This window comes from Centipeda noxia ATCC 43541 (genome assembly GCF_000160555.1).
Taxonomy (GTDB): domain Bacteria; phylum Bacillota; class Negativicutes; order Selenomonadales; family Selenomonadaceae; genus Centipeda; species Centipeda noxia.
This window is the reverse complement of record NZ_GG749283.1, coordinates 1-55,325: the sequence shown is the minus strand read 5'-3', so window position 1 is coordinate 55,325 and position 55,325 is coordinate 1. Positions and strand designations below refer to the sequence as shown.

61 protein-coding genes, 4 tRNA genes and 1 CRISPR repeat array (1 of these 66 running past the window's edge) are annotated in these 55,325 nt (G+C 53.0%); of the genes, 44 read left to right on the top strand and 21 right to left on the bottom strand.

What is annotated here, in order from left to right; translation table 11 throughout:
- From HMPREF7545_RS09575 to HMPREF7545_RS09525, 11 genes are all read left to right on the top strand, one after another.
- A protein-coding gene (locus tag HMPREF7545_RS09575) for a CRISPR-associated helicase/endonuclease Cas3 (RefSeq protein ID WP_006695541.1) crosses the window boundary here: on the top strand, nt 1-1,102 show its end. It extends 1,310 nt beyond the left edge of the window; 1,102 of the gene's 2,412 nt are visible here — the last part of the coding sequence; its start codon lies off the left edge, out of view; the stop codon is at nt 1,100-1,102.
- A gap of 12 nt (nt 1,103-1,114) precedes the next feature.
- Nucleotides 1,115-1,834 (top strand): type I-C CRISPR-associated protein Cas5c, encoded by a 720-nt coding sequence (cas5c, locus tag HMPREF7545_RS09570; protein WP_006695540.1) that lies wholly within the window; start codon nt 1,115-1,117, stop codon nt 1,832-1,834.
- Entirely contained in the window at nt 1,831-3,735 is a 1,905-nt protein-coding gene (cas8c, locus tag HMPREF7545_RS09565) for a type I-C CRISPR-associated protein Cas8c/Csd1 (protein WP_006695539.1), read from the top strand. Before cas5c ends, cas8c begins: the two co-directional genes overlap by 4 nt.
- A 20-nt stretch (nt 3,736-3,755) precedes the next feature.
- Entirely contained in the window at nt 3,756-4,661 is a 906-nt protein-coding gene (gene cas7c / locus HMPREF7545_RS09560; RefSeq protein ID WP_040571389.1) for a type I-C CRISPR-associated protein Cas7/Csd2, read from the top strand.
- A 1-nt stretch (nt 4,662) separates the two neighbouring features.
- On the top strand, nt 4,663-5,322 hold the full coding sequence (gene cas4, locus HMPREF7545_RS09555; RefSeq protein ID WP_040571388.1) for a CRISPR-associated protein Cas4: 660 nt from the start codon (nt 4,663-4,665) through the stop codon (nt 5,320-5,322).
- Nucleotides 5,319-6,347 carry a type I-C CRISPR-associated endonuclease Cas1c gene (cas1c, locus tag HMPREF7545_RS09550; RefSeq protein WP_006695536.1) on the top strand — a complete coding sequence of 343 codons (1,029 nt, stop codon included), beginning with the start codon at nt 5,319-5,321 and terminating at the stop codon, nt 6,345-6,347. Before cas4 ends, cas1c begins: the two co-directional genes overlap by 4 nt.
- Nucleotides 6,348-6,356: 9 nt before the next feature.
- Complete coding sequence (gene cas2 / locus HMPREF7545_RS09545) at nt 6,357-6,647, top strand: CRISPR-associated endonuclease Cas2 (RefSeq protein ID WP_006695535.1); 291 nt, start codon at nt 6,357-6,359, stop codon at nt 6,645-6,647.
- A gap of 173 nt (nt 6,648-6,820) precedes the next feature.
- Nucleotides 6,821-7,323: a CRISPR direct-repeat array (repeat unit 33 nt; unit sequence GTCGCGCCCCGCATGGGGCGCGTGGATTGAAAC).
- A gap of 243 nt (nt 7,324-7,566) precedes the next feature.
- A complete protein-coding gene (rpsF, locus tag HMPREF7545_RS09540; RefSeq protein ID WP_006697080.1) occupies nt 7,567-7,860 on the top strand; it encodes a 30S ribosomal protein S6 in 294 nt (97 codons plus the stop codon).
- A 43-nt stretch (nt 7,861-7,903) separates the two neighbouring features.
- On the top strand, nt 7,904-8,350 hold the full coding sequence (locus tag HMPREF7545_RS09535; protein ID WP_006695532.1) for a single-stranded DNA-binding protein: 447 nt from the start codon (nt 7,904-7,906) through the stop codon (nt 8,348-8,350).
- 42 nt (nt 8,351-8,392) lie between these two features.
- A complete protein-coding gene (gene rpsR, locus HMPREF7545_RS09530; RefSeq protein ID WP_006306231.1) occupies nt 8,393-8,626 on the top strand; it encodes a 30S ribosomal protein S18 in 234 nt (77 codons plus the stop codon).
- Nucleotides 8,627-8,821: 195 nt separating this feature from the next.
- Nucleotides 8,822-9,151, top strand: coding sequence for a hypothetical protein (locus HMPREF7545_RS09525; protein ID WP_006695531.1), 330 nt, complete (start codon nt 8,822-8,824; stop codon nt 9,149-9,151).
- A gap of 90 nt (nt 9,152-9,241) precedes the next feature.
- Here HMPREF7545_RS09525 and citX read toward each other — a convergent pair whose 3' ends face one another.
- From citX to HMPREF7545_RS09510, 3 genes are read right to left on the bottom strand one after another with little or no spacing between them, the layout of a single operon-like run.
- Nucleotides 9,242-9,751, bottom strand: a complete 510-nt coding sequence (citX, locus tag HMPREF7545_RS09520; RefSeq protein WP_006695530.1) for a citrate lyase holo-[acyl-carrier protein] synthase — start codon at nt 9,749-9,751, stop codon at nt 9,242-9,244.
- A gap of 11 nt (nt 9,752-9,762) precedes the next feature.
- On the bottom strand, nt 9,763-10,806 hold the full coding sequence (gene citC, locus HMPREF7545_RS09515; protein WP_006695529.1) for a [citrate (pro-3S)-lyase] ligase: 1,044 nt from the start codon (nt 10,804-10,806) through the stop codon (nt 9,763-9,765).
- Between the two features lie 9 nt (nt 10,807-10,815).
- Nucleotides 10,816-11,691, bottom strand: a complete 876-nt coding sequence (locus HMPREF7545_RS09510; RefSeq protein WP_006695528.1) for a LysR family transcriptional regulator — start codon at nt 11,689-11,691, stop codon at nt 10,816-10,818.
- Nucleotides 11,692-11,890: 199 nt separating this feature from the next.
- On the opposite strand from HMPREF7545_RS09510, the gene citD reads away from it, so the two are divergent.
- From citD to HMPREF7545_RS09485, 5 genes are all read left to right on the top strand, one after another.
- Nucleotides 11,891-12,193, top strand: a complete 303-nt coding sequence (citD, locus tag HMPREF7545_RS09505; protein ID WP_006695527.1) for a citrate lyase acyl carrier protein — start codon at nt 11,891-11,893, stop codon at nt 12,191-12,193.
- Nucleotides 12,190-13,101, top strand: coding sequence for an aldolase/citrate lyase family protein (locus tag HMPREF7545_RS09500; RefSeq protein ID WP_040571387.1), 912 nt, complete (start codon nt 12,190-12,192; stop codon nt 13,099-13,101). Before citD ends, HMPREF7545_RS09500 begins: the two co-directional genes overlap by 4 nt.
- Before the next feature lie 13 nt (nt 13,102-13,114).
- Nucleotides 13,115-14,674: a citrate lyase subunit alpha gene (gene citF / locus HMPREF7545_RS09495; RefSeq protein WP_006695525.1), complete on the top strand. Its 1,560-nt coding sequence runs from the start codon at nt 13,115-13,117 to the stop codon at nt 14,672-14,674.
- A 21-nt stretch (nt 14,675-14,695) separates the two neighbouring features.
- Nucleotides 14,696-15,541 (top strand): triphosphoribosyl-dephospho-CoA synthase CitG, encoded by an 846-nt coding sequence (gene citG, locus HMPREF7545_RS09490; RefSeq protein ID WP_006695524.1) that lies wholly within the window; start codon nt 14,696-14,698, stop codon nt 15,539-15,541.
- Between the two features lie 67 nt (nt 15,542-15,608).
- Nucleotides 15,609-16,934 carry a CitMHS family transporter gene (locus HMPREF7545_RS09485; RefSeq protein WP_006695523.1) on the top strand — a complete coding sequence of 442 codons (1,326 nt, stop codon included), beginning with the start codon at nt 15,609-15,611 and terminating at the stop codon, nt 16,932-16,934.
- Nucleotides 16,935-16,980: 46 nt separating this feature from the next.
- Here HMPREF7545_RS09485 and HMPREF7545_RS09480 read toward each other — a convergent pair whose 3' ends face one another.
- The 5 genes from HMPREF7545_RS09480 to HMPREF7545_RS09460 are packed head-to-tail and all read right to left on the bottom strand — an operon-like array spanning nt 16,981 to nt 21,876.
- On the bottom strand, nt 16,981-18,234 hold the full coding sequence (locus HMPREF7545_RS09480) for a metallophosphoesterase family protein (RefSeq protein WP_006695522.1): 1,254 nt from the start codon (nt 18,232-18,234) through the stop codon (nt 16,981-16,983).
- The gene (locus HMPREF7545_RS09475) at nt 18,231-18,956 is read right to left on the bottom strand and encodes a TVP38/TMEM64 family protein (protein WP_040571386.1); all 726 of its coding nucleotides are present in this window, start codon (nt 18,954-18,956) and stop codon (nt 18,231-18,233) included. Before HMPREF7545_RS09475 ends, HMPREF7545_RS09480 begins: the two co-directional genes overlap by 4 nt.
- An 11-nt stretch (nt 18,957-18,967) precedes the next feature.
- Nucleotides 18,968-19,315, bottom strand: a complete 348-nt coding sequence (locus HMPREF7545_RS09470) for a hypothetical protein (RefSeq protein ID WP_006695520.1) — start codon at nt 19,313-19,315, stop codon at nt 18,968-18,970.
- A 16-nt stretch (nt 19,316-19,331) separates the two neighbouring features.
- Nucleotides 19,332-20,174: a peptidoglycan recognition protein family protein gene (locus tag HMPREF7545_RS09465; RefSeq protein ID WP_006695519.1), complete on the bottom strand. Its 843-nt coding sequence runs from the start codon at nt 20,172-20,174 to the stop codon at nt 19,332-19,334.
- Entirely contained in the window at nt 20,164-21,876 is a 1,713-nt protein-coding gene (locus tag HMPREF7545_RS09460; RefSeq protein ID WP_006697068.1) for an ABC transporter ATP-binding protein/permease, read from the bottom strand. Before HMPREF7545_RS09460 ends, HMPREF7545_RS09465 begins: the two co-directional genes overlap by 11 nt.
- Nucleotides 21,877-22,074: 198 nt before the next feature.
- Here HMPREF7545_RS09460 and HMPREF7545_RS09455 point away from each other — a divergent pair, with 198 nt between their 5' ends.
- The gene (locus HMPREF7545_RS09455) at nt 22,075-22,764 is read left to right on the top strand and encodes a MotA/TolQ/ExbB proton channel family protein (protein ID WP_006695517.1); all 690 of its coding nucleotides are present in this window, start codon (nt 22,075-22,077) and stop codon (nt 22,762-22,764) included.
- Nucleotides 22,761-23,159, top strand: coding sequence for an ExbD/TolR family protein (locus HMPREF7545_RS09450; RefSeq protein ID WP_006695516.1), 399 nt, complete (start codon nt 22,761-22,763; stop codon nt 23,157-23,159). Before HMPREF7545_RS09455 ends, HMPREF7545_RS09450 begins: the two co-directional genes overlap by 4 nt.
- Nucleotides 23,160-23,214: 55 nt before the next feature.
- Here HMPREF7545_RS09450 and HMPREF7545_RS09445 read toward each other — a convergent pair whose 3' ends face one another.
- A complete protein-coding gene (locus HMPREF7545_RS09445; RefSeq protein ID WP_040571385.1) occupies nt 23,215-24,906 on the bottom strand; it encodes a DUF4127 family protein in 1,692 nt (563 codons plus the stop codon).
- Between the two features lie 130 nt (nt 24,907-25,036).
- On the opposite strand from HMPREF7545_RS09445, the gene rsmD reads away from it, so the two are divergent.
- The 17 genes from rsmD to HMPREF7545_RS09365 all read left to right on the top strand — a co-directional run bounded on the left by rsmD (nt 25,037) and on the right by HMPREF7545_RS09365 (nt 40,921).
- Entirely contained in the window at nt 25,037-25,594 is a 558-nt protein-coding gene (gene rsmD / locus HMPREF7545_RS09440; protein WP_006695514.1) for a 16S rRNA (guanine(966)-N(2))-methyltransferase RsmD, read from the top strand.
- Nucleotides 25,591-26,082, top strand: a complete 492-nt coding sequence (gene coaD / locus HMPREF7545_RS09435; protein ID WP_006695513.1) for a pantetheine-phosphate adenylyltransferase — start codon at nt 25,591-25,593, stop codon at nt 26,080-26,082. Before rsmD ends, coaD begins: the two co-directional genes overlap by 4 nt.
- A gap of 36 nt (nt 26,083-26,118) precedes the next feature.
- A complete protein-coding gene (locus HMPREF7545_RS09430) occupies nt 26,119-26,658 on the top strand; it encodes a hypothetical protein (RefSeq protein WP_006695512.1) in 540 nt (179 codons plus the stop codon).
- A 55-nt stretch (nt 26,659-26,713) separates the two neighbouring features.
- Entirely contained in the window at nt 26,714-27,211 is a 498-nt protein-coding gene (locus tag HMPREF7545_RS09425) for a YceD family protein (protein ID WP_006695511.1), read from the top strand.
- A gap of 15 nt (nt 27,212-27,226) precedes the next feature.
- Nucleotides 27,227-27,406: a 50S ribosomal protein L32 gene (gene rpmF, locus HMPREF7545_RS10075; protein ID WP_006697063.1), complete on the top strand. Its 180-nt coding sequence runs from the start codon at nt 27,227-27,229 to the stop codon at nt 27,404-27,406.
- 187 nt (nt 27,407-27,593) lie between these two features.
- On the top strand, nt 27,594-28,148 hold the full coding sequence (gene fapR, locus HMPREF7545_RS09420; RefSeq protein ID WP_006695509.1) for a transcription factor FapR: 555 nt from the start codon (nt 27,594-27,596) through the stop codon (nt 28,146-28,148).
- Nucleotides 28,149-28,178: 30 nt separating this feature from the next.
- Entirely contained in the window at nt 28,179-29,198 is a 1,020-nt protein-coding gene (gene plsX / locus HMPREF7545_RS09415; RefSeq protein WP_006695508.1) for a phosphate acyltransferase PlsX, read from the top strand.
- A complete protein-coding gene (locus HMPREF7545_RS09410; RefSeq protein ID WP_006695507.1) occupies nt 29,185-30,189 on the top strand; it encodes a beta-ketoacyl-ACP synthase III in 1,005 nt (334 codons plus the stop codon). The genes plsX and HMPREF7545_RS09410 overlap by 14 nt, the downstream gene beginning before the upstream one ends.
- Complete coding sequence (gene fabK, locus HMPREF7545_RS09405; protein ID WP_006695506.1) at nt 30,189-31,136, top strand: enoyl-[acyl-carrier-protein] reductase FabK; 948 nt, start codon at nt 30,189-30,191, stop codon at nt 31,134-31,136. The genes HMPREF7545_RS09410 and fabK overlap by 1 nt, the downstream gene beginning before the upstream one ends.
- 11 nt (nt 31,137-31,147) lie before the next feature.
- On the top strand, nt 31,148-32,083 hold the full coding sequence (fabD, locus tag HMPREF7545_RS09400) for an ACP S-malonyltransferase (RefSeq protein WP_006695505.1): 936 nt from the start codon (nt 31,148-31,150) through the stop codon (nt 32,081-32,083).
- A 38-nt stretch (nt 32,084-32,121) separates the two neighbouring features.
- The gene (gene fabG, locus HMPREF7545_RS09395; RefSeq protein WP_006695504.1) at nt 32,122-32,865 is read left to right on the top strand and encodes a 3-oxoacyl-[acyl-carrier-protein] reductase; all 744 of its coding nucleotides are present in this window, start codon (nt 32,122-32,124) and stop codon (nt 32,863-32,865) included.
- A 35-nt stretch (nt 32,866-32,900) separates the two neighbouring features.
- Nucleotides 32,901-33,131: an acyl carrier protein gene (locus tag HMPREF7545_RS09390; protein WP_006689543.1), complete on the top strand. Its 231-nt coding sequence runs from the start codon at nt 32,901-32,903 to the stop codon at nt 33,129-33,131.
- A 270-nt stretch (nt 33,132-33,401) separates the two neighbouring features.
- A complete protein-coding gene (locus HMPREF7545_RS09385; protein ID WP_006695503.1) occupies nt 33,402-34,349 on the top strand; it encodes an NAD(P)H-dependent flavin oxidoreductase in 948 nt (315 codons plus the stop codon).
- Between the two features lie 31 nt (nt 34,350-34,380).
- Entirely contained in the window at nt 34,381-35,625 is a 1,245-nt protein-coding gene (gene fabF, locus HMPREF7545_RS09380; RefSeq protein ID WP_040571384.1) for a beta-ketoacyl-ACP synthase II, read from the top strand.
- 4 nt (nt 35,626-35,629) lie between these two features.
- Nucleotides 35,630-36,346 (top strand): ribonuclease III, encoded by a 717-nt coding sequence (gene rnc, locus HMPREF7545_RS09375; RefSeq protein ID WP_006695501.1) that lies wholly within the window; start codon nt 35,630-35,632, stop codon nt 36,344-36,346.
- A gap of 177 nt (nt 36,347-36,523) precedes the next feature.
- Nucleotides 36,524-37,717 (top strand): efflux RND transporter periplasmic adaptor subunit, encoded by a 1,194-nt coding sequence (locus tag HMPREF7545_RS09370; RefSeq protein WP_040571383.1) that lies wholly within the window; start codon nt 36,524-36,526, stop codon nt 37,715-37,717.
- 12 nt (nt 37,718-37,729) lie between these two features.
- A complete protein-coding gene (locus HMPREF7545_RS09365) occupies nt 37,730-40,921 on the top strand; it encodes an efflux RND transporter permease subunit (protein ID WP_006695499.1) in 3,192 nt (1,063 codons plus the stop codon).
- Between the two features lie 62 nt (nt 40,922-40,983).
- Here the strand turns inward: HMPREF7545_RS09365 and HMPREF7545_RS09360 are convergent, their stop codons facing one another.
- The 5 genes from HMPREF7545_RS09360 to HMPREF7545_RS09340 form a co-directional block, all read right to left on the bottom strand.
- A complete protein-coding gene (locus HMPREF7545_RS09360; protein WP_006695498.1) occupies nt 40,984-41,316 on the bottom strand; it encodes a branched-chain amino acid transporter permease in 333 nt (110 codons plus the stop codon).
- Nucleotides 41,313-42,023, bottom strand: coding sequence for an AzlC family ABC transporter permease (locus HMPREF7545_RS09355; RefSeq protein ID WP_006695497.1), 711 nt, complete (start codon nt 42,021-42,023; stop codon nt 41,313-41,315). The genes HMPREF7545_RS09360 and HMPREF7545_RS09355 overlap by 4 nt, the downstream gene beginning before the upstream one ends.
- Nucleotides 42,023-42,577, bottom strand: a complete 555-nt coding sequence (locus HMPREF7545_RS09350) for a DNA-3-methyladenine glycosylase I (RefSeq protein WP_040571382.1) — start codon at nt 42,575-42,577, stop codon at nt 42,023-42,025. Before HMPREF7545_RS09350 ends, HMPREF7545_RS09355 begins: the two co-directional genes overlap by 1 nt.
- A 178-nt stretch (nt 42,578-42,755) precedes the next feature.
- Nucleotides 42,756-42,962, bottom strand: a complete 207-nt coding sequence (locus HMPREF7545_RS09345) for a hypothetical protein (protein ID WP_040571381.1) — start codon at nt 42,960-42,962, stop codon at nt 42,756-42,758.
- Nucleotides 42,963-42,982: 20 nt separating this feature from the next.
- Nucleotides 42,983-44,500 (bottom strand): Y-family DNA polymerase, encoded by a 1,518-nt coding sequence (locus tag HMPREF7545_RS09340; RefSeq protein ID WP_006695494.1) that lies wholly within the window; start codon nt 44,498-44,500, stop codon nt 42,983-42,985.
- Nucleotides 44,501-44,635: 135 nt separating this feature from the next.
- Here HMPREF7545_RS09340 and rfbB point away from each other — a divergent pair, with 135 nt between their 5' ends.
- A complete protein-coding gene (gene rfbB, locus HMPREF7545_RS09335) occupies nt 44,636-45,643 on the top strand; it encodes a dTDP-glucose 4,6-dehydratase (protein ID WP_006695493.1) in 1,008 nt (335 codons plus the stop codon).
- Between the two features lie 92 nt (nt 45,644-45,735).
- A tRNA-Ala gene (locus HMPREF7545_RS09330) sits at nt 45,736-45,811 on the top strand.
- 100 nt (nt 45,812-45,911) lie between these two features.
- Here HMPREF7545_RS09330 and HMPREF7545_RS09325 read toward each other — a convergent pair.
- The 5 genes from HMPREF7545_RS09325 to ilvA all read right to left on the bottom strand — a co-directional run bounded on the left by HMPREF7545_RS09325 (nt 45,912) and on the right by ilvA (nt 48,478).
- Nucleotides 45,912-45,988: transfer RNA gene (locus tag HMPREF7545_RS09325), tRNA-Arg, on the bottom strand.
- A 6-nt stretch (nt 45,989-45,994) separates the two neighbouring features.
- Nucleotides 45,995-46,071 (bottom strand) — tRNA-Pro (locus HMPREF7545_RS09320).
- 63 nt (nt 46,072-46,134) lie between these two features.
- Nucleotides 46,135-46,872, bottom strand: a complete 738-nt coding sequence (locus HMPREF7545_RS09315) for a C40 family peptidase (protein ID WP_006695492.1) — start codon at nt 46,870-46,872, stop codon at nt 46,135-46,137.
- A 27-nt stretch (nt 46,873-46,899) separates the two neighbouring features.
- A complete protein-coding gene (locus HMPREF7545_RS09310) occupies nt 46,900-47,211 on the bottom strand; it encodes an ArsR/SmtB family transcription factor (RefSeq protein WP_006695491.1) in 312 nt (103 codons plus the stop codon).
- 19 nt (nt 47,212-47,230) lie between these two features.
- On the bottom strand, nt 47,231-48,478 hold the full coding sequence (gene ilvA / locus HMPREF7545_RS09305) for a threonine ammonia-lyase (protein ID WP_006697051.1): 1,248 nt from the start codon (nt 48,476-48,478) through the stop codon (nt 47,231-47,233).
- Nucleotides 48,479-48,638: 160 nt separating this feature from the next.
- On the opposite strand from ilvA, the gene HMPREF7545_RS09300 reads away from it, so the two are divergent.
- The 7 genes from HMPREF7545_RS09300 (at nt 48,639) to HMPREF7545_RS09270 (ending at nt 53,609) form a co-directional block, all read left to right on the top strand.
- A complete protein-coding gene (locus tag HMPREF7545_RS09300) occupies nt 48,639-49,085 on the top strand; it encodes a universal stress protein (RefSeq protein WP_006695489.1) in 447 nt (148 codons plus the stop codon).
- 47 nt (nt 49,086-49,132) lie between these two features.
- Nucleotides 49,133-49,549, top strand: coding sequence for a universal stress protein (locus HMPREF7545_RS09295; protein WP_006695488.1), 417 nt, complete (start codon nt 49,133-49,135; stop codon nt 49,547-49,549).
- A gap of 97 nt (nt 49,550-49,646) precedes the next feature.
- Nucleotides 49,647-50,381: a tRNA threonylcarbamoyladenosine dehydratase gene (locus tag HMPREF7545_RS09290; protein WP_006695487.1), complete on the top strand. Its 735-nt coding sequence runs from the start codon at nt 49,647-49,649 to the stop codon at nt 50,379-50,381.
- Nucleotides 50,378-51,358: an NAD(P)H-dependent glycerol-3-phosphate dehydrogenase gene (locus HMPREF7545_RS09285; RefSeq protein ID WP_006695486.1), complete on the top strand. Its 981-nt coding sequence runs from the start codon at nt 50,378-50,380 to the stop codon at nt 51,356-51,358. Before HMPREF7545_RS09290 ends, HMPREF7545_RS09285 begins: the two co-directional genes overlap by 4 nt.
- 10 nt (nt 51,359-51,368) lie before the next feature.
- The gene (locus tag HMPREF7545_RS09280) at nt 51,369-51,767 is read left to right on the top strand and encodes a (deoxy)nucleoside triphosphate pyrophosphohydrolase (RefSeq protein WP_006695485.1); all 399 of its coding nucleotides are present in this window, start codon (nt 51,369-51,371) and stop codon (nt 51,765-51,767) included.
- Between the two features lie 58 nt (nt 51,768-51,825).
- Nucleotides 51,826-51,912: transfer RNA gene (locus HMPREF7545_RS09275), tRNA-Leu, on the top strand.
- 191 nt (nt 51,913-52,103) lie between these two features.
- A complete protein-coding gene (locus tag HMPREF7545_RS09270; protein WP_040571380.1) occupies nt 52,104-53,609 on the top strand; it encodes an IMP dehydrogenase in 1,506 nt (501 codons plus the stop codon).
- 88 nt (nt 53,610-53,697) lie between these two features.
- On the opposite strand, the gene HMPREF7545_RS09265 is transcribed toward HMPREF7545_RS09270, so the two are convergent.
- Nucleotides 53,698-54,480: a tRNA 2-thiocytidine biosynthesis TtcA family protein gene (locus HMPREF7545_RS09265; protein ID WP_006695483.1), complete on the bottom strand. Its 783-nt coding sequence runs from the start codon at nt 54,478-54,480 to the stop codon at nt 53,698-53,700.
- 13 nt (nt 54,481-54,493) lie between these two features.
- Nucleotides 54,494-55,231 carry a thiamine diphosphokinase gene (locus tag HMPREF7545_RS09260; protein ID WP_006695482.1) on the bottom strand — a complete coding sequence of 246 codons (738 nt, stop codon included), beginning with the start codon at nt 55,229-55,231 and terminating at the stop codon, nt 54,494-54,496.
- Nucleotides 55,232-55,325 lie beyond the last annotated feature (94 nt).

Genomic DNA, 55,325 nt, shown 5'->3' with positions numbered 1-55,325 from the left:
GTTGGATGTTCCGATTGAGATGAGGGATAATGCGGATCTTACGAGCGATTTAGCAGAGGTGTTTGAGGGCTTCCAAAGAGTGCAGATTAAGAATATCTGTGAGGATGGCGGTGTTTCCATTAATGAAATTGCCGGAGAAATCGTGCATAGTGCGGAGGAGATCGGTGATGTCCTTTGCATCGTGAACCTCACGGAACAGGCGCGCAGCCTCTATGAGAAAGTCTCTGAACTTGCGCAGATTTCGGAACGAGATATTCATGTTGTGCATCTCAGTACGAAAATGTGCCCTGCCCACCGTAAGGAGGTCCTGCGTACTGTGCGGGAAGAGCTTGATACTCGCCAGGAATATCCAGAGCAGCGGCTTATCTGTATCAGCACGCAGCTCATTGAGGCGGGGGTTGATGTATCCTTTCCTGTAGTCTATCGTGCTCTTGCTGGATTCTCCTCCATCGCACAGGCGGCGGGACGCTGCAACCGCCATGGGGAGATGGAGCGCGGGATCGTTCGGCTCTTTACGTTGGAACAAGAAAATCTCAGCAATCTTAAGGACATACAACAGGGAAAAAAGATCGCACAGATCATGTTGTATCAACAAATGGAAAATGAAATTGTAACACCCCAAATTATGGATGAGTATTTCCGGCGGTTTTATAGAGACCATACGGAAAAGGAAATGTGTTATCCGATCAAGGGACGCAATACCATCTTCGATCTTTTGAGCGCAAACAATGCAGGTTGGAATGCATGCCAAGGTCGTGGGGATAAGATAGATTTGTACTTTATGCAAGCATTTCACGATGCAGGCAATATGTTTGAGGTTATTGATACCTATACGGAGAGTGTTCTTGTGCCCTATAAGGATGGAGATTCCCTTATTCCATTATTTGATGGAAAGACAGCGGATAAGAAAGTTTTTTTCAGGGAGATGAAGCAGGCACAGCAATATGCAGTAAATCTCTTTTCTTATGAAATCCAACATCTTGAAGCATGGGGCGCTGTTTGGCGAACGGAAAGCGGGGTGATTGCCTTAAGAAAGGAATATTATAGTGAAAATTTCGGGGTGCAACTGGAGGAGCAGCAGAATGATTATTGTATGGTTTGAGGAGGTGAACGCATGAGAAATTCAATCGAATTTCAGGTATATGGTAGGATGGCGCTTTTTACGGATCCAATTACAAAGATCGGTGGAGAGAAAGCCTCCTATTCTGTACCAACGTATCAGGCGCTGAAGGGAATCACCGAAAGTATTTACTGGAAACCCACCATTATTTGGTTTATTGATGAGGTTCGTGTGATGAAGCGGATTACAACACAAGTCCGCGGCGTGAAGCCATTAAAGTATGGAGACAGTGGGAATGATCTCTCTTACTACAAGTACCTGAGTGATGTCTGCTATCAGGTGCGCGCACATTTTGAGTTCAATATGCACCGGGAGGAACTCAAGGAAGATCGAGATGAGCATAAGCACCACAACATCGCAAAGCGGATGGTGGAGCGCGGTGGACGGCGGGATATCTTCCTCGGTACACGGGAATGTCAGGGCTATGTAGAGCCTGTGAAGTATGGCGTGGGGAAAGGCTATTACGACAATGTAGATGAATTGCCGCTTGGCATTATGCTGCATGGCTTTAACTACCCTGATGAAACGGGAGAAGATAAACTGCAAGTTCGTTTTTGGAAGCCGACCATGAAAAAAGGAATTATACACTTTCGCCGCCCTGAGAAGTGTGAGATGGTGCGAGATATTCGCGAGGTGAGAACGAAACAATTTGATGCAGACAATGTCTTCTTTGCTGAAGAGGAAGAAAAACAGTTGGAAGGAGGGCATTTATGAGCTGGATGGAGCAGTTGGTGCAGACGTACAATGAAAACGAACGTTTTGCTGGAAGATCTGGTGTTGGTGGGATGAAAGCGCTGCTTCCTCCCGTGGGACATATTATCCAGAATGCACAGATTGAGATTGCGGTGAATGGAGAAGGTAAGCTTCTTCACTGCGAAGTCCTGTTGAAGGAAGATCAGCCGACACTGATTCCATGTACACCAGATTCGGCATCCAGATCTGGAAAGGGGGTATTTCCGCATCCTCTGCATGACAATCTCTCCTATATCGCAAGAGATTATGGTAAGTACGCCACTGTGGAACAAGATGAAAAAAAGAATCCCTATAAGCAATATGTGAAACAACTCAAGTTATGGGCAGAATCGAAGTATTCTGATCCTAAGGTATGGGCTGTATATCGTTACGTCTCAGAACACGATATGATTCAGGATTTGGTTGATAAAAAAGTCCTTCACAAAGATAAAGCTGGAGGTATTATAGAGAAGTGGGAGAATAAGGACAAGGAAAAACCTCTTATTTTCCAAGCGACTTCGGCTAGTGTTTTAAAATGTGTGGTGCGCTTTCGTGTCGAACTGCAGGGGGATACGTGCCCGGAGCTATGGAAGGATACGGTGCTGCAAAAGAAATATCAGGGATTTATCTTTCAGCAGCTTTCAAATACGGGAAAAAAACTTTGTTATGCATCCGGTGAATATATACATATCATAGGAAAACATGCAAAGGGGATTCGTTTTGCAGGAGACGGGGCTAAGATCATATCTTCGAATGACAATTCAGGCTTTACCTTCCGGGGACGTTTTGCTGATAGCAACGAATGTATATCCATTGGATATGAGAGTTCGCAGAAAGCAATGAATGCTCTGTCATGGTTGATTCGTGAGCAGGGATATAATGTCAATGGGCGTGTATTTTTGGCTTGGGGGCGATATCAGCAGGATCTTCCTTCCACATTTGACAATACAGTGCGGCTTATTCAAAGGCGCTGGAACGCTTCTTCTGCCATTCCTATTACAATGCGGGAGTGGTCGGATTCGTTAAAGGAATCAATACAAGGATACAGACACGCCTTTAAAAAACCAGAGAGAAGCCAGGTCAATGTTATGGTTCTTGATGCGGCGACAACAGGACGCCTCTCCATCTGCTACTACGATGAGATGGCAGGAGAGGATTTTCTGAAGCGCATTGAGAAATGGCATGTTGTAAGCGCATGGTGGCAGCGTGGCTGCGATGAGAAAAAGAAGAAATGGTACCCTCATTATTATGGCGTTGCGAGCCCGCGTAAGCTTATTTCCGCCTATCGCGGCGATAATATCAGTGATGCGCAGATGAAAATGGAGCTTCACAGGATATTTTTCTCCATTATACAAGGGGCTCCATTGCCAAGTGACATGGAGCGAACAGCCTTCCAACGGGTCGTTAAACGAGCAGTATGTGATCCGCTGGAAGAATGGGAACATTTGATTTTAGAGCCGGCTTGTTCCATTATATCCAATCGGCTCAACTATAAAAAGGAGGTTTACACAGTGGCATTAAACAAGGAGAAGACCAATCGTTCCTATTTGTTTGGTCGATTACTTGCTGTCGCTGACCAAATGGAGCGGGCGACATTCACAAAAGAAGAAAAGGGAAGCCGGACAACAAATGCAATGCGTTACATGATGAAATTTTCATCACGACCTTCATCGACGTGGAAAACTTTGCAGGAAAAGCTTCTGCCGTATCAGGAAAAACGGGAGAAATATGGTGCAAAAGAGAAAGATCTTATGGATGAAATTATCAATACATTTCATGACGAAGATTTTTGCTCAGACGCTCCATTAAATGTGGAATTTTTGCTTGGACTATCCTGTCAGCGTTATGCGATGAAACAGGATAACAAAAATGAAGAGAACTAGATTGCTGAGGAGGAAGCATGATGGCTGTACTAACGAAGAAAATTGATTTTATCGGATTCATCACGGTGGAGCGTTCCAACCCGAACGGCGACCCCCTGAATGGAAATCAGCCGCGCACGGATTACGGCAGCTATGGAGAAATCTCTGACGTCTGTCTCAAGCGTAAGCTTCGCAATCGCTTACAGGATATAGGCGAAAAAATTCTCGTTCAGTCCAATGAGCGCGCAGATGACGGATGTGACAGTATTCGATCGCGTGTCGAGGCAAACCCTGCGATGGATAAACCGCTCAAAATGAAGGACAAGGAGCAGGGGCGCACACGTATATTTGCAGAAGAGGCGTGTAAAGCATGGATAGATGTCCGTTCGTTCGGACAGGTGTTTGCGCTCAAAGAAGCAAAGAAGCAAGGCGTTGATGCTGTCTCTGTCGGCGTGCGGGGTCCTGTGACCCTTCATACGGCAGTCAGCCTCGATCCTGTCACCATCACGGGTATACAGATCACGAAGAGCGTCAACAATGAGCCGGGCGATAAGAAAGGCTCGGATACGATGGGCATGAAGTATCGCGTAGACTTTGGCGTGTATAAATTCCAGGGCAGTATTAACGTCCAGCTGGCGGAAAAGACGGGGTTCAGCGAGGGGGATGCCGAAAAGATCAAGGAAGCTCTCTGTACAATTTTCGAGAATGATGCATCGTCCGCCCGACCTGAGGGAAGCATGGAGATGAGCCGTTTCTATTGGATTGAGCATGCCAATAAAACCGGCTGTGCACCGAGTGCGAAGATCCACCGCAGCGTTTCGGCACAGAAAAAGGATGGGGTAGAGACGCCATCGCATTTGGATGACTATATCATCGACGACAGTGCGCTCTACGCCATTGACGGCATTCACATTGAGAAATATGTTGAGGGAAGCTTGGTCGATTGATATGGGGTATGCTGAGGAAGAGTATCTCATGCTCTCGGAGATTCAGCACTATGTCTTTTGTCCTCGTCAATGGGGGCTGATTCATCTTGAGCAGCATTGGCAGGAAAATGTCCTGACTGTTGAGGGGAATGCCCTGCACGAAAGGGCGCACGATGAGAACATCAAGGAAAAGCGCGGCAATAAGATCATTGTGCGTGGAATGCGCGTAGCATCCCCTCGGATTGGGATTTCCGGAGCCTGCGATGTTGTCGAATTCCACGCGGATCCTACGGGAGTATGTATTCCCTCCTATCAGGGCAGTTATCGCGTCGTCCCAATAGAGTATAAGCGAGGAAGGCCCAAGGAGGGGGAGGAGGATGTACTCCAACTGACCCTTCAGTCACTCTGTCTTGAGGATATGCTCGTGATAGATATCCCCTTCGGATATTTGTATTATGGGGAGATTCGCCGTCGGGTTAAGGTCACATTTTCGGACGAACTGAAAGCGCGGATCCCGGTTCTGGTACAGGAAATGCGGCAGTATATCCGGAGTGGACATACCCCGCGCGTGAAGCGCCGAAAAGGCTGCAAGAACTGCTCTCTCAACAATATCTGTATGCCGAAATTGAATCGGCTCGAATCTGCCAAACATTATCTTGAGAGGAGGCTGGCAGAGGGATGAAGCCTCTTTTGAACACACTTTTTGTCAATCAGGATGAGGCGTATTTGGCGTTGGACGGCGGCAATGTTGTGGTCGTTCGGGAGGAGAAGGAACTGGCTCGTTTTCCGCTTCATAACTTTGAGCAGATTACAACCTTTGGCTACACGGGAGCGAGCCCTGCGCTCATGCGGAAATGCGCAGAGGAAAATATTGCATTGACGTTCATGAGCTCGGAGGGGAGATTTCAGGCGCGCGTTATCGGAAAGATGAATGGCAACGTCCTCTTGCGCAGGGAGCAGTATCGTCGTGCAGATGATGAGACTGCCAGTCTTGCACTTGCGAAGAACTTCATCCTTGGCAAGATCTATAATGCGCGCTGGATGATCGAGCGGACGCGCAGAGACCATGCCATGCGAATTGATGAGGAGAAATTTCAGAGTGTCAGTGACTTTCTCCAGACATCCTGTCATGAGGCAACGTGTGCATCTGATTTGGAGGAACTCCGCGGCGTCGAGGGTAAGGCTGCCGTCAGCTATTTCTCTGTGTTTGATGATATGATACTCAAACAAAAAGGAGAGTTCTTTTTTACTGAGCGTAACCGCAGACCGCCGCTCGACAATATGAACTGTCTCTTATCTTTCCTCTATGCCCTCCTCATGAATGATGTAGGGGCGGCACTTGAAGGGGTGGGATTGGACTCCTATGTCGGTTTTCTGCATCGTGATCGCCCGGGCAGACAGTCACTCGCACTTGACCTCATGGAGGAACTGCGCCCAATGGCGGATCGTACGGCATTTTCCATGGTCAATACCAAGAAGATCAGCGGCAAGGATTTTCGCCTAGAAGAGGGCGGCGCCGTATATCTGACCGATGATGGGCGTAAAAAGATTCTGGAGGCATGGCATGCACACAAAGAGGGGATGATGACACATCCTTTTTTAGAGGAAAAAATCAAATGGGGGCTTGTTCCTCATGTGCAGGCAATGCTGCTTGCACGCCATCTGCGTGGGGATCTTGATGCCTACCCGCCATTTTTGTGGAAGTAGGTACTTGCTATGTATGTTTTGATCACCTATGATATCAGTACAGTTGACGCCGATGGGCGCAGGAGGCTGCGCCAGGTCGCACGAAAATGCAGAGCCTATGGGCAGCGCGTGCAGAACTCTGTCTTTGAGTGTAAGGTGGATCCAACCCAATGTAAGCAATTGGAACTTGCGCTGTTGGATATCATTGACCTGCAGGAAGATAGCCTGCGATTTTACTACCTCGGAAAGGATAAAGGACCGAAAGTAACGCATTATGGTGTTAAAGAGTCCTATGACTTGGAGGCGGCCATCATCATCTGAGCATTTATTACTGAGTGCGAAGGTGAAGTGAACAGAAAACAGAATGTAAAAATATAGGTGCGAGAATCATGCCGCAGGAGGGGCGTGGGTCTCAGGTGCCGAGAAAATCGTATTTGTGGAGGGGAATGCCCATAAATACGTGGCAAAAGGGGGAAGTCGTGACCTCTTTTGCCGTCGCGCCCCACACGGGGCGCGTGGATTGAAATTCGTTGTCCTCCCGCACTTCAACGCCCGTGCCGCGTCGCGCCCCACACGGGGCGCGTGGATTGAAACCTCCGCGACTGGAACGCAGCACACCCCGATGCGCGTCGCGCCCCGCATGGGGCGCGTGGATTGAAACAGCTTCCGGCGGGCACCCGCATTGCTCAGTGCCTGTCGCGCCCCGCATGGGGCGCGTGGATTGAAACGGTCTGTCCGGGACGATGCAGACGCTTATTTGTCGTCGCGCCCCGCATGGGGCGCGTGGATTGAAACGCCATGAGGGAACGGGACAAAGACCGTAAGCCCATGTCGCGCCCCACACGGGGCGCGTGGATTGAAACTCATTGATGCGGATATTGCGGATGTCCTGCAGTTGTCGCGCCCTGCATGGGGCGCGTGGATTGAAACAAGGCTGCCGCTGCCACGAAGGTCATCCAGTGTGGTCGCGCCCCGCATGGGGCGCGTGGATTGAAATTCATGATGATATACAGCGCCGACATGGAGAAGGGGGGCGCTCCTTTGTAGAGCATGCGGATTGAAGCTTCTTCTCATTATAGAAGATTCTTGTTGTTCACTTTTGTAAAACCCTTGCGTGTCGCTGTCAAACATGCTATACTAACTTTTGTCGCGTGAGCGTATGCTTTTTTTGTGCGCGCACATAAGAATAACTCTGCCGTCGACGAGATCGGCGGCCAAAGACCAAAGAGGAGGTGATTTCGTGAGATTGTACGAAGTCATATTTATCGTGAAGCCGATGGAGGAAGAAGCGACAAACGCCGTCATCGAGAAGTTCACAAAGCTCATTCAGGCCAATGGCGGTACGATTGAAAAAGAGGACCGCTGGGGCAAGAAGCGCCTAGCCTATGAGATCAAGGACAATACCGAAGGATATTATGTTCTGCTGTACGTTAATGCAGAGCCCGCCTGTGTCGCTGAATGCGATCGCGTGATGAAGATCACTGACGAGCTGCTTAAGCACATGATCGTTCGCGCGGACGGAGTCGAGGAGTAAGTCGATCTGTGACGGAACGCCATCACACAGGAGAGAGAAAACAATGAACAGAGTTATACTGATCGGGCGCCTTACGCGCGATCCAGAGATTCGCTATACACAGAGCGGAAAGGCTTTTTGCCGCTTTACGGTTGCGGTAGACCGCCGCTTTTCGCGGACAGCACAGCAGGAGGGACAGCAGACAGCAGATTTTATCCCTGTGACCTGTTGGGAAAAACTTGCTGAAATTTGCGGAAACAACCTGACCAAGGGCCGCCGTATCGGCGTCGAAGGACGTATTCAGGTGCGCAGCTATGACGGCAGCGATGGACAGCGCAAATATGCAACGGATGTTGTAGCGGACAATGTAGAGTTTCTCGACTCCAAGAATTCCGGCGGTGCCGCAGGCGGTTTTGATGCGCCAGCGGGGCATGGCACAGCGCCTGCTGCAGGGGGTTCTGCACCGGATATGATGGGTCCCGTGATTCCGGACGACGATATTCCGTTCTGAGCATCTGCTCAGTATATCCCGTAATAAGGAGGGACAGCAAAAATGATGAAACGAGATCGAGGCCGCAAGCCTCGTCGCAAGGTCTGCTCGTTCTGCGTGGACAAGGTAGATCATATCGACTATAAGGATGCTGCAAAGCTGCGCCGCTTCACGACAGAGCGCGGGAAGATTCTTCCGCGCCGCATTTCTGGAAACTGTGCAAAGCATCAGCGTCAGGTAACGCTCGCAATCAAACGGGCACGCAATATCGCGCTTCTTCCGTTCACTGCAGAGTAAGAAGATCAATGCCGCATCTTTACAGATGCGGTTTTTTATTGGAAAAAATGAAGACGGGGTATGTCTTTGTTCAAGCTGTTCGTTCATCAATCGGACTGCTGTGTTGATCTAATAAATGGTTTATTTGCGCTTAAACAATATCCAAGGTAAATAGATTATCCTCAAAAAGCATCCAAGCGAAAGGGGAAAATACTTATGAAAAACATGTCAAAGAAATACATCTCAGGGGTTCTCGCTGCTGCGATGGGACTCAGCATGATGGGGGCGACGGTCAGCAGCGCCGAGGCGGCGCAAATCTATCAGCCGCTCCGCTATGAAAACGGTACCTCGAATGAGTATAGCTTCCGCATGCGGGAAGAGGATCGCGTCCACGAGCAGAATGTACGCAAGATCCGTTTTGAGTTCCGCCGCGACGGCGATCAGGCAAAGTATAACCGTGCGATGCAAAAAGAGCAGAAGCGTCATGATCAGGCGGTACAGAACATCAAAAGAGATTATCGGAACGACAGACCTTGGCATCGTTAAGCATTTAGGAGATTGCCGTAAAGCGGCATAAAGACGGGACTGCCCTGCAAGGCTCAATCAGCTTTGCAGGGCAGTCCCATTTTCTATACTTTATTTGAAATATACAGAAAGGAGGCGCTCGATTTCATTTGTCAGTTCTTCGATAGAGTGATGCCGGCTGCGTGCACAGACCTGAGCCTGTTCTGTGCAGAGCAGACAGCGGCGCGGGAGTGGGCGGGAGAGTTTTATCCCATCTGCTGTGAGAACATCAAAGTCGAAGAGACGACCGAGCGGGTGCGTCTCCTCGATGCGGATACAGAGCTCTTTCAATGACGCGGCATCTCCTTTGACGGCAACGAGAGCCTCATCCCCAGTTGCTGCATGCACCTGCATCTGTGCAATGGGAGACAGATGCATACCTGTCAAATGCTCCTGCAGCGCCGAGAGTCCGGTCTCAAAAGCACGACGAAGCGCCGGGGAGGTCTTAACGGGGCCCGGGATATTGAGGGTAAACGAGAGCAGCGGGCATTGATATTGCTTCAGCCAAGCATCCTGTTGCCTTGCGCGTTCTTCACGTGCGGCGAGCATGGCGGAAAGTTCCACAGGGATACCGCTGAGCATTATGGCTCCTTTCAATAATGTACGACATCTGCTGCCTCTGCAATTTTTTTGCGGATGGCGGCACTTTCTTCGCTCTGAAGGAAAGCCAGTGTTGTCGGCGGTACGAGCGCGGGAAGGGCGTCCATACTGCCGGACTGTATCGCACGGCGGACGGTGGATGCGCTGATGGGTGCTCCTTCGCGTTCCTTGCGCGGGATCACTCTGCATTCGATGCCGGCAAGCGGGAGATCGTGGAGCATAATTTCATTGTAGAGGCGTGTGACACGGCTCGCCTGTTCTTCACCAACATAGCGGCGAGTGATGGAGAGCGCCTGTGCGATACGCGAAAAAACGGCGATATCGAGCTGTGCATGGCTGCGGATCGCCGCATCCTCATCCTTTTGAAAATAGCTGGGGAAGGTCGCCTGGCTGATCATGTAGGGACCCGTTGCGTGATGGACGATATTCTTCAGATGTGCGGTTCCCTCGCGTACGAGGCGATCGCGTATATCATAGGGGAAGAAGCTCACATCCTCACTGACCACAAAGAGATGCAGGAGATCGTTCTCCGCCGCAGCCTGCTCCACGAGATACAGATGGCCATACGTGAACGGGTTTGCATTCAGTATAATCGCTGCCGCCGTGCTGTGTGCCACTCCTGCTCCTGTTTCTGCCTGTAATTTTTTCAGATACTCTGGGAAGCCCCAGCTCCGATTTTCGAGAAAGACGATGGTATCAGAGACGCGTGCAATCTCATGGAAGCCGAGACTGCAGAAGAAGGGGGCGGAGGCGCCCTTCGTATAGAGAAAGACAGAGGAGTTCCCGCGTTCCTGCTGGACATTCATGAGATGGGTGAGGACTTTGTTCAGCAAGCCTTTTCCCTGATGTGCGTCATCTACGGCAAAGCAGCGCAGCGTGTTGGCGTAGCAGCTGCCTGTTGCGATGACCTGATGCGCGTCATCGAGGACGGCGCAGGTGTAGTCGATATTTGCGTCCATGCGGAGACCTTCCTTTTCAAGCAGCGCTTGTACTTGAGCAGTACCCGCATGGTCAGACGGATAGATTGTTGTTATCATGATTACCTCCTATGCCGTATGTGGCAGGCTTGTGGATTCACGCAGCAGATTGATGAAGGCGTCGATCTGCGGCAGGGCAGCGGTCTGTTCCGTATAGAGCAGGTACGTCGATCGTACGAGAGGACGGCCGTCTGCAAAGTGCATGGGACGGATGCATCCGTCAAAGTGCGCGAGACAGATTTTCGGAACGATGCCCCAGCCGAGTCCTTGCCGTACCATTTCGATACAGGTCGTGGTGTTATTTGCGAAGATCTGATTTTTTGCCGTGGGAATTTTGTTTTCCTTGCGCCAGAGCGCTGTATCCCGCTCCATTCCGGTATCAGCTTTGCGGATGATTTGCGGAAGCTCTCTGAGCGGAAGGTTCCTGTGCTCTCGGCAGGTAATGATGCAGATCGGTTCTCGGCCGAGCAGGATACGAGGCCCGTCCCAGTCGGAGTGCTCGCCGCGTACGATGGCGAGCTCGGTCTGTCCCGCAATAAACATTGAGAAGATTTTCTGGCTGACTTCGATGGTCAGCTGCGTATGAACCAACGGAAAGCGTTCCTGATAGAGGCGGAGCAGAGGCGGCAAACGGTATATCGCGTAATTGATCGATACGCCGATGCGCAGTGTGCCGGAGATCACCCCCTGGGCGTCGTTGAGCTCCTGATTCATTGTCATAAGTTCTCGCGTAATGGCTTTGATATGGCGCAGGACGATCTCTCCTGCCGGTGTGAACTGAATGCCGAGTCGTGAGCGCAGAAGCAGGATGATCCCCAGTTCCTTTTCAAGCTGGCGTATACGTTTGGAAACTGAAGATTGGGTCGTGTACAGTTCCTCTGCCGCGCGCGTGATATTGTTTGTGCGGTGCAGGGTCATGAGCAGCTGAATATCTTGCGTATCCATTGGATCCTCCCTCCAGGGAAATAAAGAGGTACGACATACGTTTTGTTTATTATATCATGATATTCATTGCTTTTGCGATTGAAAAATATTGAAGATACATTCTTTTATGGAATGGCATGAATGGAAAAACGGGTGCGTTTACAAAATATAACGCTCCTTGCTATTATGATACCATAATTAACAGTTAGGGGGAATCGTTATGCAGATCGAGAAGTCGGCGATGGCGGGAACGCTGGAATCAAGCGATGTGCGGGTCACTGTGGAGCCGGGAGCGAATGGGATTGAGCTCGATATTGAGAGCAGCGTGATGAATCAGTATGGCCGTGCCATTCAGAGAACTGTGCTCGAGACACTGGAGCGTCTCGGCGTACAGTCTGTCCGTATACAGATTGTGGATCAGGGAGCTCTCGACTGTACGATTCGTGCACGCGTGGAATGTGCTGTTTTTCGCAGTGCCGGAATATCAGACAAGAATGTCCCGTGGGGAGGTGCAGTCCAATGATTCCAAGACCAAGACCGGAGCGATTCCGTCTCCGCCGTACGATGATGTTCATGAATGCGCAGCGTCCGGGCCTGATTAAGGATGCCTATATCTACGGTGTGGACAGCATTATTCTCGACCTTGAGGATGCGGTGGCGGAGAACCAGAAGGATGCGGCGCGCTTCTCGCTCTATCATGCGCTGAGGAGCATTGATTACGGCAAGACTGAGGTGCTTGTCCGCATGAACGGGCTCGAGACGCCGCACTGGCAGGAAGATATCCGCGTCTGTGTCGCCGGCGGTGCGGATGGGGTGCGCATTGCAAAATGTGAGAGCGCAGACGATGTGAAGTGTATCGAAGAACATGTCCGCGCGGCGGAGAAGGAATTTGGCGTTGAGGAGGGGCGGACCCTTCTCATGGCGGCGCTCGAAAGTCCGAAAGGGATCCTGAATGCACGGGAAATCTGTCAGGCATCGGATCGTATGCTCGGCGTTGCCATTTCGGGCGGAGATTTCCGCAAGAGCATGCACGTGCGCCCCGTGCGCAGCGGCATCGAGATCAATACGGCGCGCAGTCTCATGTTGCTTGCGGCGCGCGAGGCAGGGATTCAGTGCTTTGATACTGTGTTTACGGCGCTGGACGATGAGGAGGGATTTCGCGCGGAGGTGGAACTCGACCATGCAATGGGCTTTGACGGCAAGAGCCTCATCAATCCGCGGCAGATTGCCTATGTACACCAGACCTTTGCTCCGACCCCGCAGGAGATCGCGACGGCAGAACTTTACGTGCGCAGCTTTGAGGAACAGTCGAAACAGGGCGTCGGCGTCTATACGGTCAATGGAAAGATGGTCGACATTCCCTTTATCGAGGATGCGAGCCGCGTGATCGCACTGGCAAAGGCGTGCGGCGTTTATCACGGAGATTTATAGAGGGGGTGCGGTGATGAAAAATGCAGTTGGCAGAGAAATTCCGGAGGAGCTTCTCGCAGGTGGAAAGGAGGTATATCAGGGGAAATACTATATGGACGGAAAGACCTTCCATAAAGCAGGTCCTCGTGTGCGCCGCGCGGAAAAACCGCAGGCATCCAAGGTGCTCGCCTCCATCCGTGAGGCGTGCGAGAAATGCGGGGCGCATGACGGCATGACCGTGTCCTTCCACCATGCGTTTCGCAACGGCGATTATGTGACCAGTATGGTTGTGAAGGTTTTGGTGGAGGAGATGGGGCTGAAGGATCTGACGGTCGCGACAACATCGCTCGGCAGCGCACAGGATCTGCTCGCAGACTATATCGAGGCAGGAAAGATCATCGGGATTCAGTCCTCCGGCGTGCGCGGGCGAATCGGTGAAGTCATCTCCGCGGGCAAGCTCAAGACGCCGGCGATCATCCGCAGTCACGGCGGCAGACCGCGTGCGATCGAGACGGGAGAACTTGCCATTGACATCACATTCATTGCGGCATCTTCTGCGGATGATTACGGAAATGCAAACGGTACAGGCGGAAAGAATAACTGCGGCACGCTCGGTTATGCCGTCGCAGACGCGCGCTATGCAAATCGTGTTGTCGTCGTGACGGACACCATGGTTCCGTTTCCGAATACGCCTGCATCTATTTCCTCTATCGACGTGGACTATGTCGTCGTCGTCGATGAGGTCGGCGATCCGAAAAAGATCGGAACGAAGGAGGCCCGTGTGACCGAGGATCCGCGCAATCTTATGATGGCGGAGAACTGCGCAAAGATCATGGCGGCAACACCTTACTTCAAGGATGGATTCTCCTTTCAGACAGGAGTCGGAGGGCCCTCGCTTGCTGTTAATCGCTACCTCGAAACCTATATGACGGAGCGCGGCATCGTGATGGGCTTTGCGCTCGGAGGCATGGGTGGCAACATCTGCGATCTCATGGACAAGGGGCTTGTGCGCAAACTTCTCGACACGCAGGATTTTGACACAAAGGCGATTGCGCATCTAGCGGAACATCCGGATCAGCACTTGGAGATTTCTACGAGCGAATATGCCAATCCGGCGAATAAAGGTGCGTATGTGAACAAACTGGATTTCGTAGTATTGGCGGCGCTTGAGATCGACACGGATTTCAACGTCAATGTGCTGACCGGTTCGGACGGCGTGCTGCGCGGCGCGCCGGGAGGGCATCCGGACACCGCGGCCGGGAGCAAATGCTGCATCATCGTGACGCCGCTGGTGCGCGGCCGCATGGCGACGGTCTGCAAAAAGGTGGTTACTGTAACGACGCCGGGGGATTGCGTGGATGTGCTTGTGACCGATTACGGCATTGCGGTCAATCCTGTGCGTACGGATCTTGTTGACTGCCTCGATGCCGCGGGGATTGCTCATACAACGATCGAGGCTCTTCAAGAGAAGGCGTACAGTCTCGTGGGAGAGCCGGATGAACTCGAATGGGAGGATCGGATCATTGCCGTTCTGGAGGCGCGTGACGGCACGATTCTCGATGTTGTACGCAAGATTAGGCCGCTTAAACTCTGAACACAGTCTTAGGTGAAGAACATGTGCGACGCAGATATGATTGCCGCATGCGCCGTTGAGGCGCTGCTCGTCGAGGCGGCGGCAACCCCGAAGCCCGGTCTGGTCGACCGTTCGAACAATGGGGCGCATCGGGACATGGATTTTTTCACATTTCAGGCATCGGCAGCGGTACTCGCTCCATATTTTGCGGAATTTGTACGCGCAGGAGCGGGACAGGGGATGAGCCTGCATACGCTGCTTGCACGCCTGCGCTCGATTGGACGCGCAGCAGAATCCGCCATGTATGCCCGTACAGGGGGCATAAATACGCACAAAGGAGCAATCTTCAGCTTTGGCGTGCTGCTCGGAGCGGCAGGATGGATCGGCGCGCATGGAAAGCCGCTGACGGCAGATGCCGTGCTGAATGCCGTGCGAATTATCTGTGCCGGACTTTGTCATGCAGACTATGGAGGGATGCCAAATATCCCCCATACAAAGGGGCAGGAGGCATACCTCACCTATGGACTGACCGGTGTGCGCGGGGAGGCAGAGGCCGGATTCCCGCTCGTGTGGAATTACGCCCTTCCGCTCTATCGTGTACAAAGGGGAAAAAATACACCGCTGAATGATGCGCTGGTCGATGTCCTCCTCGTGCTTATGGCACATAATATGGACACGAATATCCTCGGACGTCATGACCTTGCGATGCTTCATTGTGTGCAGGAGGAGGCCGCTCGCATTGTCCAACTGGGAAGCATGGAGACGGAGGCCGGCCGTGCCGCGGTCCATGCCTTTGATGACCAGTTGACTGCCGCATGGGTCAGTCCCGGCGGCTCAGCAGATCTTGTTGCGGTCACGCACTTCCTCTATGAAATAGAATCCAGATGAGCATAATTCATTCATCCTGCTTCGGCAGACTAAATCTTGGATAATTTTGCAGAACGGAGGGATTCTCATGTTATTGGCTGTTACCGGTTTTGTCATGATCTTTCTGATCATCTATTTGCTTTTGCAGTCGAAGGTGCATCCAACGCCGATTTTTGTCGTTGTTCCGATCGTCTGTGCCGTTGTCTGCGGTTTTGACTTCACACAGATTGCAGAGTTTATGAAAACAGGCGTTACAACAACCATGCCAGTCGCGGTGCTCTTCATTTTCTCAATTGTTTACTTTTCGATTATGTCGGAAGTCGGACTCTTTGATCCGCTGGTTGATTTCCTCGTGAAACATGCCGGCTCAAATGTTGTCTTGGTTACGGTATCAACTGCCTGTATCGCAACCATTGCCCATCTTGACGGTGCGCTTGCTGCAACTCTCCTCGTGACAGTTCCGGCGATGCTGCCGATCTATAAGAAGTTGCATATCCGTCCTGTTGTCCTCTGTGTCATCATCGGCGCCGCCATGAGTATCATGAACCTTCTTCCGTGGGGCGGGCCGGTCGCGCGTGTCGGCGTCATTTTGGATACAGATGTCAACGCGCTCTGGCACACGCTGATACCGCTGCAGATTGTCGGTATTATCATGGTGCTCTTCTTTGCTGCGTTCATGGGGATTTTGGAGAAACGGCGCGGTGCGGGACTGCATCCGACAGGAAAGGCGGCAGAGCTGGATGAGGATGCCTCCTCTGCGCATCAGATTTCCGATGAGGAAGCCGCCGCGCTTAAGCGTCCAAAGCTCTTCTGGTTCAATCTCATTCTCACGGTCGGCGTGATTGCAATGCTCTGCTTCACGAAGATCCAGCTGTATGCTGCCTTTATGATCGGACTGTCGCTGGCGCTCATCGTGAACTTTCCAGATCCAAAAATGCAGGGGGCGCGCATCAAAGCCCATGCGGGCGAGGCTCTCGGCGTTCCCATGATCCTGCTCGCCTCCGGCGTATTCCTCGGAGTCCTGACCGGGACGAAGATGATGGATGCGATGGCGGAAACGCTTGTCATGCTCATTCCATCTGTCCTCGGTCCCTATGTTCACATTATCATGGGGATATTTGCCGTTCCTATCGGGATGATGCTCGGTACGAGTCCGTATTTCTTCGGCCTCCTTCCTCTTGCGATCGGCGTCGGTGAGCAGTATGGCATATCGCCGGAGAATATGTCGAATGCCATGTTGGTTGGCAAAAACTTTGCCGTCCTCGTTACGCCGCACGCGGCGACAACATTCCTTTGCTGCGGTCTTGCGGGCGTCTCCATCAAGCAGCTGCTGCGCTTTTGTGCGCCATGGCTTTGGGGGTTGTCCATCATCTCATTGGTTTTTGCAATAGCTTTGGGCATTGTTACGATTTAAGAGTAAAAGAGACAGACAGCGCGATCTTTGCGCCGTCTGTCTCTTTTTACTTATGAAGGGATATCGTATCCAGTATTGTGCCGTCCAGCGCCTCGCAGCGGATGCTCAGCTGATGTTTATCTGCTTCCATGTAAAGGTAATTGGATGGAGCGGGATTGGGCGCTGCGGCGAGATCGTAGCGTTCGGCAGGCACGTTAAAGTATTGATTCCCGGCAGGGCCTGTGAGGAGATAGAGCGTGCCGTGTTCATCGGTCTGCCGTGCACGTATCTGCCGGCGGCGATAGGAATGAACATGACCTGAGATAACCAGATCGATGCCGAGAGCATCGAATATGTCCAGGAAGACGCGGCCCACATCGCTGATCCCCGTCGTTATTCCTGTCTCTGTCTGATACTCCCCGTAGGAAAGGATATCCTTGTGCATGAGGACAACCTTCCACGGGGCAGTACTCCCTTTGACATCACGCATGAGCCAGTCCAGCTGTTCGTGTTTCAGCGCCTCGCCGCGTGTACCGAGCTCGAGAAACTGTGTATCGAGGACGATGCAGTGTACTGCGCCGAGATCAAAGGAGTAATAGTGCCCCCGAAACTCTGTGCTGCCGTTGTCCGGCAGTGCAAATGTGCGCAGATAGCGCGCAGGCGGTGTCGCTGTCCAATTCAGGCCGTAATATTCATGATTGCCGAGGACAGGTACATGAATGCAGCGCGCCAAAGGATTCTCTGCTCCCTCCATCGCCGCGAAGAAGCTGCACCAATGCCATGAAGATTCTCCGTTGTCTGTGAGGTCGCCGACAATGGCTGCAAAATCTGCTGCAGAGTGCCGCTGCCAAGCGGTATGATAGACTTGCTGCCACACATCATAACGTTCACTGCATTGACTGTCTGAGAAGAAAAGGGCGCGTACATTCGTATTCGAATGCTCCTGAGAGAGAGGAATCCACGCCGTTCTTCCGCCTGCATGCGTGACACGATAGGAGCCGCCGCCGGCAGGCAGAGGAATCTCTGCGTGATAGATGAACTGCGCTTCTTCATCCTGTGCAAGGGAGGCATAGGCGGGGGAAAAGAGCTCTGTTCGTCCCTGCTGTTCTCCGGCATGCCGCAGCTCAACGCAGATATCCTGCAGCAGATGAGGGCTGTCCCATTGAATTATGCGTGTCTGATTCGGGTTCTTTGTGATGACCTGGCGCAGGTGGTGTATGTCGTTTGAGACGGCTCCAGCAGTGCGAGACGAAAATAGACTGCCAATGCCCATCGTCAGGATGGCATTCATGGCAGTCTGCAAAAAAGAGCGGCGCGTCATTCTTTTTTCTCCGTCTCCTGCGGCAGCACCGCAGCCTTCATTACACGTTTTTCGTAGCGTACGGCGGCATAGATCAGGATGCCTGCAAGAAGAATAACGACGATCAGGCGCGTATTGTCTTCCTGCCGCATGACGAGATCGTGCCCGATGATCGCCTCGATACCCGTCGAGGGAAATTTTCCGACAAAGGAGGCGAGCATATACTCGCGCAGCCGGATGGAGGAAAGTGCGCCGACCGCGTTCAAGAGGGCTGAGGGGAGATAGGGAACCATGCGCCCGATCAGCATGATGATAAAGCCTCTGCTGCCGCTGTAGTGATCCACCCTGGATAGAAATGCGCTTTTAGCGATGACTTTTTCGGCCGCTTCACGGAAGTAGAAGCGCATGAGAAGGAAGGCAATCGTCACACCGATGGTCTCTGCTACACAGGAGAGGAGAATGCCCGGGATAATGCCGAAGAGGATGACGTTCGCTGTTGAGAAGATGACGGCAGGCGGAAAGCCCAGTGCATTGGTAAAGAGTGTGAGGAGAAAGGCAAAGAGGAGCGCACCGTCCCCGAATGAGCGGATGTATTCGACTGTTGTGGGAATGTCTCCGCTTGCCAGCAGCGTAAAGAGCTCCGGCAAAAAAGCGGGAGCGATCAGATGAATAATAACGAAGAGCAGTACGATCGCAAGGGCGGCACCAACCTTTACGAGCCCCATGCCCATTTGTTGCTTCACGTAAATACCTCCTAGGTCGTAAAAACTATCGCAATTGCGCCGAGAAGCAATGCAATGCTGAAGCCGTGCATTGCGTTGGCAATACTTTTTCCGTAGGTATGAGAATAACGCTGCACAATCTTTCGCAATTCGAAAATCAAGAAGGAGAGACAAAAGAATACGAGCGAGAGATCGCCGTCCGTCCATCCGTAAGCGAAGATGACTGAGGTGAGCACGATGCCGGTCTGTTCCCCACGTGAGAAGATGCGCTCGGGTTCTTTTCTTCGTCCGCGTGCATCAATTTCCGCGCGTGTCAGCGGGATGCCCATTTCATCCGTTTTCTCCTGATCACGGTCGAACCATCGGTAGTGGAATCCCATTGGTCACTGCCTCCATTCACATCGCGATTCTTCGTTGCTCCGGCCTTGCATTTGGCTTCGGTACATCTGGGCGTTTATTGGGTTTTAACGCGGGTTTTTCCGAGGGCGGACGCATCGGAGGATTGGGTGTGCTCGGCGCCGGATGCGTCGGGCGTGGTATTCCGTTCCTGCGTTGTGCCGATTCCATCTGCTCGCGCATGCGAATACCCTGCTGCTCCTGCCCCCTCTGGGCAATGCGCAGACGCTCTGCCTGCAGTTCCTCAGAGGCGTAATAGGTGCGCGCCTGTTGTACAATATCGGGCATCTGCGCATAGAGATAACGACCCGGACAAGCGGTGGCATTGAGATCACAGTGTCCCTTAACGGTACTCTCCCAGACAGGATCGAGCTGATATACGGTACAAAGCGATGCGATGAGATGTGCCGCAGCTGTTTTCTGTGCTTCTGTGGGGACAGCGGACTCAAAGTTTCCGACGAGATTAATACCGACTGTATGGCGATTCTCTCCATAGACATGCGCTCCAACTGTACCGAGCGGCCGTCCCTCCTCGATCGTACCATCCTTGCGAATCAGAAAATGATAGCCGATGCCCGACCAACCATTGTTCAGATGCCATTGATGAACGGTTTCCGCCGAAACATCGTCATTATTTGCCATGCCAATATGGTGAACGACGATACAGTCTGTCACAAAACGATTTTCCAGCGGGCCGAATTTCAGATAAGTCGGACGTATCGTAACGCCGGGCAGTGCGGAAGGAATATACCACGATGCCTTGACGACGGCAGGGAAGAAGGGGAATGCGGCAGCGCCGATCCCTATGAGAGCAATGCGGCGTAAGAATTCTCTACGATTCATGGGAGATCTCCTGATAGATATACGTTTGGTCTGTTAGGCGGAGCTCCGTGTCATGAACGGCAAAAAGGGTCGAGCGATGTCCGACGCTGATGATGCTGGCGGCGGGGAGTTCCTGATAGAGCAGTTCGTACAGTGCGTGTTCGCGCGGCTCGTCGAGGGCAGAGGTTGCCTCGTCGAGGAAAATCCAATCGGGACGGATGAGCAGGATGCGCGCAAAGGCCAGCCGCTGCTGTTCACCGAGCGATAGGATGCGGCTCCAATCGTCTGTATCATCCAGTCGTGCGGAGAAATGCTCCAATCCGACAAGCGTTAGAATGTGCACCAATTCGGTGTCCGGCACTGCTGTCGTACGCGGATAAGAGAGTACACGACGGAGCGAGCCGAGGACGAGGTAGGGGCGCTGAGGAAGAAAGAGACGAGATGCGCCGTGCGGGAGTTCAATCTTTCCGCTGCCATAAGGCCATATCCCGGCGAGTGTACGGAGCAGCGTGCTCTTTCCCGCACCGGATGCGCCCGTCACGAGGACATGACTCCTGCGCGGAAGTGTCAGCGTGCATTGGCTGAGGAGCGGGGAACCGTTCGGCAGTACAACGGTGAGGTTCTGAAGCATAAGCGCATCATCCGTACTCTCCGTGCGCACGATGTCGCTCCTTACCTGCGCGGATTCTTCCATGTGCTCCGTAAAGCCCGAAAGTCGCTGGATCACGGCGGCGAGCTCAGCAATGGAGCTGTACGAATCGACAAAGAAGGAGAGCGCATCCTGCACGCGCCCAAATGCCGACATCGTCTGCATGAGACCGCCGAGCGCCATTTCGCCGGCGTAATAGCGCGGTGCCGCCATGATGATCGGGAAAATGATCGCGAGCTGACCATAGCCGTTGACGTAGAAGTTCAGGAACTTTGTCCGGCGCATCAATCCCCAATAGTTCTTTATAACGTTTGCAAAACGCTCCTTGAACCCAATTGTCTCCGCCATTTCACCGCGATAAAATGCGATGCTCTCGCTGTTTTCGCGCACGCGCATCATGCTGAAACGAAAATCTGCCTCGTAACGCTGCTGATCGAAGTTGAGCCGAATGAGCCTGCGTCCGACGACGTGAACAAAGTATGTTCCAATCCCCGAATAGAGCAGAGACAACCAGAACATATAGCCGTAGACGGTGAATGTGCTGCTGCCCAAAGGAACGGTGATCGTGCCCGAGAGGTTCCAAAGGACCACAGCAAATGCGCCGAGTGTTGTGAGCTGTTTGAGAACGCCGACGAGAAGAGTCAGCGTCAGTGAAACGAACTGATTGACGTCCTCACTGATACGCTGGTCAGGGTTGTCTGTATCGCTGCGCAGTACCTGCATGCGATAGTAGACCTGCCCGTGCATCCAGCGGCCGAGATATTGCTCTGTCATCCATGTACGCCAGTTGATCGTCAGCATCTGTCGGAGGTAGACGGCATATACGGCAATGATGATATAGAGAAAGGCCAGAAGGGTGAACTTACCGATGAGCGGCCAGAACGATGCCCAATCATACGCCTGCAGTGCGTCATAGAATATACGATACCAGTCGTTGATGCGGACGAGCAGATATACCATGATAAGATTGAGCGCGATGACTGAGACGAGCAGGCTGCGTGCCTTCCACTTCTCAGGAGAGCTCCAATACCCTTTGAACAGCTGCCAGAAACCGCGTACGAGAGGTAACTTCAATCCAAAATCCTCCTTCAATACAGAACGGTTTTCATTATAATATGTTTTTGCATGGACCGCAAGCCGTTTGAATCGTATCAAGAAGATATGGTGAGATTTGTTATCGTTGACGCAGACAAGGATATGTAGTAAAATGAATGAGTTTATAACGGGGCGGTATGAGGAATCATATTCCAGAACGGAAGGAAAGGTTGCGCTATGGATTTTATTGCACAGGGGATTGAGTTTTTCCGACATGGCGGCATTGTCATGTACTTCCTGCTTGCAGCGTCAATTTTTGTCGTTTTTATCGGTATTGAGCGTACATTCTATTTTTCCCGTATGGATGCGGGACGGGCATTTGCGCATGCCTTTATGCTGGATGTCGCTAATGCAAAGTTCAAAGATGCTGTTGCGCTGACAGAGTCGAGGCGCGGCGCAATCGCGGATATCCTATTCAGCGCGATTGCAAAGAACAGCAAGAACTCGCGCAAGATGTCTTCCTATATGGAGATTCAGTCGGGCATTGCACTCTCAAAGCTGCGCAACCGCATGTACTATCTGAGCGTCATCGTTACAATGGCTCCGCTGCTCGGACTCCTCGGCACGATCAGCGGCATGATCTCGACGTTCAGTGTGTTTAACATTGAGGCGGGGGAGCCGAGTGCGATTACGGGCGGTGTAGGCGAGGCGCTCATCGCGACAGCGATGGGCCTGTGCGTCGCAATCATCGCACTTTCGGTGCATGCATACTTTTCTCAGCGCATCGAGAACATTGTTACAGATATGGAGATGTGTTTCTCTGCCGCTGAGAACAGCCGTATTGAGCTGGCACGTGCAGCAGGAGTAAAGGGCGTCATCGAGACTTCCTTGCATAACGAAAATACGGCGGAAGGTGATGAGGCATGAGACTCCGCGACAGAAGGGCCTTTGAAAAGCCTGAGGTCATGATTATCCCCATGATTGACATCATGTTCTTCCTGCTTGTGTTCTTTATTATGAGTACCCTCTATATGGTGAATCTCAAGACAGTGGATGTGAACCTGCCGAAAGCGCAGACAGCGCAGACGCAGCTCAATGTGACCTATTTGGTCACTGTACGCAAGGACGGTTCGCTCTGGCTCGAGGATCAGCAGATTGATGAGGCAACACTCCTGCGCCGCGCGCGCGCCGAGAGTCAGAAAAATCAGCGCTTTGCCGTCGTTGTCCGTGCGGATGGGGATATGAATTACAGCGGCGTCATGGAACTGCTCGATAAGTTCCGCAAAGAAGGCATTACACGGTTCGGTCTTGCGGCACAATAACAAAATATTTTATTCCGCAAAAGAACGGAGCTTGTCGGGTTCCGTTCTTTATGCATTATGGAGAGGATGTTTCGATAGAAGGATTTGATTCGAGGCGTATCTCGAACGTGCGCGGCCATGGATAGTATGCCGTGATGTTGCTTTGTATGAGGCGCAGTAAATGTCTGTTTGCATAAAGAGGAGTGCGGAATGCGCGAGTGCTCTCATAACTTTGCATTCGGCGCCGCAGATCGTGTGCGATAAGATCATTTGCCCAGCGCCAATTCCGCGAGAGATCAAGATCAGCTGTATTGTGATAGCCCGCGCTGCGAAGCGAACTGTTGACGCGGTCGATGGTTTCCTTTAAGTAGAACTCATCCTCGGCAATGCGTCCTGTGAGGAATGCGAGATTGGCACGGGCAGCAGCATCCCGTTCCGATTGGGTCGCTGTACTCTGCACAGCGCAGTGATAGAGAACCGCCTGCGAGAGAGCTGTGCCGATCGCGTTGCTTGCTGTATTCCATCCAGCATATGCCGTGAGCGCGTTGACCGGCACATTCTTTTCGATCAGAATGGGGAACAGGGCCTCCTCCGCACGAAAATGGCGGGAGAGATCGACAAGGGCAACTGCTTTCTTTTCTGCGAGCATCGCACGGATGGAGGCGGCGGCACGGGAACGTGTGCCGAGCGTATCCGCGTCGCTGTCGCCTGTGAAGATAAAAAGCGTCAGATCAGAAGTCTCCGCATCGTTTTCTTGGGATGCACCGAGGAGTGTAATCTTTTCGCGTACTGCCGCATCGTTTGAGATTGCCATGAAGGGGAATACGGCATCCTTCATCTCGTCCTTCGCATAGCAAATATCAATACGAGGCATATTCGCCCCGCCCGCCTGCAGTTCATCTACGGAGAGCCGTGCAAGCATTGAAAGTGCGAGCTCATCTGCTCCGTGAACAATCATTGCACGATCCGGGGGGATATTTTTTTGTGTAAGCAGAGCGGCAAGCTCTGCTTTTTTCAGATTGCCGACGGAATAGGGCTCACCGTCATCCTGTCCAAGGATCAGCCGTGTGAGCACGCCTTCTTCGGTCAGATGAACAAGCATCGCTGCAAGAGCCGTGCTTTCATCGAAGTGAGCGAGATACCTTTCGAGATACTCGGATGGAAATTCTGTGCGCAGACGATCCATTTCTTGCGTATCGACAGGAAGTCCCTCGCCTGTGCGTCCAAGAAGACGCGCATAGGAAAGAAGTGCGCGCCGTTCGCGCCAACCCTCGATACCGTCTTGCGGGATTGCACGCGGCAGAATGTAGAACGCATGCAGAGGCACGTCCGGGTGCGCCGTATGGAGTGAGCGCAGGTAATCAGAAAGTGCCGTAATGTCTGCCGCTGAGATATGCGCCTCACGTGCTGCAAGCAGCCCTCCCGAGAGCAGCTGATCGACGGATAGGATCACGGCTGACGCGTCGGTCATTTCCTCTGCAAGCCAAGACCGCAGTGCGGGCGTATTTCCGGGCCGTGTATAGTAGTCCATATATTCTGTCGGCGGTGTGATGATGTCACGCCCGATGATTTTCCCGCCGTTTACGACAAAATCTGTGCACGGCGGCCGCGAATCAAGAGGGACGAGAAGAACGGGAGCGCGTTTCTGTACGGATACGGGAGAGGGGGGAGGCACGCTCCATTGCCCCTTCGGGATCGGGTGGAATACAAAATGAAAGAGAAGGGCCGCGGCAGACAGAAACAATGCTATGACAAGAGAAGGTTTCATCAGCTCTTTCCTCCAATCGTAATTTCCATAGTATAACATATTTTATGAAGATGGAGACAGGTTGAAATGCGAATATGAATTGTGGTAAAATAGGAAAGCCTATGTATGGTACAGCAGTGGGAGGAATACGATGCGGATCATTACGGGCAGCGCGCGCGGCGTGCGTCTGAAATCTCCCGCAGGAGACGGTACGCGGCCGACGGCTGACCGCACGCGTGAGGCTGTCTTTAGTATCTTGGGCAATCGTGTTGTAGATGCGCGCGTACTCGATCTCTTCGCAGGAACCGGTGCACTGGCACTTGAAGCACTCTCGCGCGGAGCAGTGTGTGCTGTGCTCATTGATCGTGCGACGCAGGCCATTTTGATGGAAAATGCCCGTCGGACGAAGATGGAGAAATACGTGGAGATTCGCCGCGGAGATGTATTCGGCCAGGCTGCTGCACTCGCGCGTACCGGGCGTGCATTCGATCTCATCTTTGCCGATCCGCCCTATGGACAGGGAGATCATATACGCGTACTCTCTGCGGTGGATGCTGGACGCTTGCTCGCTGAGGGCGGTCTCCTTATTCTTGAGCAGGGCGCAGATGAATCTGTGGCGGAACATATGGGAAGACTCTCTCTGCTCCGTGAACGCCGCTATGGTGCAGCACGCATCTGTTTTTATGCACGACAGGAGGTGCAGGAATGAGACGAGCCGTCTTCGCCGGGAGTTTTGACCCCGTTACAACGGGACATATCGATATTATTGAGCGTTCTGCATCGATGTTCGATGAACTCATTGTCTGCATTTTTCATAACGTCCAAAAAGAGGGCTGTTTCCCATTGGAGGAACGGGTTCGATTCCTTCGAGAAGCGACATCGCACGTGCCGAATGTGCGTGTAGATGTGTCCTCGGGGCTGCTTACGGACTATATGAAGCAAGAGGGGGCTCGCGTAGTCGTGCGCGGCCTGCGTTCTGTAAAAGACTTTGAGTATGAGGAAAACCACGCAGCGATGATTCGTCATCTCATGCCGGAGAGCGATACAATCTTTCTGCTGACCCGCCCCGATCTGACCTTTGTCAGTTCTTCGGGCGTTCGGGAACTGATCCGCTTTCGCGGACCGGTGCAGGGGATCGTTCCGTCGTCAGTGGAACAGGCGATATTGAAGCTGTATGGAAAGCCCCGTCGAGGATAATGCGCCGCTGGGTGCACAGGAAAAGGAGTTAGATTTATGGCAGTGATTGACACGCTGAAAAAGCTGGAAGATTTGGTCGCGGATGCATCACACCTCCCCTTCAGTGACAAAGCTCTTGTGAACGATGATGAGATCGTGCATCTTGTAGAAGAGCTGCGCATGGATCTTCCCAAAGAGCTGAACCGCGCGGCAGAGATTATGCAGGAACAGGAAAATATCATCGGGCGCGCGCGGGAAGAGGCAAAGGATATTGTAGATTCGGCGCAGACGCGCGCAAACCAGCTCCTTGAGGAAAGCGAGATTGTCATTCAAGCGAAGGAGCGTGCTCGTGCCATCATGCATCAGACACAAGAACAGGCGCGTGAACTGATGGAGCAGACGCAGGCAAACGCCGCGCGCCTTCAGAGCGATGCAGACGCTTATGCGAATCAGGTGTTCGAGCAGCTGATTGCACATGTCGGCAGCACATTCAAGGGCGTGCAGCAGGCAGAGGCGGGGCTGAACCAAGCGATGAACGTCCTGCGCACGGCAAAGGCTCAGATGAATGCACCGCAGGGCGAGGGACAGGAACTCTGAGAGGCCTCCTTGACAATGCCGGGAACCGCCGCTATAATGTGAGAGGTCATGCGTCATGATGAAGCTTGATGTTGCGGCAACGAACTTTGCTCTCGGTGAGAGCCGCAGTTTTTCATTTTTGGTGTCGCCGGAATCCCTCGATATGGGGGGAGATATGCCGTGCTTCTGCGGCGATATTCACGTCGAAGGCACTGTGATGAATACGGGGCTCTCATTCCGCGTTGCAGGTGTGGTCAGTGCCTGCCGGAGCTTTGTCTGTGACCGCTGTCTTGCGCAAGGACAGCGGAAGGAGGCGCTTGATTTTTCTGAGGACTATGCGAAGACCCCGGGAGAAGCGGATGAGTCATCTTATGACGGTGATGCAATCGTTATCGATGACCTTGTACGTGATACCCTCCTTGTGGCTGAGCCGCTGCGTGAGCTGTGTAAGTCTGATTGCAAGGGGCTTTGTCCGGTTTGCGGACAGAACTTGAATGAGGGGATATGCGAGTGCGATGCGTTCGTGCCGGATCCCCGATTGGCGGCTTTAGAGAGCCTATTGAAAAACAATTAAGGAGGTGTATCCAAAATGGCAGTACCAAAGAGAAAAACATCGAAAGCACGCCGTGATCGTCGTCGTGCAAATTGGAAGCTCGAATCACCGCACTATGTATCGTGCCCGCAGTGTCATGAGCCCAAGCTCCCTCACCATGTGTGCCTGGAGTGCGGCTATTATGACGGAAAACCTGTGGTCGAGGCGGCTGAATGAGGACCGTACGAGCTGCTGTAAGAAGTCAGTCGACTTTTTGCGGCAGCTCTTTTATTTTTTTGCATTTCCTCTTGCATTTTTTTTTAGCACCTAGTATAATGCGTTCATACTGATAGCAGCAGGTGCTAAAAAATAAAAGAAATATGAGTGCGGCAATCAAGCATATTTCTGAGAGAGGAGTGGTGCGATGACGGAGAAAAAACGCCGGCGGCAGGAGACCTTGGTCGAAGCGGTGCGCAAAGAACCGTTTCTGACGGATGAGGCGCTTGCCAAAAGGCTTGCTGTGAGCGTGCAGACAGTACGTCTTGACCGTACAGAGCTCGGAATCCCGGAGCTGCGCGCCCGCGTCCGCACACTCGCGGAAAATGCGCGGGAGAAGGTGCGTGCCATTCCCCACACGGAAGTGATCGGCGATCTTCTTTCCCTCGAGTTGGGCGTGCGGGGTACATCAGCCCTCAAGGTGACGGATGATCTTATCTTTGCGGAATCGGAGATTGCGCGCGGCACAGCGCTCTTTTCCCAGGCAAACTCGCTCGCTCTTGCGATCATTGATGCGCCCCTTGCAATAACAGGGGTTGCAAATGTGAAGTATAAGGTCCCCATTCGAAAAGGAGACACCGTAATTGCGCATGCTGAAATTGTAAAGGTGCGCGGCAATAAGATATTCATATGGGTCAAAACGCTTCGTGAGGGTAAAGAGGTTTTTCGTGCAAAATTTATTGTCGTTTCGCTCGATCAGTAACAACAGTAGGATGAGGGAAGGGAGTGCAGGATGCGTATAGCGGTCGATGCGATGGGCGGTGATTTCGCTCCGAAGGAAATTGTGCGGGGCGCTGTGGATGCAGCGAAGAAATATGACTGCGAGATCGTGCTGATCGGCAACGAGCAGAAGATCCGCACTGAACTGCAGGGCGAGGATTATGAAGCCCTGCGCATCTCCATTGTACACGCGGCCGAAGTCATCGGCATGAATGAGCATCCGGCAGAGGCAGTGCGTTCTAAGAAGGATTCCTCAATTGTCGTCGCTACGCGTCTCGTTAAGGAAGGCAACTGCGACGCTGTACTTTCTGCCGGCTCTACAGGAGCTGCTGTAGCAGCAGCCCAGCTCATCCTGCATCGGATTCGCGGAGTCGGCCGCCCCGCTATCGCGACTCCGATGCCGACTCCTGACGGTGTGACCCTTATGCTCGATTCCGGAGCAAATGTGGACTCCAAACCAGAACATTTGGTGCAGAGCGCGGTCATGGGCTCTCTTTATGCGCAGTATGTCTTTGGCGTTGAACATCCGCGTGTTGGTCTCCTCAATATCGGTGAAGAAGAGACGAAGGGGAACGAACAGGCGAAAGAAACATACCAACTGCTCAAGGCGGAACCGAATATTCATTTTACAGGAAATGCGGAGGGCAGAGACGTACCTAAGGGGAATTTCGATGTCGTCGTCTGCGATGGCTTTGTTGGAAATGTTGTGCTAAAATTTGCAGAAGGGCTGGCGAAGACAATTCTTGGGTTGATTCAAGAGGAGATTCATGGGGCCGGCATCATGGCAAAGCTTGGTGCGCTGCTCCTTATGCCGACGCTGCGCCGCCTTGGAAAGCGCCTTGACGTGAGGGAGTACGGCGGTGCGCCTCTCCTGGGCGTCAATGGCTGCTGCGTGATTGGACACGGATCATCGGATGCAAGGTCTATCGCAAGTGCGATTGGCGTCACCGTGGATTATGTAAACGGGAAGGTGTTGGATCAGATCCGCGATGCCCTGGCAAAGGAGGGAGATTCGAATCATGCCCAAGATTAGTGCAGGCATCCTTGGAACGGGGTACTGCGTTCCGGAGCACGTACTGACGAATTTCGACCTTGAGAAGATGGTACAGACGAACGATGCATGGATCGTCGAGCGTACCGGTATCCACGAGCGGCGCATCGCCGCTGAGGATGAACCCGTATCTGTACTCGCTCAGCGTGCTGCCGAGATGGCGCTCGCAGATGCAGGAGTTGCGGCAGAAAAGCTTGATCTCATCATTATGGCGACGCTTACTTCAGATCGCATTATTCCAGCCACGGCATGTGTGCTCCAAGACCGTCTCGGTGCAAAACACGCAGCGGCCTTCGATCTCTCGGCGGCGTGTTCCGGCTTTGTATACGCTGCGTCAATTGCAACGCAGTTCATTGAGAGCGGCATTTATCGCCATGTTCTTGTCATCGGCGGCGAAATATTGTCGAAAGTCATTGACTGGCAGGATCGCAATACCTGTGTTCTCTTCGGTGATGGTGCGGGAGCGGCCCTGTTTGGACCGGTCGAGGAAGGCTATGGCATGCGTTCCTTTGACCTCGGCAGCGACGGCTCGGGGGGCGATGCGCTCGATATCCCATCGAGCGGCAGCCTTTGTCCTGTTACCCCGGAGACGATCAAGCAAAGGCTTAACTTCGTCCATATGGACGGCAAGGCGGTGTTCCGCTTTGCAACCAAGATCATGGGGAAGACAGTAGAGACCTCCTTGGAGCGCGCAGGAATGCGCCGGGAGGATCTTGATTTCCTCGTGCCTCATCAGGCGAATATCCGTATTATCCAGGCGGCTGCCAAGCGTCTTGACATGCCGATGGACAAAGTTATTATAAATATTCATCGTTACGGCAATATGTCTGCCGCATCCATCCCTGTCGCCCTAGCGGAGGCGGCACACGCGCATCAGTTCAAAAAGGGAGATATCATTGCCCTCGCAGGTTTCGGTGCGGGACTTACATGGGCGTCGTGTATTATGAAGTGGGCGAAGGAGGAAAACGGTTAATGTTTGAAAATAATCCGATCTGTCAAATGCTTGGCATCAAGTATCCAATTTTTCAAGGCGGTATGGCATGGATCGGCACAGCTGAGCTTGCCTCTGCTGTCTCTAACGCAGGGGGCCTTGGCCTCATCGGCGCCGGACATATGCCGCCGGATGCGCTGAGAAACGAGATCCACAAAGCCAAAGGCTGGACAGACAAGCCTTTCGGCGTCAATGTGATGCTCATGAGCCCCTTTGTCAAGGAAGTCATGCAGGTCATTCTGGAGGAACGTGTTCCCGTTATCACCACCGGTGCGGGAAACCCTGGCGAATATGTACCGGCACTCAAGGAGATCGGCTCAAAGGTCATCCCCGTTGTGGCATCGGTGGCTCTCGCGCGCCGTCTCGTGCGTACGGGTGTAGATGCCGTAATCGCTGAAGGGACGGAGTCCGGCGGGCATATTGGCGAGATCACGACGATGGCATTGCTCCCGCAGGTTGTTGATGCCGTGGATGTTCCTGTCATCGGCGCCGGTGGTATCGGTGATTCACGCGGCATGGCGGCGGCATTTGCGCTCGGAGCAAAAGCAATCCAAATGGGGTCGCGCTTTGTCCTCAGTGAGGAGTGCATTGCACATCCGAACTATAAGAATGCGGTGCTCAAGGCAAAGGATCGCTCGACGGTTGTCACAGGACGTTCGCTCGGACATCCGGCACGCGTCCTGCAGAATAAGCTCTCCCGAAAGTATGAAGAGATGGAGGCTGCAGGTGCCTCGAATGAAGAGCTTGAGCAGCTGGGCGTTGGCAGTCTGCGTCGCGCAACGCATGATGGAGACGTGGATAATGGGTCTGTTATGATCGGTGAAATCTCCGGCATGTTGGCGGATATCAAGCCTGTAAAACAGATCATCGAAGATATTGTGAGCGGACTCCCCAGCGCGATGGATGCTGCACGCAAAACCTATCAGTGAGGAATGCTATTATGGGAAAGCTGGCATTTTTATTCCCCGGACAGGGGGCGCAGGTTGTCGGTATGGGGAAGGATTTCTTCGATGCCTATGATCTGGCCAAAAAACGCTTTGCAGAGGCCGATGAGGCTCTGGGCTACTCCATCAGCAAGTTGTGCTTTGAGGGCCCTGCCGATCAGCTTCAGCTGACGGAGCATACACAGCCTGCAATTCTCACCGTCTCTGTCATTGCAGCAGAACTTCTGCGCGAAGAGGGGATTGCACCGGAGATCGCAGCGGGGCACAGTCTCGGCGAATACTCTGCACTCGTGTTGGCGGGTGTGCTCTCCTTCCAGGATGCGGTGGCTCTCGTACACAAGCGCGGTGCCTATATGCAGGAAGCTGTACCTGTAGGCGAAGGGGCAATGGCTGCAGTCATCGGTCTTGATGATGACACAATCGTTGCCGTTTGTGCTGAGGCAAGCGCAGCAGGCGCCGTTCAGGCCGTCAACTTTAACTGCCCTGGGCAGACTGTTATTGCAGGCACAGTAAAGGGCGTAGAGCAAGCCGTTGAACTGCTTCAGGAAAAGGGAGCAAAGAAGGCGGTTATCCTGCCGGTCTCTGCACCATTCCATTCGACACTCATGGAGCCGGCTGCAAAGAAACTCGCCGCAGAGCTCGACAAGGTGCAGCTACACGATGCCGCGTTCCCTGTGGTCTCGAACTACACAGGCGGGCTTCAGCAGACTGCCGCGGAGATCAAAGCGAATCTCGTCGCACAGGCCGATCATCCCGTCCGCTGGATTGCATGCGTCAATACGATGCGTACGTTTGGTGCGGATACGTATGTCGAATGCGGGCCGGGCAAAACACTTGCCGGCTTTAACAAGCGCATCGATAAGGCGCTTACGAGTCTTAACGTCGAGAATGTTGCGTCCCTGCAAAAAACACTTGACACGCTAAAGAAGTAATGATTAAATGAATTCGGCTATGAGTAAGGAGGGTATCCATGCTTCTTGAGGGGAAAGTTGCTCTTGTTACGGGCGGATCCCGCGGCATCGGACGCGCCGTCGCTATACGCCTTGCAAAGGAGGGCGCGGTAGTAGCCGTCAACTATGCAGGCAACCGCTCGGCTGCCGAGGAGGTCAAGTCCGCCATTGAACAACAGGGCGGTACTGCGCTCCTCGTTCAGACTGATGTGTCGGACAGTGCCGCTGCGGCAGAAATGGTTGTACGCGTTCATGAAGAACTCGGCGGCTTGGATATTCTCGTCAATAACGCAGGCATCACGCGAGATACATTGCTCGTACGTATGAAGGACGAGGACTTTGACGCAGTCATCAGTACAAATCTCAAGGGCATCTATGCCTGCACGAAAGCTGCTGCAAAGTTTATGACAAAACAGCGCAGCGGACGCATTGTGAATCTTTCCTCTGTTGTTGGTGAAATCGGCAATGTAGGGCAGACAAACTATGCCGCCGCTAAAGCGGGCGTGATCGGTTTTTCCAAAGCGGCGGCAAAGGAACTCGCTCCGCGTGGGATTACTGTTAACGTGGTCGCTCCTGGGTTCATTGCCACTGATATGACGGCAGTCCTCAAGGACAGCATCCGTGAAAAACTTGTTGAGGGAATTCCGCTTGGAGCACTCGGAAAACCGGAGCATGTTGCCGATGCCGTTCTCTTTTTCGTAAGTGATGCGGCATCGTACATTACTGGCCAGACGCTGAATGTAGATGGCGGCATGGTTATGTAGCATACAATCAATTCATTTAAAGGAGGTGAAAACGCATGGCAACGTTTGACAAGGTTCGCGACATCGTCGTGGAACAGCTTGGCTCGGAGGCTGATGAAGTCACACTCGAGTCCACCTTCATTGACGATCTTGGAGCAGATTCTCTCGATATCGTTGAGCTCATCATGGCTTTCGAGGAGGAGTTCAATGTAGAAATCCCCGATGAGGCTGCTGAGAAGATTAAGACGGTTCAGGATGTCGTCAATTACATCGATCAGAATAAGTAAAGCGCAGCGATAACAATCGCATTTGTGCACAAAACTGGTCTTTTAGGGAAATCCCGTGACAGCTCAGGCGCACGGGATTTTTCTCAAAAGGCACATTGATAACGCATAAAACCAGGGCTGGTGAATGCCCTGCTGTAATAGATCCGCCTTCCATCCGGCGGGATATTTGGATAACAATGGTTGGAGGGGGAGCCAAAACTTCTTGTGGAGAGAAATGTCTGACTGACATGGCGCCGCTGTGTGGCGTGCTCTCCCGATTGGAGGGCTTATATGAGACTACCTGAGGTGAGGATTGGCAGCAAAATTGCCACCGTCCCCATCATTCAGGGCGGTATGGCGATTCGCATCACCACGGCGCGGCTCGCAGCCGCCGTTGCAAACGAGGGCGGAATCGGACTCATAGCAGCCTCCGGCATGAAGCCGAAGGAACTGCGTTATGAGATTCGACTTGCGCGCTCACTCTCTCCCAATGGGATTATTGGCATCAATGAGATGGTCGCCGCAAGCGACTTCGCTGATGCTGTTAAAATTGCGATTGACGAGGGCATTGACCTCGTAGTCGCCGGTGCGGGGTTCTCCCGCGATATGTTCCAGCTTGGCAAGGAGTCCGGTACGCCGATTGTTCCGATCGTCTCTACGGCAAAACTTGCCAAGATTGCCGAAAAGCTTGGTGCAGCGGCAGTTGTTGTCGAAGGAAAGGAAGCAGGCGGACACCTCGGTACAGATCAGTCTGTACGAAATATCATCTCCGATGTTCGTGCGGCGGTGAAGATCCCCGTCTTTGCGGCTGGAGGCATCCTCACAGGGCAGGATATTGCCGATCTGTACAAGATGGGGGCAAACGGCGTGCAGCTTGGCTCGCGCTTTGCCGCCTGTGTTGAGTCAAATGCTGCGCCGTCGCTTAAACAATATTATCTGAAATCAAAGAAGGATGATATTGTTATCATCCACAGCCCCGTGGGGCTTCCGGGGCGTGCTGTCCGCACCCCTTTCTCCTCGCGTATCATGGAGGGGCCTGTGCCGCCGACGGTCTGTGACCGCTGCCTCAAGCAGTGCGATCATCACTTCTGCATCATTCGAGCGCTCTCGCGTGCACAGCAGGGGGACCTCGAGACCGGGCTCGTCTTTACCGGCGAATTTATGCCGCGTATCGATCGGATTTTAACTGTTCATGAGATATTTGAGGAGCTGAAACAGCAGCTTGAGGCAGCGAACTAGGGCGTATGCTCTAGGAAAGGAGTCGATTGGTTTGAAGAAGAGAATTGTCGTTACAGGGGTTGGCCCGATCACGCCGATCGGCATTGGCAAGCAAGCCTTCTGGGATGCCCTGCTCGCAGGCAAGAACGGCATTGAACGCATCACCCGATTTGACGCGACGAACTATGCTGCGCAGATTGCTGGCGAGGTCAAGGACTTTGATGTCGATGGCTATATCGATAAGAAGGAAGCGAAGCGCATGGACCGTTATGCGCAGTTTGCTGTTGTATCTGCAGGGATGGCACTTAAGGATGCAGGGATTGATCTGGAAAAGGTGGATCGCGACCGGATCGGCGCATATGTTGGTGCGGGGATTGGCGGCATCGAGACGATGCACAGCACATATGAGCGCCTCTTTGATAAAGGCCCGGAGCGCGTGAGTCCGTTTTTCATTCCCATGATGATTGCCAACATGGCGGCGGGGCAGGTCGCAATTAACTATGGCCTGCATGGTCCCGTATCCTGTGTTGTGACAGCATGTGCAACGGGGGCGAACTGTGTTGGTGATGCCTATCGCGTGATGCAGCGCGGCGAGGCGGATATTATGATTGCGGGCGGCACGGAGGCAAGTATCTCTGAGGCGGCAAGCGCAGGATTTGCAGCGATGAAGGCACTCTGCACGGATCACAATAATGATCCGGCGCATGCATCGCGTCCGTTTGATAAGAACCGCTCGGGCTTCGTTATGGGCGAGGGTGCGGGCCTTGTCGTACTTGAGACACTCGAGCATGCTGAAGCGCGCGGCGCACATATTTATGCCGAGCTGGTCGGCTACGGCTCAAACTCGGACGGCTATCATATCACAAGCCCTGCACCGCACGGTGAGTATCAGGCGAAGTGCATGCAGCTTGCGTTGGATGATGCTGGGCTGAAGCCGGAAGATGTGGATTATATCAATGCACATGGAACATCCACACATATGAATGATTTATGTGAGACTGAGGCGATCAAGACCGTCTGGGGCAATGCGGCGAAGAATGTGGCGGTCTCCTCCATCAAGTCGATGACGGGGCATCTCCTTGGTGCAGCGGGCAGCGTCGAGCTGATCGCAACAGCGCTTGCAGTAGAGAATGATATGCTCCCGCCGACCATCAACTACGATACTCCGGATGAGGGCCTTGATTTGGATTATGTGCCGAATGCTTCGCGTGCCAAGAAGGTCCGCGCGGCGATTTCCAACTCCTTTGGTTTCGGCGGTCACAACGCCTGCCTTGTTGTCAAGAAATATCAGAAGTAATACAATGGCATATCACATGAAGGACGAAAGGCTCGCGCAGCTCATGCGTCTTTCTGCAGAGATGGGGGTTTCCTTCAACGACTTCGCACTTCTTGATGAGGCGCTGACCCATCCCTCTTATACGAATGAAGCGAAAGACACCATACCGCATAACGAGCGTCTGGAATTTCTTGGCGATGCCGTGCTGGAGCTTGCCTCCAGCACGTATTTGTATGCACGCTTCCCCGATTGTTCCGAGGGAGAGTTGACGAAGATGCGGGCAAGTCTCGTGCAGAGCAATACACTTGCTCGCTTGGCACGTGCTCTTGATCTTGGCAGCTGTCTCCGTCTCGGACGCGGGGAATTTCACAATGGCGGAGCAGATCGGCAGAACAATCTCGAGAATGCTTTTGAAGCCGTTATTGGCGCTGTTTATCTGGATGCCGGGTGGGAGACTGCAAAGGAATACGTGGCACGTCAGCTTTCCCGTGAGGCAGATCATATAAAGAAGGCTCAGGTCGTTCATGACTACAAAACAACTCTGCAGGAGCACATCCAACAAAGGCGGAATAAAGGCATTGTATATGAATTGATTGATGAAAGCGGTCCTGACCACGACAAGCGCTTTACAATGCGCGTCCTTGTCGACAATCAACCAATAGGAGAGGGCGCTGGACGCAGCAAAAAGGAAGCTGAACAGCAGGCAGCGGCAGCTGCGCTTGCATATCTCGGGTATAGTTAAATTTGTGTTAAACCCTACTTTGGAGTTTACATCATTTCTTGACTTTTACAGGAGACTCCGATAAGATAAAGACGCTATGGCAGGAGTTCCCGCATGCGGATTCCTGCCCTTTCTTCATAAAAGAGCGTTTTGAAAATGCCATCGGCCTTGGGAATGGGAAAAGAGGAGGTCTTTTATTTGTTTGGTATTCGGAAAGAGGTTCGTGTTCTCGCCGTTGTTGGTGTTCTGGCACTGAGTTCTTTTCTTACCGGCTGCGGAGCTCAGCAGCCGGCAGGCGGGCGCCCAACGCAGGTGAAGGCAATGAATGTCCTGTGCCAAGACACACCGCTTACGTATGTCTATGCAGGACAAATCGCAGGTACGGACGAGGTGAAAATCCAGTCACGCGTCTCCGGCAATATTGTCGAGAAGTATATTACCGGCGGACAGTTCGTTGCGGCAGGACAGCCGCTTTACCGTATTGATTCGCGTCAGTATGAGAGTGCGGTTCTTCAGGCGAAGGCGACACTTGCCCAGTCCGAGGCGACGCTCAATAATGCCCGCATGGACCTTAGCCGCTATCAGCAGCTCTATGCCAGTGCAGCCATCTCAGAGCAGACCCTCTCTACACAGCAGGCTCAGGTCAATGCTTATGAGGCTGCCGTTGCAGCGAATACCGCACTTCTGCGCCAGGCACAGGAGAACCTTGACGATACGACGATCTATGCACCGATGGCGGGGCAGCTTTCCGTAGATGATGTTGCTCTCGGCACATTCGTTTCTGCGGGAACGACGACGCTGGTCTCGATGGGGACATCCAATCCGATCTATGCGCAGTTCAGTCTCTCGGAGAATGAGTATCTCACATTTGTCGAACAGGCGGCAAAGACAGGAGGCATCAGTGCGGTTGTAGTGGGGCTTACACTCTCTAACGGATCAAAGTATCCGATTATCGGGCATATTGCAACAGTAGACCGGGCGCTTGCCGCGCAGACGGGAACACTGACGGTCAAAGCAATCTTTGATAATCCCGATGGTCTTTTGCTGCCGGGTATGTTTGCCCGTGTCAGCCTCATCGGAGATACCCTTCCGAATGCAATCCTCGTTCCGGAGCGCGCTGTTCAGCAGTTGCTCGGCAAGTCCTTTGTCATGCTGGTAGGAGAGGACAACAAGGCCGTGGCACGCACGATCACCGTCGGGGATAAGATCGGCAGCTACTATGTGGTCAAGGATGGTCTCGATGCTTCGGATATTGTCGTGGTCGAGGGACTTACGACCCTTCAGGAGGGCGGCGATCTTGCAGTGACTATGGTGACTGCGGACGAGATGGGCTTCTCAATCGAGGGGGATTCCTCCAGCTTCAACACGAGCGCACTTACGCCCGCGCAGTAAGGAGGGAATCCTTTGGCAAAATTTTTCATACATCGGCCGATCTTTGCAATCGTCATTGCGGTGATGATTGTCATCGTCGGTACGATTGCAGGATTCTCGCTGCCGATTGCGCAGTACCCGCAGATTTCGCCGCCGACCGTTGCCGTTTCGGCAAACTATGTCGGCGCAAGTGCCGCTGTTGTCAATGAGACGGTGGCGCAGGTCATCGAGGAGCAGATCAACGGCACCCAGGGGATGGACTATATGAGCTCCACCTCCGATGATACGGGACGGTACAGCCTCTCCGTCACCTTCGAAGTCGGTACAGACGGCGACATGGACGCTGTCAAGGTACAGAACAATGCGGCAGGTGCAAATGCGAGCCTTCCGTCCTCCGTTCAGGCGGCGGGCGTTACAACGCGCAAGTCCTCGGGACAGATGGCATACTTTGTTTCGATGTACTCTGAGGACGGCACGTATGATCGTGCATTCATGAAGAACTATGCGACGCTCTACTTCCTCGACGCGATCAAGCGTGTCAACGGTGTGGGCGAGGTGCAGGTATTCGGTGCGGACTATGCGATGCGCGTCTGGATGAATCCGGATCGCCTCGCAGAGCTCGGGCTGACCGTTGCAGACATCACGACGGCGATCAACGAGCAGAATGTGCAGGCACCTGCAGGTACGGTCGGCGGTATGCCGACGGTGAACGGACAGGAGAAGCAGTTCACTGGCAAGGTGCAGGGACGACTCACGACGCCGGAGGAGTTCGGCAATGTCATCATCGCTTCGGGCAAGGACGGTACATTCGTCCGCCTAAAAGATGTTGCGCGCATTGAGACCGGGGAACGAAGCAACAATATCGTTGCAAAATTCAACGGCTATCCTGCCGTCGGTTTCGGTATTCAGCTGACCTCCGATGCGAATGCGATGACAACTCTTGCCGAGGTGCGCAAGATACTCGAGGATGCGGAGAAAACCTTCCCGCCCGGTCTCAAGATGAAGTCGGTCTTTGACAGTACGGATTACATCAATGCGTCCATCACAGAGGTTGTTCATACCTTTGTAGAGGCCCTGCTGCTTGTTGTGCTTGTTATCTTCCTCTTTTTGCAAAGTTGGCGCGCAACGCTTATACCTCTGCTTGCGGTACCGGTATCTCTCATTGGAACATTCGGTGCATTTGTGCTGCTGGATTTTTCCATCAATACACTGACCCTCTTTGCTATGGTGCTTGCGATCGGTCTCGTTGTCGATGATGCGATCGTCGTCATTGAGAATGTCGAGCACCATATGGAGAGCGGACTCTCTCCGATTGACGCGACAGAGCGTGCGATGGACGAGGTTCAGGGACCGGTCGTTGCTATTGCATTTGTGCTTGCAGCTGTCTTTGTTCCTGTTGCCTTCCTTGGCGGTATGATGGGCGTTCTCTATAAGCAGTTCGCGCTCACCATTGCGATCTCGATGGCACTTTCTGCGTTTGTCGCTCTGACGCTGACTCCTGCGCTCTGCGCGATGATGTTGAAGCCGAAGAAGGGAAATGAGAAAAATGGCATTCTCGGCCGCTTCTTCGACAGATTTAACAACTGGTTTGATCGTACGCGCAAGGGCTATATCGGGATTGTTACGAACTTTATCCGCAAATCACGGATAGCTATTGTCTTTTTGCTCATTGTCTGCGGGCTCACAGCGATCATCTATCGGAATTTGCCGACCACATTTGTCCCCGAGGAAGATCAGGGGTATCTGATGATCGCGATTCAGCTGCCGCCGGGCACGTCCACGAACCAGACACAGAAGACCGTGGACAAGATCCAGCAGGCGGCACAGCGCGAGATCAAGGGGCAGAGTGCTGTCATGTCCATCAACGGTTTCGACATCCTCGCGGGCGGAGCGAACTCCAACGGCGCGGTTGTCTTCGTCGGCATGAAGGACTGGTCGCAGCGCACAAGTCTGTACGAATCCGTTGCTGCCGCCGTTGGAACAATGTTCCGGGTAGGGGCGATGGAGGCACCGGAAGCACTCGTCATTGCGATCAATCCTCCTGCACTGCCGGGCCTTGGTAATGTCGGCGGTTGGTCACTTGAGCTCCAGGACATGAGCGGACATACAGATCTTGAACTCAACGATATCGTAAATGCAATCCTTGCCGAGGCGAATAAACGTCCAGAGCTGCAGGGGGTTCGAACGACGTTTAAGATCAATGCGCCGAGCTATCAATACGAGATCGACCGCGAAAAGGTCAAGAACCTCGGCGTTCAGCTCTCGGATGTATTCACGGCGCTGCAGGTCAACTTTGGCGGCTACGAAGTGAATGACTTTAACCAGTTCGGGCGTACCTACAAGGTTGTCCTCCAGTCTGACGTGCTCTACCGCACCGAGGCAGAGGCGGCGAAGTTCGTGTTTGTCCGCAACTCTCAGGGCGGCATGGTTCCGCTTGATACGCTCCTGAAGCCGAAACTTACAACAGGTCCGACTCAGATCAGCCGCTTCAACGGTGCGCGTTCGATCACGTTCCAGGGAAGTTCCGGCAGCGGATACAGCTCGGGTGAGGCGATGGCAGCCATCACCGAGATTGTGCAGAAACATGCGGGCTCCGGCTTTAACATCGAGTGGTCGGGACAGAGCCGCGAGGAGCAGAAATCTGCGGATTCGACCATGCAGGTGCTTGCACTTGCACTCGTGTTTGTCTTTCTCTGCCTTGCAGCGCTCTATGAGAGCTGGAGCGTGCCGTTTGCAGTTCTCTTTACTGTACCGACGGGCATCTTTGGGGCGCTCTTCTCTGAGTATATCCTTGCGCTGATTTTTGGTACGATTGGCATCCCTGCGGCGGGCTATCAGAACAGTGTCTACATGCAGATCGGCGTCATCATGGTCATCGGTCTTGCAGCAAAGAATGCAATTCTGATTGTCGAGTTTGCAAAGGTGCGCGTGGACCGCGGCATGGATCCGCTGAAAGCGGCGATTCAGGCGGCGGGGTTGCGTTTGCGCCCGATCCTCATGACATCCTTTGCATTTATCATCGGCTGTCTGCCGCTCTGCATGGCATCCGGCGCCGGAGCTGCAGCGCGTAACGGTATGGGTGTTGCCGTTGTCGGGGGCATGCTCTTTGCCACCATTTTCGGTATCTTCCTCATCCCCGTGCTCTACGTCATTGTTGACCGCATCGCACGGATGCTTGGCGTCAGCAAGAAGGCAAAGACACGCACTGCGGATGATTACATGTAAGAAATCATCAGACATATGAAAAGACCTCTCTGCAGATTTTCTGCAGAGAGGTCTTCTATGTTCTATGGAATAAATATAAATTGAATCAGAGTCATATAGACTGCGGTGCCGCCCCCAATGGAGAGGAGCATCTGGCGGAACTTGAGATGCAGCAGGACCGTTGCAATGATGCCGGCAATTTCTGGCAGGCCATGGCTGCCGTTCAGAAAGGAGGTGTCTTTGAGACAGTAGATGATGAGCATCCCAAAGACCGCAGCAGGGAGAACATTGCCGAGGTAGCGGACGATGGGCGGTGTCGGCTTCTTCTCTGAGAGGAGAAGAAAGGGAAGTGCGCGTGTGAGTATACTCGCAAGGGCACAAAGACCAATGGTGATGCATTCCTCTGGGAAACTCATGCTGTCGTCCTCCCCTCAATGAACGGGCGTGCGGCGAGACAGCCTGTGAGAATGATGAGCATGGACGGAATCATAAATGCATCTCTGCCGAAGATTATGAGGGAAGCACCTGTTGCGGCAAGTCCGAGGATGCCTGTATAGTGCTGCGGATCGTTCAGCCACTGTTCCAAAAAGATGACGACAAAGAGCGCCGTCATCGCAAACTCGATGCCCTCCGTATTGATGGGGAGGTTTGCACCGACGAGACCGCCGATGGTCGCGCCTGCAACCCAATAGATCTGGTTCAGCAAGGTTACGAAGAACATAAACCAGCCTGCATCAATGTTTTGCGGGATCTTTGCCGTATAGTTGATCGAGAAGGACTCATCGCACATGCCATAGATGAGATAGGGCTTCTTCCAGCCCGTGCCGCGGTACTTTTCAAACATTGAGATCCCGTAGAAGATATGGCGTGCCTGAACCATAAATGCGAGGAGGAAGGTTTGGAGCGGTGCAAACGGACTGAGGAGGAGTGCCGTTGCAATGAATTCGAGTGATCCGCCGAAAATGAGAGTACTCATCGCCATCGGATACCAGAACGAGAAGCCCGAGACATTGGTATAGATCCCGTAGGCAAGTCCGAGAAACAGGAAGCCGGCGAGGATCGGGAGTGTATAGGGGTAGGCAGCGCGCAGTGCCGCGAGCAGAGTATTGTCTGTACGCGTCATTATTTACTCCAATCACACTCGTCGGTATGTGCGGCAAGTACGCCGATTGCCTGCAGGGTTGAATAGACGCAGATTGAACCAACGAATTTCATGCCGCGTCGTTTGAGATCCTTTGAGATTTCATCCGAGAGCGGCGACGTTGTGCGAAGTTCGCAGCTTTCGCGCACGGACTTTCCATTCGTAAAGCCCCAGATATAGCGGTCGAATGAGCCGAACTCGCGTGCGATCTCGAGAAATATGCGGGAATTTATAATGCTTGCCTCGATTTTGCGGCGGTTGCGGATAATCCCGGCATCCTGCATCAACTCTTCAATTTTTGCTGCATCAAAGGCAGCAACCCGTTCGGGGATGAATCCCTCGTATGCGCGCCGAAAGTTCTCACGCTTGTGCAGGATGGTTGCCCACGACAGCCCCGCCTGAAACGTCTCGAGGATAAATAGTTCGTAGAGTGCTCGCTCGTCGTGAAGCGGCTTGCTCCACTCCTCATCATGGTACTTCACATACATCGGATCATTCGGATTGACCCAGCTGCAGCGCCTGCTTTCGTTTCCCATAGTTCCTCCAGAATAAGAAAAAGCCAGCCCACCCAGGGTTTCTGGCTCCTATGACGTATAAATGATCGGGCTCACTGGGCGCGTGTTCGAAGACGCATCATTTGGAGACGATGTGCTTTGTCAACAGCAGAGCCACACCCCGATATGGATAATATTCTAACGATCTATAGTGCCTTTGTCAACTGCGGTGCGGGGGAGAATGATGCCCGTCGTATTGCGCGTTATTGTGCTTTTCAGTGCGATCTGCAGCGACATGGAGGCCTGTGAGCGCCGAGAATGGGGCGAACTGTCCCGCACGGTCGCGCAGTGACATCGGCGGATGTGTCTTCGAAGCCGGGCGCACCATGTCAATGATGTCGGCATAGTCCTCTATTCTGTGCTGCAAAAGGTTCTCCTTTCCTATTCCTATGCTTTGTGTCCGCCGATCTGGCTATTGCGCAGACGCGCGGTAGCACCGTCAACCAAATTTGCTCCGCGCAGGATGGCGTTTTTTCCATATATTTTTTTGATCGCGACAAGCGCCTGCTGCAGTGCCATTTCCTTTTCCTGCGCAGTTCTCTCCGCTTCCGTGCGCATGTTCTGAGCAGTTTCCTCTGCAGAGAAAAGGCTCATCTGCTTGGCAGCAGAATTGTGCTGCTCCTCCGTTATCAGATGATGTGCCGCAAGTGTAATGCGGCGGATGAGGAGTGTGGGATTTATGATCTCATCATACAGAGAAGTTACCGCATCCATGATCATGTGCATTGATGCGCTCCGTTTGATGAGAACCTTGCCATGTGCCGGCCATGGAATGCGCCTGCCGTATCGATCCGTGCGTACGCGTCCGCGATAGAGATCGCGGATATCAGGTCTCGTCAGGCATTCGATATCATAGCCGATTGTCAGTTCCAGCCGATCACTCGTGAGACGTTTCTCAGCAAGTTCGGTAGAGAGTGCGTCTGCCATTTCCCAGACAACGAGGCGCGCTTTTTCTGCTGTATACGGCATTTGAAGCACCTGTCCCATATGGGTGCTGCGCGCCTTTGGACGGTAGCTTTTGATATCCTCCATACGCGTGGGTTCCCATCCCCATGCGTGATCGATCAGCAGCTCTGCCTGAATGCCGAAGAGGTGATAGAGGAGATCCTCATTGTGACGCTCATTCGCCTTGCCAAGAGAACAGCGTGCGATATCGCCCATCGTATAGAGACCGTGTTCCTCGAGCTTCCTTGTGTAACCTCTTCCAATCCGCCAAAAGTCTGTGAGCGGACGATGCGTCCAAAGTTGTCTCCGGTAGCTCATTTCATCCAGTTCTGCGATCCGAACGCCGTCGGAATCCGGCAGGATATGTTTTGCTACGATGTCCATCGCGACCTTAGCAAGGTAGAGATTTGGGCCGATTCCTGCTGTCGCCGTGATGCCCGTCTCCCGCAGAACATCGTGGATGAGGCGGATGGTGAACGCATGCGCCGAGATCCTCTCTGTCTCTAGATAGCTCGTCACATCAATAAAGACCTCATCAATGGAGTAGATGTGAATGTCTTCCGGCGAAATACGGCGCAGGTAGGTCTCGTAGATGCGCATACTGTAGTCCATATAGAGTGACATTCGCGGGGGAGCAATATGATAGGCAATGGCAAGGGCCGGATTTGCCGCAAGTTCCTGTGCGTCTGTCGTTTCCCCCGCAAGCGTATGTTGCGGAGCGCGGCTGCGGCGGCGGGCATTTGCCCGTTCTATGGCGCGGATGACCTCGAAGAGACGCGGGCGTCCGCCAATGCCGTGTGCTTTAAGGGCAGGAGAGACAGCGAGACAGATGGTCTTGCTCGTGCGGCTCTCATCCGCAACGATAAGATGCGTGGTCAGTGGATTCAGTCCGCGTTCCATGCATTCAACCGAGGCATAGAATGCCTTGAGATCAATGGCAATGTATGTACGCTCACGCATTCTTATCCCTCCTTAAAAAGATTATAGCACGTGCGTTTGGCTTGTGTAAATCACTTTTCACGCCAATCGGACGAAAAGGGAAAAGCCCATGTATGTCGAATACTCTACAAAGTGAAGAGAAAAGGAGCAGAGACTATGAAGATCATCGTCACCGGCGGCGCAGGATTTATCGGCGCGAATTTCATCTACTATGAGCTGCGCACGCATCCAGAAGATCAGATTATCTGTTATGATGCGCTGACATACGCGGGAAACCTTGCGACGCTCGATGCGGCCAAAGAGTATTCACAGTTCTCGTTTGTGCGTGGCGATATCGCGGATCGGAGAGCTGTCTATACGACCTTTGAATGCACGCAGCCGGATATCATCGTGAATTTTGCCGCGGAGTCCCATGTTGACCGATCCATTGAGAATCCTGAGATTTTCCTTCAGACAAATATCATCGGGACGAGCGTTCTGCTTGATGCCTGTCGTAAATACGGTATTCAGCGCTATCATCAGGTATCTACGGACGAGGTCTACGGTGATCTGCCGCTCAACCGGACTGATCTCCTGTTCACAGAGGAGACACCTCTTCACGCATCAAGCCCGTATTCCTCATCCAAGGCATCCGCAGATCTTCTCGTGCAGGCGTATGCACGCACCTACGACCTACCGATTACGATCTCGCGTTGTTCCAACAATTACGGAGCCTTCCAGTTCCCCGAGAAACTCATCCCCCTCATGATCATTCGCGCGATGCAGGGGGCGAAGTTGCCCGTCTATGGCGATGGGCTCAATGTGCGTGATTGGCTGCATGTCGATGATCACTGTGCGGCGATTGACTCTATCGTGCGCAGGGGACAACTTGGCGAGGTTTATAATGTTGGCGGGCACAATGAGCGCTCAAACATTGAGGTTGTCCGAACAATCCTGCACGCGCTCGGCAGGAGCGAGGAACAGATCTCCTATGTTGCGGACCGCAAGGGACATGATCGGCGCTACGCGATTGATCCGGCGAAGATGGAACGTGAACTCGGCTGGAAGCCCACCACAACATTTGCCGATGGCATCCAGAGCACCATCACGTGGTATCGGGAACATGAGACATGGTGGAAGGATATTCTCAGCGGGACGTATCAGGTTCGCAACGAGAAAGTATAGAATGTGCCACAACGGTGCGGGTATGCGCTAAAAATCTGTCTTGACAACATGTATGCTTTTCGATATACTACCCTTTGTCAGCGCGGATGCGCGGGGGCATAGCTCAGCTGGGAGAGCGCTTGCATGGCATGCAAGAGGTCAGGGGTTCGATCCCCCTTGTCTCCACCATATCGGATATCAGCGGATGTGAGAATCGAATCTCACATCCGTTTTTGCTTTTGCGCATCAAAAAACCGCACCGCCCGTTGGCGATACGGTTTACCTGCGATGGTGCACCTGGGGGGATTCGAACCCTCGACCCACGGCTTAGAAGGCCGTTGCTCTATCCAACTGAGCTACAGGCGCAGTGAGTGGTCGGGATGACAGGATTCGAACCTGCGACATCTTGCTCCCAAAGCAAGCGCGCTACCAAACTGCGCTACATCCCGATACCGACCTATTATAATGAGCGGCAGGTGAAAAGTCAATATGGCTGCGCAGTACTCCAGGTGTTACTTCACGATGTGCTTTCCGCCAAGGAATCTCGGCTGCCAGTAGCTGTTGGAGAGTTTGTCAATACGGACGCCTTTGCTGGTCGAGGCATGGATGAACTCGCCCTTGCCGAGATAGATGCCGCAGTGTGATGCGCCCTTTTCGTAGGTCTCGAAGAAGACGAGATCGCCGGGCACAAGTTCCTTTGTGCTTTTCGTACGCAGTCCGAGTTTATACTGTTCGTCTGCCGTGCGCGGGATAGCGATGCCGTGCTTTTGGAATACATACTGGAGATAGCCAGAGCAGTCAAAGCCCTTTGGCGTTGCGCCGCCAAAGATATAGGGAGTGCCCATATATGACTTTGCCGTTTTGATGACATCAGATACCTTGCTTACGGGGAGAATGGGCTTCCCGTTGGGGGCAAGCGGGAGATTCTTCTTTGTCGGCGGTGCGATGTCCACCCCCCAGGGGCGTGTGGACGGTGCATTCTTTAATGCACGCCAGGTTGCATTATTGACAACGCCTGTGATCTTGATCTTATTGTCTCGTTGGAACTCGGCCACGGCTCGTTCCGTGTCCTTGCCAAAGACGCCGTCGGCATTTTTGATCTTGTAGCCCGCTTTTTGAAGAGCCTGCTGCAGAATGAGCACATCGTGCCCATGAGCGCCCTCGCGCAGAGTAGGAGAAGCGAATGCTGTTCCGGCTGCAAAGGCGAAAAGGATGCCGGTACAGACGAGAAGTCGGGGCAGGCCTTTCATAAAAGATCTTCCTTTCGTGGCATTTCCTTAAGCGTGCTGAACGTGTTCAAGTCCCTGTCCAAGCAGTTTCAGTACGTGGTCGTCGTCAATCGAATAGAGCACTTCTTTGCCGTCTCTGCGGAACTTTACGAGACGAGAGGTGCGGAGTACGCGCAGCTGATGTGAGATCGCGGACTGCCCCATGTCGAGACCGTCTGCAATGTCGTAGACGCGCAGCTCCTCCGCTGCGGCGAGGAGGGAGAGAATCTTGATGCGGGTAGGATCACCGAGGGTCTTAAACAGATCGGCAAGGTGCTGCGCCGTATCGGGATCAATGCATTTCAATGGGCCGGCAGTCATTCTTCGGGATATCCTTTCTTCAGTAAATCTTATTGATTTCAAATCCGTTCTCGGAGAGCGCACGGACGATGCGGTCGATGTGTTCCTGCCCGTGTGCTTCGACCGTGACGGTAAGCTGGACTTTTTGGAAGCTGTCTGTCACCATCGTCTGATCGTGGTCGAGACGAATGACGTTTGCATCTTGGTCGGTGAGGATTTGCGCGACAGTAAGAAGCTGCCCCGGTTTGTCGGGGAGTTGAACGGAGAAGCGGAAGACGCGCCCTCGTGAGATGAGCGCCTTTGAGATCAGTGCGGAGATGGTAGAGATGTCGATGTTGCCGCCGCTGATGAGGACGGCGACCTTTTTTCCCTTCATGTGCAGCTTGCCGAGCGCGGCGAGTGACAGGACGCCTGCACCCTCTGCGATGAGTTTGTGCTTTTCGATGAGCGAGAGAAGAGCACTCATGATGTCCATCTCAGAGACGGTGATGATTTCGTCGAGATAACGGCGGCAAAACGCAAGTGTGAGTTTTCCTGCGGTACGTACCGCGCAGCCGTCGGCGACCGTATCGGCAGAAGGGAGTGTGATCGTCCGTCCGCAGGAGAGAGCAGCTTTCATGCAGGCTGCGTTTTCGGGTTCAACGCCAATGATTTTTATCTGCGGATTGACCAGCTTGGCGGCAAAGGAAATGCCGGAGGCGAGTCCGCCGCCGCCGATCGGGACAAGAATGGCATCCACGTCCTTGAGTGCGTCAATCACTTCGAGAGCGATGGTTCCTTGGCCGACGATCACATCGCGGTCGTTGAAGGGGTGAATATAGACGTATCCATTTTTCTTCTGCAATTCAAGGCTGTGCGTGTAGGCGTCATCGAAACCGTTGCCGTGCAGGATGACAGCAGCACCAAGCGCACGTGTCGCTTCCACCTTAAGGATTGGGGTCGTTGCGGGCATGCAGATGACAGCGCGTACGCCGAGTTTCTGCGCGGCATATGCAACTCCCTGTGCATGATTACCGGCTGAGGCGGTGATGACACCGCGGGCCTTCTCTTCATCCGTGAGCATGCTGATGCGGTTGTATGCGCCGCGCAGCTTGAATGCACCTGTGGTCTGGAGGTTTTCAAGTTTGAGGTAGGTTGCGTTTCCTGAGATGTCGGAGAAGAAGTCGCTGTAAATCAGCGGGGTCTTGCGTACAATGCCTTCCAATTGTTTGGCTGCAGCATAAATATCGGAAATGCCTGTCGATGCAACGACATTTTCATCTGTCTGCTCGGTTTGTTCTTCTCCCATTGTGATTGCCTCCATTACTGCTTTCGTAGAGTCAGTCTATCATTTTCAGCGGAACACGTCAATTTATTTTCGATCTGAGGAAAAGTCGCTGAGATAAAGAAGGAGTTTGACAGAATTCCGCGAATAGATACAACAAAGAAGGCGGGACGGGAGGTGCCCGATGGGACATTCCACGAAGTACACGCGCATACTTGTTCCTGTGGACGGAACGGAGGAGACTCTGCGCGCTGTTCGTTTGGCAGGAGAGCTTGCATGCGCGACGCAGTCGATCGTGGATCTTCTCTATGTGTCTCCCTTTGATGAGAGCACAGATGAAGGGGACGTTCCATGGCTTCCGCAAAGCGTTGTACGCCCCGCAGCTGAGGAGGCGCATGAAATCTTCATAGGAGCAGAGTCTCTATTGCCGAACAATATTTCTTCTGTGCGCCATCACCGTACGGGAGCGCCGGCAGATGAAATCCTGCAGTTTATTGATGAGATGGGGAGTGGGCTGGTGGTCATTGGCAGACGCAAACGTTCACGTGTGCGTGGGATGCTTCTCGGGAGCGTCACACAGACCGTCTTGGAACATGCGCATTCCAACGTACTGATTGCAGGAAATGGATAACGGCTTATATGGTTTATGTTCTTTTATAGAAGTGAGGAGGAACTGCCATGATCAAGAATATTTTGGTTCCGGTGGATGGCTCTGAGGGAGCCGACCGTGCAATTGAAAAGGCTGTAATGCTTGCACAAATCTGTGCGGCGAAATTGAACTTTCTCTATGTTGCAAACATCAACCAACTTGCGATTAATGCTGTGCTGTCGGATGCCATTCTCGACTCCGTGACGAAGGCGGGGAACGTCATCCTCGACCGTGCGCTGGAGATGGTTCCTGAGGGCGTTGCGAAGGAGTCGTTCTCGGATACGGGATCGCCGGCAGTGGTCATCCTCGATTTTGCGGAGACGAATGACATTGACCTTATTGTCATGGGCAGCCGCGGGCTTGGCGTTGTCAAAGGCGTGCTGCTCGGCAGCGTTAGCCAATATGTTGTGGAACAGTCCAAGTGTCCGGTTTTGGTGGTTAAATAAAATTTGGACGAAGATGTGCGTATGAAAGGAGCTGCTGCGGAGCGATGCTTTTGCGGCAGCTTTTTCCTATGCGTTATTGTGAGGAAGGCGGACGGATATGAAGGATCAGCGCTTCATACGGACAGAGATGCTGCTGGGGGAAAAAGGACTTGCGCGGCTCGCAGAAAGCTCTGTGGCAGTGTTCGGCATCGGCGGCGTCGGTTCCTATGCTGCTGAGGCCCTTGCACGCGCCGGTGTTGGGAGGCTGACTCTGATTGATCATGATACGATCGATGTGACGAATATCAATCGGCAGATCCACGCAGTGACGGAGACCGTCGGTGCGGCAAAGACTGAAGTTATGGCGGCGCGCATCCGTGCGATCAATCCTATTTGCGAGGTACAGGAGATGAGAGCATTCTACTTGCCGGAGACTGCCGATGCGTTCTTTCAGGAGCCGTACGATTATATATTGGATGCAGTGGATAATGTGACGGCAAAGATCGATCTCGCGATGCAGTGTCATATACGAGGAATTCCTGAGATCGCGAGTATGGGGGCAGCGAATAAAATTGATCCGACAATGTTCGAGGTGATGGATATCTATCAGACAAAAGGCGACCCTCTTGCACGAATTCTGCGAAAGAAACTGAAGGAACTATGCATTCCAAAGCTCAAGGTCGTTTGTTCGCGTGAGCGCCCGCGCTCCACTGTCACCGATGGCGGGACGCCTCCCCCGGGACGTCATACGGTGCCAGGCAGCGTATCCTTTGTCCCACCGGTTGCGGGAATGATTATGGCGGGAGCAGTCGTTTGTGATCTTGTTCATATACATGCGGAGGTATCAGCGTGAGAGTTTCGGTGCTGGGCTGCGGCCGTTGGGGGACATTTCACGCATGGTATGCGTATCGGGTTGGGCACGAGGTCACGCTTTGGGGACGCACGGGTTCGGAGCATCTTGCCGAACTGCGTGCAGCTCGGCGCAATGAATTTCTGACGCTGCCCGAGGAGATTCGGCTGACGGATGATTTGACAGAGGCAATTCGTACGGCAGAGATTGTAATAATTTCCATTCACGCACAGGCATTTCGTTCCTTCCTACGTGGTCTATGTGAGCATGGACAAGCAGAAGAACTCGCGTATCGGCGTGTCATTCTCTGTATGAAGGGATTGGAAATCGGTACGGGCAAGCGCCTCACCACTGTTGTGCGCGAGGAGCTTGGGCCGGCGATAAAGCCTGTCGTCTGGGTTGGGCCCGGACACGTGCAGGACTTCGTGCGCGGTATTCCGAACTGCATGGTGCTCGCGGGCGAGGATAGGGAGACTTTGCGGGAACTTGTGGATGTGCTTGGCAGCCCTCTTATTCGTTTCTATTATGGAGAGGACCTCCTTGGAACGGAGGTCGGTGCGGCCGCGAAGAATGTCATTGGCCTTGCAGCGGGAATGCTGGACGGGCTTTCCTATGCCAGTCTCAAAGGAGCTTTAATGGCGCGCGGAACGCGAGAACTGTTTCGCCTCGTGCGTTCAATGGGCGGAGACGGAGAGACGATCTACGGACTCTCGCATCTCGGTGACTATGAGGCAACGCTCTTTTCACCGCACAGCAACAATCGCCGCTATGGCGAGGCGGTTGTACGCGGCACGGCAGGGGCTTTCCACAAGATTGCCGAAGGCGTTTATACAGCAGAGGCTTTGATGGCGCTCTCAAAGCAGTACCATGTTGATCTGCCCATCTCCGAAACCGTCTATGAGATCGTCGCGCAGGGAAGTGATCCGAGCGAGCAGTTGACACGACTTTTTTTGCGTGCAACAAAGAGTGAAAAGGAATAGCGAGGAAGGTATGAGTGAGCGAAAGCATATCGATGTCGTTGCGGGCGCTATCCTGCGCGATGGTAAAGTGTTCGGCGCCTGCCGCAGTTACGGTGCCTATACCGGGACATGGGAGTTCGCAGGCGGGAAAGTCGAGCCGGGAGAGAGCGACGAGGAGGCACTTATTCGTGAGATACGTGAGGAACTTGATGTCGAAATTGCAGTAGAGCGCCTGCTTGGCACTGTAGATCACGACTATCCCGAATATCATATGAATATGCGCCTCTACATATGCCGTCATATTGCGGGTGAGCCGCAGCTCAGCGTACATTCGGAGGGACGGTGGTTTGGACGGAGCGATCTTTATACCGTCCCTTGGTTTGCGGCGGATATGGGGCTTATCCACCGCTTGGAAGCTGATCTCTGCTGACGTTGACAACGAACTCTGCAGGATGCTATAATACACGGAACAGACTCCAATTTCCCATGCCGAAGTGGCGGAATTGGCAGACGCAGCAGACTCAAAATCTGCCGTTGGCAACAACGTGCCGGTTCGACCCCGGCCTTCGGCACCATCGTAAATTATGCCGGTGCGGCACTGATTTCCCTAAGAGTGAACGTGAAACTCTTAGGGATTTTTTGACAATATTGTCATTTTCCAGGGCGGATGATCCGTTGCTTTTCTGCGGGGTTGACAGTATCGCCGGAAGCGCGTATATTATACGACAATAATTTTGTAGCGGAAATAGAAAGGAAGAGGGTTCCCTTGGCGCATTATTACAAAGAACCATCGCACACATTTGGAGAGTATCTGCTCATCCCCGGATATTCTTCCGAAGCGTGTTTCCCCGCGAATGTCTCACTTCGCACACCGCTGGTCAAGTTTCATCGCGATGAGGAACCGGAGCTCACGATGAATATACCGCTGACATCTGCAATCATGCAGGCAGTCTCCAACGATACGATGGCGATCGCACTTGCCAAACAGGGGGGCATTTCGTTCATCTATGGTTCCCAGTCCATCGAAGCAGAGGCGGCGATGGTCTCTCGTGTGAAAAACTATAAGTCCGGCTTTGTCAGCAGCGATTCCAATATCAGTCCCACAACAAGTCTTGGCGGCGTGCTCGATCTCCTCGCAAAGACCGGGCACTCCACGATGGCAGTCACGGAGGATGGAACAGCGAACGGAAAACTCGTCGGCATCGTGACGAGCCGTGACTACCGTGTCTCGCGCATGTCTCTCGATACAAAGGTCAGCACCTTCATGACACCCTTTGAGAAACTTATCTGGGCAGACGCGGACTCGACTAGTCTTACACAGGCAAACGATCTCATCTGGGAGCGCAAATTGAATATGCTTCCGCTGATTGACAAGAATCAACGTCTGCGCTATATGGTCTTTCGCAAGGACTATACGGACAACAAGGAAAATGAGCTTGAGCTGACGGACGATAATAAAAGCTACATTGTCGGCGCCGGCATTAATACGCGCGATTATGCGGATCGCGTCCCGGCCCTCATTGCCGCGGGTGTAGATGTTCTTTGCATCGACTCCTCCGAGGGATTCTCCGAGTGGCAGCGTATGACCATCCAGCACATCCGCGAGCAGTACGGTGATACGGTCAAAGTCGGTGCGGGCAACGTCGTTGATGGCGAGGGATTCCGTTTCCTTGCAAACGCAGGCGCGGACTTTATCAAGGTCGGCATCGGCGGCGGTTCGATCTGTATTACACGTGAGACTAAAGGAATTGGGCGCGGGCAGGCGACCGCGCTCATTGACGTGTGTGCCGAGCGCGACAAATATTTTAAGGAAACTGGCGTCTACATCCCCATCTGCTCGGACGGCGGCATCGTCTATGACTACCATATGACGCTTGCGCTTGCGATGGGCGCGGACTTCCTCATGCTCGGACGTTACTTCTCGCGTTTTGACGAGAGCCCGACGGATCGCGTCATGGTGAACGGAACGTACTATAAGGAGTATTGGGGCGAGGGTTCGAACCGTGCGCGCAACTGGCAGCGTTACGATCTTGGCGGCAGCAAGAAACTGTCCTTTGAGGAAGGGGTAGATTCCTACGTTCCCTATGCGGGACCGCTCAAAGAAAACGTTCAGACGACACTCTCCAAGATACGTTCCACCATGTGTAACTGCGGTGCGCTCACACTCCCCGAGTTCCGTGATAAGGCGAAGCTCACGCTTGTCTCCTCGACCAGCATTGTTGAGGGGGGGGCGCACGATGTTATTCTGCGTGATAAACTTGGACGAGATTAATAAGAGCGCATAAATAGGAGTCGGACAATGAAGTGATTTTCACTCCATCGTCCGGCTCCTTTGCTATGGTGAATGAATACAAGTGTATTTATGTCCTTTGCATAAATGCCTGGTAGGTGTGCTCCATCTCTCTGCGCGTCTTGCTTGCCGGCCAGAGTTCGCCGAGAGCGCTCTCGCGCATTCCTGCAGCGAGGTGATGGTAGAGGTTCGGATTATCCGTACAAAGCTTTGCAATCAGCTCCTTGACGGTCTGCCGTGTCGTATTTCCGTTGTGCGGACAGGGCGATGGAATCGGTGTGAAGCCGTGGTACTGGACTGCATTGATGATCTCCTGTTCACGAAAGTAGACAAGAGGGCGGATGACTGTGATATCGGTCTTATCCAGATAAGTCTTGGGTCGGAACGTGCTCAGCTGGCCCGAATAAAACAAACTCATGAGAAAAGTCTCCACTGCATCATCGTGATGATGCGCATAAGCAACCTTATTCATTTTGTGCGCCACAGCATAGCGGTTAACCGCGCCGCGCCGGAAGAATGCGCAGGTAAAGCAGGGACTTTTATCATTCTGCGCAGCAATCGCACCCGCGATGTCTACATCCACCACTTCATAGGGGATATTGAGATTTTTGCAGAAGGCCGCAATAGAGCCTGTATCGAATACTTTGTCGAACTGCGGGTTGACGGTAAACGCTGCAATGTAAAAATCCTTTTTCAACCGTTCACGCAGAATTGCAAGCGCATAGGTGAGAAAAATGCTGTCTTTTCCGCCGGATACACCAATCAGAATACGGTCACCGTTTTCAATGAGTTCGAACTCTACAACGGCGCGCATGAGCTTGCTGAAATAGGATTGCGGAATATTGATGTTCATGAAATAAAAATCCTTATTTTATATGACAGAGATAGACTCCAAGGATGCCGCTGCGGGTGGAAACAGTAAAAGTTTTTTCGGTATTATCTGGAGCAAGCACATTGCTGATTGCAAGTGAGGAACTATTCGTGATGCGGGCATCGGTCAACTCCCAATAGAGCCCCGTGGTCGATACGCCAGTGCACTCCTCTGAGAAAGGAAGAAGGGAAATTGCGCATGGCGGCACTTGGCATTCGATTGCCAAAGATTCGCCTGCATGAAGATAGAAAAGGGCTTCCCGTTCGTCCGCGAGGACACAGAAAACGGAAGCATGCGCAGCAACCGCGGCCGTACTTATGAGATGATCGAGCCGTCCGCCAAACCCCGCCGTTAAAATGACAAGAGGGCAAGAAATGTTCTGTACGGCAATATTGAGCGCGAGTTCTGTATCTGTGAAATCTTTCTCGGGCGGATAGCGATACACCCTTGCGCCTCGTTCTGTTGCCCATGTCCATGCAGCCTTATCTGCACTGTCGCCGTCACCGATCAGGCAGGCGGGAGAAAGGGCAGAAGCTCGGCATACATTTACCCCGCGATCAATCGCCCAGACAGGACGATTCGTACCGCCTTTTTTGTTTTGTCCTGCCAGATCCGTGAGCCAATTCTTCGCAGGCGGACGTCCGCCTGCGATAAATATCAGCTCCTGCGACGGAGTGTATGGGAGTGCGGCACGGAGATCAGGGAGTATGAGATTGTGTTTGAGTTCGTACATAAGACGCTCCCTTCATCTATAACGAGACGATTATAACACAGTTATTTTTATGCGAACAGAGAAAATAAAAAATGTCCTTGACGGAAGTTCTTGT

Bases quoted from the DNA above. Each gene is read 5' to 3' on its own strand.
- cas5c (WP_006695540.1), top strand. From the start codon at position 1,115: ATGAGAAATTCAATCGAATTTCAGGTATATGGTAGGATGGCGCTTTTT.
- cas8c (WP_006695539.1), top strand. From the start codon at position 1,831: ATGAGCTGGATGGAGCAGTTGGTGCAGACGTACAATGAAAACGAACGT.
- cas7c (WP_040571389.1), top strand. From the start codon at position 3,756: ATGGCTGTACTAACGAAGAAAATTGATTTTATCGGATTCATCACGGTG.
- cas4 (WP_040571388.1), top strand. From the start codon at position 4,663: ATGGGGTATGCTGAGGAAGAGTATCTCATGCTCTCGGAGATTCAGCAC.
- cas1c (WP_006695536.1), top strand. From the start codon at position 5,319: ATGAAGCCTCTTTTGAACACACTTTTTGTCAATCAGGATGAGGCGTAT.
- cas2 (WP_006695535.1), top strand. From the start codon at position 6,357: ATGTATGTTTTGATCACCTATGATATCAGTACAGTTGACGCCGATGGG.
- HMPREF7545_RS09535 (WP_006695532.1), top strand. From the start codon at position 7,904: ATGAACAGAGTTATACTGATCGGGCGCCTTACGCGCGATCCAGAGATT.
- rpsR (WP_006306231.1), top strand. From the start codon at position 8,393: ATGATGAAACGAGATCGAGGCCGCAAGCCTCGTCGCAAGGTCTGCTCG.
- HMPREF7545_RS09525 (WP_006695531.1), top strand. From the start codon at position 8,822: ATGAAAAACATGTCAAAGAAATACATCTCAGGGGTTCTCGCTGCTGCG.
- citX (WP_006695530.1), bottom strand. From the start codon at position 9,751: ATGCTCAGCGGTATCCCTGTGGAACTTTCCGCCATGCTCGCCGCACGT.
- citC (WP_006695529.1), bottom strand. From the start codon at position 10,806: ATGATAACAACAATCTATCCGTCTGACCATGCGGGTACTGCTCAAGTA.
- HMPREF7545_RS09510 (WP_006695528.1), bottom strand. From the start codon at position 11,691: ATGGATACGCAAGATATTCAGCTGCTCATGACCCTGCACCGCACAAAC.
- citD (WP_006695527.1), top strand. From the start codon at position 11,891: ATGCAGATCGAGAAGTCGGCGATGGCGGGAACGCTGGAATCAAGCGAT.
- HMPREF7545_RS09500 (WP_040571387.1), top strand. From the start codon at position 12,190: ATGATTCCAAGACCAAGACCGGAGCGATTCCGTCTCCGCCGTACGATG.
- citF (WP_006695525.1), top strand. From the start codon at position 13,115: ATGAAAAATGCAGTTGGCAGAGAAATTCCGGAGGAGCTTCTCGCAGGT.
- citG (WP_006695524.1), top strand. From the start codon at position 14,696: ATGTGCGACGCAGATATGATTGCCGCATGCGCCGTTGAGGCGCTGCTC.
- HMPREF7545_RS09485 (WP_006695523.1), top strand. From the start codon at position 15,609: ATGTTATTGGCTGTTACCGGTTTTGTCATGATCTTTCTGATCATCTAT.
- HMPREF7545_RS09480 (WP_006695522.1), bottom strand. From the start codon at position 18,234: ATGACGCGCCGCTCTTTTTTGCAGACTGCCATGAATGCCATCCTGACG.
- HMPREF7545_RS09470 (WP_006695520.1), bottom strand. From the start codon at position 19,315: ATGGGATTCCACTACCGATGGTTCGACCGTGATCAGGAGAAAACGGAT.
- HMPREF7545_RS09465 (WP_006695519.1), bottom strand. From the start codon at position 20,174: ATGAATCGTAGAGAATTCTTACGCCGCATTGCTCTCATAGGGATCGGC.
- HMPREF7545_RS09455 (WP_006695517.1), top strand. From the start codon at position 22,075: ATGGATTTTATTGCACAGGGGATTGAGTTTTTCCGACATGGCGGCATT.
- HMPREF7545_RS09450 (WP_006695516.1), top strand. From the start codon at position 22,761: ATGAGACTCCGCGACAGAAGGGCCTTTGAAAAGCCTGAGGTCATGATT.
- HMPREF7545_RS09445 (WP_040571385.1), bottom strand. From the start codon at position 24,906: ATGAAACCTTCTCTTGTCATAGCATTGTTTCTGTCTGCCGCGGCCCTT.
- rsmD (WP_006695514.1), top strand. From the start codon at position 25,037: ATGCGGATCATTACGGGCAGCGCGCGCGGCGTGCGTCTGAAATCTCCC.
- coaD (WP_006695513.1), top strand. From the start codon at position 25,591: ATGAGACGAGCCGTCTTCGCCGGGAGTTTTGACCCCGTTACAACGGGA.
- HMPREF7545_RS09430 (WP_006695512.1), top strand. From the start codon at position 26,119: ATGGCAGTGATTGACACGCTGAAAAAGCTGGAAGATTTGGTCGCGGAT.
- HMPREF7545_RS09425 (WP_006695511.1), top strand. From the start codon at position 26,714: ATGATGAAGCTTGATGTTGCGGCAACGAACTTTGCTCTCGGTGAGAGC.
- rpmF (WP_006697063.1), top strand. From the start codon at position 27,227: ATGGCAGTACCAAAGAGAAAAACATCGAAAGCACGCCGTGATCGTCGT.
- fapR (WP_006695509.1), top strand. From the start codon at position 27,594: ATGACGGAGAAAAAACGCCGGCGGCAGGAGACCTTGGTCGAAGCGGTG.
- plsX (WP_006695508.1), top strand. From the start codon at position 28,179: ATGCGTATAGCGGTCGATGCGATGGGCGGTGATTTCGCTCCGAAGGAA.
- HMPREF7545_RS09410 (WP_006695507.1), top strand. From the start codon at position 29,185: ATGCCCAAGATTAGTGCAGGCATCCTTGGAACGGGGTACTGCGTTCCG.
- fabK (WP_006695506.1), top strand. From the start codon at position 30,189: ATGTTTGAAAATAATCCGATCTGTCAAATGCTTGGCATCAAGTATCCA.
- fabD (WP_006695505.1), top strand. From the start codon at position 31,148: ATGGGAAAGCTGGCATTTTTATTCCCCGGACAGGGGGCGCAGGTTGTC.
- fabG (WP_006695504.1), top strand. From the start codon at position 32,122: ATGCTTCTTGAGGGGAAAGTTGCTCTTGTTACGGGCGGATCCCGCGGC.
- HMPREF7545_RS09390 (WP_006689543.1), top strand. From the start codon at position 32,901: ATGGCAACGTTTGACAAGGTTCGCGACATCGTCGTGGAACAGCTTGGC.
- HMPREF7545_RS09385 (WP_006695503.1), top strand. From the start codon at position 33,402: ATGAGACTACCTGAGGTGAGGATTGGCAGCAAAATTGCCACCGTCCCC.
- rnc (WP_006695501.1), top strand. From the start codon at position 35,630: ATGGCATATCACATGAAGGACGAAAGGCTCGCGCAGCTCATGCGTCTT.
- HMPREF7545_RS09360 (WP_006695498.1), bottom strand. From the start codon at position 41,316: ATGAGTTTCCCAGAGGAATGCATCACCATTGGTCTTTGTGCCCTTGCG.
- HMPREF7545_RS09355 (WP_006695497.1), bottom strand. From the start codon at position 42,023: ATGACGCGTACAGACAATACTCTGCTCGCGGCACTGCGCGCTGCCTAC.
- HMPREF7545_RS09350 (WP_040571382.1), bottom strand. From the start codon at position 42,577: ATGGGAAACGAAAGCAGGCGCTGCAGCTGGGTCAATCCGAATGATCCG.
- HMPREF7545_RS09340 (WP_006695494.1), bottom strand. From the start codon at position 44,500: ATGCGTGAGCGTACATACATTGCCATTGATCTCAAGGCATTCTATGCC.
- rfbB (WP_006695493.1), top strand. From the start codon at position 44,636: ATGAAGATCATCGTCACCGGCGGCGCAGGATTTATCGGCGCGAATTTC.
- HMPREF7545_RS09315 (WP_006695492.1), bottom strand. From the start codon at position 46,872: ATGAAAGGCCTGCCCCGACTTCTCGTCTGTACCGGCATCCTTTTCGCC.
- HMPREF7545_RS09310 (WP_006695491.1), bottom strand. From the start codon at position 47,211: ATGACTGCCGGCCCATTGAAATGCATTGATCCCGATACGGCGCAGCAC.
- ilvA (WP_006697051.1), bottom strand. From the start codon at position 48,478: ATGGGAGAAGAACAAACCGAGCAGACAGATGAAAATGTCGTTGCATCG.
- HMPREF7545_RS09300 (WP_006695489.1), top strand. From the start codon at position 48,639: ATGGGACATTCCACGAAGTACACGCGCATACTTGTTCCTGTGGACGGA.
- HMPREF7545_RS09295 (WP_006695488.1), top strand. From the start codon at position 49,133: ATGATCAAGAATATTTTGGTTCCGGTGGATGGCTCTGAGGGAGCCGAC.
- HMPREF7545_RS09290 (WP_006695487.1), top strand. From the start codon at position 49,647: ATGAAGGATCAGCGCTTCATACGGACAGAGATGCTGCTGGGGGAAAAA.
- HMPREF7545_RS09280 (WP_006695485.1), top strand. From the start codon at position 51,369: ATGAGTGAGCGAAAGCATATCGATGTCGTTGCGGGCGCTATCCTGCGC.
- HMPREF7545_RS09265 (WP_006695483.1), bottom strand. From the start codon at position 54,480: ATGAACATCAATATTCCGCAATCCTATTTCAGCAAGCTCATGCGCGCC.
- HMPREF7545_RS09260 (WP_006695482.1), bottom strand. From the start codon at position 55,231: ATGTACGAACTCAAACACAATCTCATACTCCCTGATCTCCGTGCCGCA.